The following is a 50647-nucleotide window of genomic DNA, read 5'->3' on the forward strand; positions in this document are numbered from 1 at the left end:
TCTGGCTGTTCCACCACCCGGTCAAGGCCGCTGAGACCGGTCGCATCGGCATCGGTCTGGGACTCTTCGTCGCTATGCTCGCCGGGCTCTGGCAGGTTGCTGCAGGCAACCCCGTTCCAGCTGACGACGGCCTCGAACACGTCGCCCAGGCCGGCGGCATCATCGGCTTCACCGTCGCCTTCCTGCCGATCCGCCTCACGGTCTGGTTCGCTGTGCCGGTGCTCACCGTTCTGCTGCTGCTCTCACTGCTCATTCTCACCAAGACGCCGCCGAACCGCATCATGAGCCGGCTGCGCGAGGCGTATGCCTACATGTTCGGCCTCGATCACAGTGCTTCCCGCGAGGCCGACGAGGCCAAGAGGGCGCCGGGCGAACAGCTTCCGCCGACACGTCCGCTGCTGGCGAGCGACCGCTCCGAAGAGAGCACGCAGCAGCCCGGTCGGCGCAGTCGCCCGAGCCGAGCCGAACGCCGTGCGAAGAAGGCCGCAGAGGCAGCCGAGCACGAGGCGATCGAAAGCGCCGAGACGCCTGCCGCAGACGAAGTCGCCGCACTCTTCGACCTTCCCGACGAACCCGCCGCGACCGTGCACGCCGCTGACAACACCCACACCGAGGTGCTCAGCGAGGGGGAGCACGGTGCTGCTCCCAGTGACGAACCAGACACCTTCGAACCTGAGCCTGCCTCGTTTGACGACCCAGAGCATCCCTATCAGCTGCCCGAGATCGAGCTGCTGAGCAAGGGGGCACCCGCACAGGCACGCACCAAGGTCAATGACGAAGTCATCGCACAACTGACCGACGTCATGCAGCAGTTCGGCGTCGACGGCAAAGTCACCGGATTCAGCCGAGGCCCGACGGTGACCCGCTACGAGGTCGAACTCGGTCCGGGCGTCAAGGTCGAGCGATTCACTGCACTCAGCAAGAACATCGCGTACCAGGTTGCCAGCGCCGATGTGCGCATTCTGTCGCCGATTCCCGGAAAATCGGCCATCGGCGTCGAGATTCCGAACCGCGACCGCGAGACGGTGCATCTGGGAGACATCCTGCGGTCGCCGGCGGCGCAGAAGAGCCACCATCCGCTGACCATCGGCGTCGGCAAAGACGTCGAAGGCGGCTTCGTGCTGGCGAACCTCGCCAAGATGCCGCATCTGCTGGTGGCCGGCTCGACCGGGTCGGGCAAGTCGAGTTTCGTGAACTCGATGATCACCTCGATCCTGCTGCGTTCCACGCCGGCACAGGTGCGACTCGTCCTGGTCGACCCGAAGCGTGTGGAACTGTCGAACTACGCCGGAGTGCCTCACCTGATCACCCCGATCATCACCAACCCCAAGCGGGCGGCAGACGCGCTGCAGTGGGTGGTCAAAGAGATGGATCACCGCTACGACGATCTGGCCAACTACGGCTTCAAACACATCGACGACTTCAACAAGGCCGTCGTCAACGGAGAGGTGCAGCCTCCTGCAGGCTCGAAGCGCGTGCTCAGGCCGTATCCCTACCTGCTGGTCGTCGTCGACGAGCTCGCAGACCTGATGATGGTTGCGCCGAAAGACGTCGAAGACTCGATCGTGCGCATCACTCAGCTCGCCCGTGCCAGCGGCATCCACTTAGTGCTCGCGACGCAGCGACCGAGCGTCGACGTGGTCACCGGTCTCATCAAGGCCAACGTTCCGAGCCGTCTCGCGTTCGCCGTGACCAGCGTCACCGACTCCCGCGTGATCCTCGACCAGGCCGGCGCAGACAAGCTGATCGGGCAGGGTGACGCGCTCTTTCTGCCGATGGGTGCCAACAAACCGGCTCGTGTCCAGGGCTCCTGGGTCGAAGAGAGCGAGATCCATGCGATCGTCGATCACGTTCGACAGCAGGCCAACCCGGACTACCGCGAAGACGTCACCGCTGCACCAGAGGCCGAGAAGAAGCACATCGACGCCGACATCGGCAACGATCTCGAAGATCTGCTGGCTGCGGTCGAGCTGATCGTCTCGAACCAGTTCGGCTCGACATCGATGCTGCAGCGCAAGCTGCGCGTCGGCTTCGCCAAAGCCGGGCGTCTGATGGACCTGCTCGAGTCGCGTGACATCGTCGGCCCCTCTGAGGGGTCGAAGGCGCGCGATGTGCTGGTGACGCCAGAGTATCTGCCGAACGTCTTGGCCTACCTGCGAGGCGAGCGCGACAGCATCTACGACGCCGATGACGACGGAGCCGACGGTGCGACGCCAGCCGCGGGCGGCGACGCACCCAGCGGCGGGTATCCGACGGGCTCGGCCGGCAGCGCGGCCGGGCAGTCTCATGAGAGCCGCAACGCCCAACACGAGGCTGAGTCAGCCGCAGCGCGCGGGCACGTCGCCGGCTATGGCGGTCCCGACAACCACGCACCGACTGGACCCGACGCCCGAGGTGTCGATCCCAGCAAACCGGTGCTCTCGAACGATCTTGACGACTTGGACGACGGCCGTCGGCATGGCGGCTCGAGTCAGGACGCCTGGCAGCTGACAGGAAGATGACCCAGATGACCACACCCACCCCGGCGCGCTCGAGCGACGCTCAGCCCTCACCCTGGAACCTGCCGAATGCGATCACGGTCGTGCGCATCCTCTTCGCACCCGTCGTCTTCGTGCTGCTGCTGGTCGACGCGGCCGGGGTGCACGGCGGCGGTCTGCGCTGGTGGGCGACCGCGCTGTTCATCGTGGCGATGGCCTCAGACGGCGTCGACGGTCATCTCGCGCGCAGCTGGGGGCAGATCACCGACTTCGGCAAGATCGCCGATCCGATCGCAGACAAAGGCATGACCGGCCTGACACTCATCGGCCTCAGCGTCGTCGGCGATGTGTGGTGGGCCGTGACAATCGTCATTCTGCTGCGTGAGATCGGCATCACGATCTATCGCGTCATCGCTCTGCGGTCGCACCTGGTGATTCCCGCCTCGCGTGCCGGCAAACTCAAGACGGTGGTGCAGTCGGTCGCCATCGCCTGTGCCCTCGCACCCTTCGCGCTCCACGTCGCCTGGTTCCAGTGGATCACATGGGCGCTGCTGGCAGCGGCAGTGCTGCTCACTCTGTACAGCGGCGTCGCCTATGCCGTCGATGCCGTTCGCGGGCACCGAGCGCGCTCGTCTGCCGACGACACAACACAGCCAGGAGGCACCCGATGATGGCAGAACAGCCGATCAGTCGGCAGGGATTCATCATTCAGCACTACACGCGGCTCGGGCTCACCATCGCCGTCGCAGAGTCGCTCACCGCAGGTCTCGTCAGTGCGGCGCTGGCCGATGTGCCCGGTGCATCGAAGGTGCTCGCCGGAGGCATCACGGCCTACCAGACTCCGCTCAAGCACCGCCTGCTCGGCGTCGACAAACAGCTGCTCGAAGAACGCGGCGCGGTCGACCCGCAGGTGGCCGAAGAGATGGCGCTCGGCGTGCGTGAGCGGCTGGCCCAGGGGCCGCTGGTCTCGACCGTGGGCATCTCGACCACGGGAGTCGCCGGCCCTGACTGGCAGGACGACCAGCCTCCAGGCACGGTCTTCATCGGCCTGGCGTCACAGTCCGGCGTGACTCATTTCGCGCATCACTTCGGCGGCAGCCGTCAGGCGATTCGCGAGGCAACGGTCTCGGCCGCCCTCGACCATCTCTGGGAGCACATCGATCTCGGCATGCGCTGATCGGAGTCGCCCTGCTCGACGCCTGCTGCACAACTCACCGACGAAGGAGTCATATGGCCATCGATCCGCTCATCTCGACTGACGACGTCGCGGCGCTCATCGACCAGCGCGGGCAGGCGGATGCTCCCCGTCTGGTGCTGCTCGACGTGCGCTGGCAGCTGGGCAATGATCGCACCCATGACGAGTATCTGGCAGGGCATCTGCCCGGAGCGATCTACGTCGACCTCGACGTCGAGCTCGCCGATCCTGCCGCACCAGAGCTCGGGCGGCATCCACTGCCCTCAACCGCACGCTTTCAGCGAGCTGTGCGGAGGTGGGGGCTGCGCCCCGAAGACTTGGCGGTCGTCTATGACGACGTCGGAGGCATCGCCGCGACGCGCGCCTGGTGGCTGCTGCGAGACGCCGGTTTCGACAACGTTCGACTGCTCGACGGAGTGCTCGCCAAATGGAGAGCCGAGGGTCGGCCGCTGCAGGCAGGCGACGTCGTCGCCTGCGACGACGGCACGGTGACCGTGCGCTTCGGCCATCTGCCGACCGTCACTATGGACGAGGCGGGCCGACTGCCACAGCATGGCACGCTGGTCGACATCCGTGCGCACGAACGCTACCGCGGCGAGAGCGAGCCGGTCGATCCGCAGGCGGGGCACATTCCGGGTGCGGTGAACGCCCCGACCGATGAGAACCTCGCAGACGACGGCACGTTCCGCTCGCCGAACGAGCTGCGCGAGCGCTTTGCCGGTCTCGGCATCGACGGCACGACCTCCGTGGCGGTGCACTGCGGATCAGGCGTGTCAGCGACACACACGATTCTGGCGCTCAGCCTTGCTGGAATCGATGCGGCGCTCTATCCCGGCTCGTGGAGTCAGTGGTCGTCGACGCCCGGACGCCCCGTCACGACTGGCCCGCTGCCCTGACCCGCCTCAGGCGACAGGTCGCCGGGCATTGTCAAACGGTGTCGATCGACGCCTCTGACGAGGCCGATGAGCCAGATCACCAGCGTGATGGCGATCGTGCCGAGCAGCTGCCAGCGAGTCTGTTCGTTCCAGAGCATCAGCCCGGCGAACGCGGCGAGCCCGACGAGCCCGATCCACGACAGCCACGGGTGCCACCACATGCGCAGACTGATCGACCCCTCGCGCTCGAGCTCGCGGTGCAGACGCAGCTGTGATGCGAGCATGCCCGCCCAGACGACCAGCAGCGCAGCGCCGACGAGGTCGAGCAGCACGGTGAAGACCTGACCGGGAATCCACCAGTTGAGGAACACCCCGACCAACGAGAGCACGATCGAGGCCAAGACGGCATTGGTCGGCACTTTGCGTTTCGACAGATGCAGCAGGGGAGCGAACCCCTCACCCTGCGCTGTCAGCGAATAGGCCATGCGCGAGGTCGCGTAGATGTTCGCGTTGAACGCCGACAGCAGCGCGAGGGCGGCGATGATCTGCATGACCGTCGCAATGGCCGGTATGTGAGCCAGCTGCAGCACTGCGACGAACGGGCCGTTCGGGCCGCTGACCGCCGGGTCGTTCCACGGCAGCAGCGTGGCGATGACGAGCATGCTGCCGATGTAGAAGATGAGGATGCGCCAGAAGATGCTCTTGGTCGCCGCGCGGATCGCCTCACGCGGGCGATCGGCCTCGGCTGCGGCGATCGTGATGATCTCGATGCCGCCGAAGCTGAACATCACGGCGAGCAGCCCGGCCGCGACACCGCTGAAGCCCTGCGGAGCGAAGCCGCCGTGTTCGACCAAGTTCGAGAAGCCCACCGGGCCGTCGCCCACAATGCCGACGATCAGTGCGACGCCGATGATCAGGAAGACCACGACGGTGACGACCTTGACCCCCGAGAGCCAGAATTCGAACTCGCCGAAGTTGCGAACGCCCCAGAGATTGACCGCCGCGAACGAGACCACGAAGATCAGCGCCCAGCCCCACTGCGGCACTGTGGGAACCAGCGAGTGGAGAATGCCGGCGGCTCCGCTGATCTCGGCGATGAGCACCATGATCAGCAGAAACCAGTACAGCCAGCCGAGGGTGAACCCGGCCTTCTTGTTGAACGCCTGTGACGCGTAGGTGGCGAACGAGCCTGTCGAGGGGTGTGCCGAGACCATCTCGGCGACGGCGCGCATCACGATGAGCACGAGAGCGCCGGCTACGGCGTAGGAGACGATGATCGCGGGCCCCGCCATCGCGATGCCTGCCCCGCTGCCGAGAAAAAGGCCGGCGCCGATGGCCGAGCCCAGCCCCATCATGGTCAGGTGTCTCGTGCGAAAGCCGCTTCTCGCCTTCGTCGTGCCCGAGCTCGTCTCTGTGCTCGTCTGCCCGTCCTGCATTGGATTCCTCGTCTCTCGGTCGGCGCAGCCAGGCTGTCGGAGGCCGCGGTGAAGCTGGGAACGAGAGGTTCCGCTCCTCGGTGCGCCGCATGGATCTTGGACGAGTCTAGTGCCGGGGCAGCTGCGCGCGACGGGGCCAGGGTCGTCGTGTTCGCCGCCTCAGGGGGTGCACAGCTCTCGCGAAATCGTGTGTACCGCACCGTGGGAATCGTGTGTGTCACACCGCGGGAATAGCGTGCGGTGCGCCTTGGTTGTACCAACAGAACCCCATGACCTTCAGTACTTGTGCATGAGCTGTCACTCTGCATACCTTGTCACAGGGGTGGGCTACTCTGGTTCGTAGCCGCAACAGCCAGGCTCAAGCGGGCCGGAGAGGAGAACCGATGGTATTGCTTCGCCAGGAGCTCGGTGATGTGCTCCGGGATCTGCGACAGGAACGCGGCCACACGCTTCGCCAGGTGGCCGGTCGGGCAAGCGTTGCGCTGGGGTACCTCAGCGAGGTCGAGCGTGGGCAGAAAGAGGCGTCGAGCGAGATTCTCGCGTCGGTTGCCGACGCGCTCGATGTGCCGGTCTCGCAGATCATGCGTCAGGTGAGTGATCGCATGGCCACGCTCGAGGGCATCACTGCGCATCCCTTCGACGATATGTCGGGCATTCCCGACACGATTCCTGACGAGCTGCTCGACGACGTCGATCGCTACGTTCCTTCAGCGCGCTGAGCCCAGCCGATGCGCAACAGCCAGTTCTGGGAGTTCGTCGAGAACGAGTTCGGCAGCGCGTACGGGCAGGTGCTGGTCGATGACCTTGTGCTGGGCGCCTGCGGCGACGTGACCGGCAGAGTCGCATTGGCCAGAGGCGATGAGCCTCGTGAGGTCTGGCTGGCGCTGTGCGCCGCAGCAGACGTGCCCAAAAGCCGGTGGCATGGCGTCGACCCCAAAGCGGCCAAGAATCGGATGCACTCCTGACGCACTGCCGTCTCATGTCGAATCCTCAGGTCCGTGACGAGGAGTCGAACGCTGGAGACACGCAGATTGCTCTTCGAACATATCTTCGAATCTTCTGCTAACGTTCTCTGCAGAGCGCGTCGTCGCCAGTCTGCTTCTCCACAGACAGTCGACGTCGTACAGGAATGTCAGTGGTCGGCTCTAACGTGATCTTCATCACAGAATGTGAACGTCGACCAGAGATGAGGAAGCACATGGCTGCAGCAAATGATCGTCATAAAGCGCTTGACACAGCGCTGGCACAGATCGACCGCCAATTTGGCAAGGGGTCGGTCATGCGGTTGGGCAGCGACGAGCGTGCACCTGTCGAGGTGATTCCCACGGGTTCGATCGCACTTGACGCCGCGCTCGGCATCGGCGGGCTGCCGAGAGGCCGAATCGTCGAGATCTACGGCCCTGAGTCCTCGGGTAAGACCACAGTGGCTCTGCACGCACTCGCCAATGCACAGAAGAACGGCGGCATCGCTGCGTTCATCGACGCCGAGCATGCGCTCGATCCTGACTACGCTCACAAGCTTGGCGTCGACATCGACCAGCTGCTCGTCTCTCAGCCCGACACCGGTGAGCAAGCGCTTGAGATTGCCGACATGCTGATCCGCTCGGGGTCGATCGACGTCATCGTCATCGACTCGGTGGCTGCGTTGGTTCCGCGAGCCGAGCTCGAGGGCGACATGGGCGACTCGCATGTGGGTCTGCAGGCACGACTGATGAGCCAGGCCCTGCGAAAGCTGACCGGTGCGCTTTCGCATTCGAAGACCACGGCGATCTTCATCAACCAGCTGCGTGAAAAAGTCGGTGTGTTCTTCGGCAGCCCTGAGACCACCTCAGGCGGAAAGGCACTGAAGTTCTATGCATCGGTGCGTCTTGACATCCGTCGCATCGAGACTCTGAAAGACAGCGGCAGCGCAGTGGGCAACCGCACACGTGTCAAAGTCGTCAAGAACAAGATGGCTCCGCCGTTCAAGCAGGCCGAGTTCGACATTCTCTACGGCGAAGGCATCTCACGTGAGGGCGGTCTGATCGACTACGGTGTCGACAACGGTTTCGTGCGCAAGTCTGGGGCGTGGTACACCTACGAAGGTGAGCAGCTCGGTCAGGGCAAAGAGAACGCTCGACAGTTTCTCAAAGACCACGCCGAGATCGCCAACGAGATCGAGACCAAGATCAAGGTCAGTCTGGGCATCATCGCAGCTCCCGAATCCGCAGAAGAGTCGAATGTCGAATCGCTCGACGATAAGCGCGTGGCAAAAGAGGCCTGATGAACGACGACAATGTCGTCAGTCTGGGGGCCTGGCGCAGAGATGCCGACGACCGGTCTGAACAGACTGCGACTGCTTCCAACCATCGGCAGCAGAGCGCTGACGCCTCGGTGATCTCGCTTTCACCTCGAGTTCGCGCTGTGCAGGGCCAGGGCCAGGCTCACACAGAGGCCCAGACGCAGACACCAGCTGCAGGCCCGACAGGCGAAACCGAGCATCACACCGACGAGCTCGACGCTGAGGGTGCGCTGACCGGCGCAGCCGACGCGGCGACAGCCCTCGGCGAAATGCTCGGAGCCGATCCTGAACTGCTGCAGGCCCGAGCCGAGCTCGACCGTCTGCTGACGCGTCGAGACCGAACGGAGTCAGAACTCCGCGGTGCGCTGTACGCACACGAGATCGCGCCGGCAGCGGTCGACGCCGTGATCGCCGAAGCACAGCAACGCGGCGACATCGACGACCGCCAGATCGCTCAGGACATCGCAGAGCAGATTCTGCGTCGTCGAGGCCAGGGCACGATAGTCATCCGACGTGCACTCGAAGAGCGCGGGCTCGACCGCTCGGTCATCGACGACACACTCGCCGACCTCGACGGCGATCAGCAGGTCGATCGAGCTGAGGCTCTGGCTCGCAAGCGACTGCGCAGTCTGGGCGCCCAGACCCCCTCGGCTCAACGCCAGCGGCTTTCGGCGACGCTGCAGCGCAAAGGCTTCGACTCTGAGACGGTTCATCTTGCCATCGCCAGGGTGCTTGGCTAGGTTCGCCGAGGCGGCACCTCTGCAGAGCGTTTCGTGGCGTACGAGCCGCGCAGAACGGAGGCGTTCTGCCGTATCACCGACGTCGCCTAGAATGACTTCATCATGAGCACCATCGAACAGAGCGCACCACACACCGACCAGCCCCGCACCTACGAGGTGCGCTCGTTCGGCTGCCAGATGAACGTGCACGATTCCGAGCACCTGCGTGGATCACTCGAGGCTGCTGGCTATGTCGAGGCAGACGGGCAGGAACCCGACGTCATCGTGCTCAACACCTGCGCTGTGCGTGAGAACGCCGACAATCGCCTTTACGGCAATCTCGGTTACCTGGCCTCGGTGAAACGGGAGCACGAGGGCATGCAGATCGCCGTCGGGGGCTGTCTCGCTCAGAAAGATCAGGGGCGCATCACCGAGAAGGCCCCTTGGGTCGACGTGGTCTTCGGCACTCACAACATGGGCTCGCTGCCGGTGCTGCTCGAACGCGCGCGACACAATCATGAGGCGCAGGTCGAGATTCTGGAATCGCTTGAGGTCTTTCCGTCGACGCTGCCGAGCAAGCGGGAGTCTCATGCGTCCGGGTGGGTCTCTATCTCAGTGGGCTGCAACAACACATGCACGTTCTGCATCGTGCCGTCACTGCGTGGCAAAGAGAGAGACCGCCGGCCGGGCGACGTGTTGAGCGAGGTCGGAGCTCTTGTCGATCAGGGCGTGATCGAGGTCACGCTGCTCGGGCAGAACGTGAACTCATATGGCGTCGGCTTCGGAGACCGCAAGGCCTTCGGCAAGCTGCTGCGCACCGCCGGTGCGATCGACGGGCTTGAGCGTCTGCGGTTCACCAGCCCGCATCCGGCCATGTTCACCGCCGACGTCATCGATGCGATGGCTGACACTCCCTCAGTCATGCCGCAGCTGCACATGCCACTGCAGTCGGGCTCAGACAGAGTTCTCAAAGCCATGCGCCGCTCGTACCGCAGCGCCAAGTTCCTGCGCATCCTCGACGATGTTCGCGACCGTATGCCTGACGCCGCCATCAGCACAGACATCATCGTCGGGTTTCCCGGCGAGACCGACGAAGACTTCGAACAGACTCTCGACGTGGTGCGCAAGTCGCGCTTCGCCAGCGCGTTCACCTTCCAGTACTCGATTCGTCCCGGTACTCCGGCAGCCACTATGCCAGATCAGGTGCCCAAGGCTGTGGTCCAAGAGCGCTATGAACGACTGGTCGAGGTGCAGAACCAGATCTCGCTCGAAGAGAACCGTCAACAGATCGGTCGCAGCGTCGAGGTGCTGGTCGCGCCCGCCGAGGGACGCAAAGATCACGCGAATCATCGTCTCAGCGGTCGCGCCGCAGACAACCGCCTCGTCCACTTCAGCGTGCCGGCCGGTGCAGATGCGCCTCGTCCCGGCGATTTCGTGACGGTTCCAGTGACCGACGCTGCCCCTTTCCACCTGCTGGCCGATCCGCGAGCAGACCAGTATCGGGTGCGCCGCACCGTATCCGGCGATGCCTGGGAGGCCGCCGAAGCCGACGCCTGCGCCGTCGACGACGGGCGAGTCAGTCTCGGCATGCCGAGTATTCCGATCAGAGCGACCACCGCATCCTGATGGCGCTGATCGTCATCGCAGGCGCCACCGCCACAGGAAAGAGCGCGCTGGCCGTCGACGTCGCCCTCGCACTGCGCGAGCAGGGCATCCTCAGCGAGATCGTCAACGCCGATGCGATGCAGGTCTACCGTGGCATGGACATCGGTACGGCGAAGATCACGGGGCTCGAACGTCGTGGCGTGCCGCACCATCTGTTCGATGAGCTCGACATCACAGAAGAGGCGACAGCGGCCTGGTTCCGCGAACGTGCCAGAGCCGTCATCTCCGAGATGCAGCAGCGCGGCGTTCATCCCATCATGGTGGGCGGGTCGGGGTTCTACATCGAGGCCGTCATCCATCAGCAGCAGATGCCAGGAACCGACCCGGCCATTCGATCGCGACTCGAGCAGCAGACAGCAGATCTCACCGACGAACAGCTGCACGATCTGCTGTGTGAAGTCGATCCGATCGCGGCGGATCGCATCGACCAGCGCAACAGACGTCGCGTCATCAGAGCCATCGAAGTGTATGAGCTCACCGGCAGACCATTCAGTTCGTTCCGCGCGGATGCCGCCGAGCTGTGGCAGCCCACGAGGCTCTTCGTGCTCGAAGACGAGCGTGCTGTGCTGAACGCGCGCATCGCCGAGCGCACCCAGGCGATGTGGCGCGGCGGAATGCTCGACGAGGTTCGCACCCTGGATCGGCAGGGGCTCGCCACCAGCCCGACGGCGATACACGCCACGGGGTATCGTGAGGCGCTCGAACAGCTGCACGGCCGCTGCTCCGAGACCCAGGCCGTCGAAGACACCGTGCTCGCCACGACGAGACTCGTCAAGAAGCAGCGCACCTGGTTTCGGCGATACCATGATGCTGTGCGGCTGCACACCGGAGACCCTGGGAACATCCGATGCATCGCCGACGCTGTGGCTGACGACCTCGCACATGACGTCGATGCCCGGGCAGATCACGAAACGGAGTGACGATGACCACGATTGCGTTCACCAAGGGGCAGGGCACCGGCAACGACTTCGTGCTCGTCGAAGACGCCGACGGCACGCTCGAGCTGACCCAGGAACAGATCGCGCAGATCTGCCACAGACATTTCGGCGTGGGAGCAGACGGGCTGATCCGTGTGGTGCGCTCTGAACATCTGCCCGAAGGTCGCCCGCTGCTGGCCGAAGAGCCTCGTGCCGAGTGGTTCATGGACTACCGCAACGCCGACGGCAGCGTCGCCGAGATGTGTGGCAACGGCGTGCGCGTCTTCAGCCGTTATCTGACCTCTCGAGGTCTGGCCGAGATCATGCCGGGCAGCACGTTGCCGGTCGCCACGCGTGCCGGAATCAAAGACGTACAGGCATCGGCGGGTGGCTTTCAGGTCGACCTCGGACGCTGGGCTCTGGTGCCCGGAGACGTCACGGTCGACGACGAACTCGGCGGCGCGAGTCGGCCCGGTCTCGGCATTGACGTCGGCAACCCGCACGTGGTCGTTCTGCTGCCGGATCGCGCCGCACAGCAGCGGATGCAGCTGATCGAGCCGCCCGTGCTGAGACCTGCTCCGCCTGCGGGCGCGAACGTCGAGTTCGTGGCGCTGGGCGAGCAGCCGATCGTGGACGGCGTCGGCCAGATCAGTATGCGCGTCTTCGAACGCGGCGTCGGAGAGACCCTTTCGTGCGGCACCGGCACTGCTGCCGCCGCACTGGCCACTCGCCACTGGATGGGGGAGAGCGCCCCGAACCTGTGGCGTGTGCAGGTGCCGGGCGGAGCGCTCACCGTGCGCATGTTCGCCGCCGAAGACGGTGAGCACGTCGCCTTGGGCGGGCCTGCCGAGCTGGTGTTCGAGGGGTCTTTCACGCTCGCGTGAGAGCACCAGTCTTGTCGGGCCAAGTCGGCGGAGGTTCATGTCGTGTTCACAGCGGCGGACACGACGCATGCGATAACGTGCACTCATGACTGAATTTCGGTATCTGGGCGACAGCGGCCTCAAAATCTCATCCCTCATCTTCGGCAACTGGCTCACACACGGCTCACAGATCGAGAACGATGCTGCGATCGCCAGCGTGCACGCGGCGCTCGACGCGGGAGTGACCTCGTTCGACACGGCAGACGTGTATGCCAATACGAAGGCCGAGTCAGTGCTCGGCGAAGCCCTGCACGGTCAGCGGCGGGAGTCTCTCGAGATCTTCACCAAGGTCTACTGGCCGACCGGGCCGAAGGGACACAACGACTGCGGACTGAGTCGCAAGCACATCCTCGAATCGATCAACGGCTCGCTCGAACGGCTCGACACCGACTACGTCGATCTGTACCAGGCACACCGCTACGACACCGAGACTCCGCTCGAAGAGACCATTCAGGCCTTCGCCGACGTCGTCAGCGCCGGCAAGGCGCTCTACATCGGCGTCTCAGAGTGGACGGCCGACCAGTTGCGCGCCGGGCAGGAGCTCGCGCGTCAGGCAGGCTTCCGCATCATCTCGAACCAGCCGCAGTACTCGATGCTCTGGCGAGTCATCGAGGGCGAGGTCGTGCCCGCGTCGAAGGAGCTCGGCATCTCGCAGATCGTCTGGTCGCCGCTCGCGCAGGGCGTGCTCACCGGCAAGTACCTGCCAGGTGAGCAGCCGCCGGCCGGCAGCCGTGCCACCGACGAGCACGGGGGATCGCAGATGATCGCGCCCTTCCTGCACGACGATCTGCTCGCAGCCGTGCAGCGACTGCGCCCCATCGCCGACGACCACGGCATCACGCTCGCGCAGCTGTCGCTGGCCTGGGTGCTGCATCGCGACGGCATCGCGGGTGCGATCATCGGCGCCTCACGCCCCGAGCAGGTCACCTCGAACGTGCAGGCCGCCGAGGTCGAGCTCGACGATGCGACGCTCGCTGCGATCGACGAGGTGATTCTGCCCTTCGCCGAGACCGATCCGGCTAAGACGGCCGAACGGGCTCCGCAGACCCGTCCCTGCTGATCGTCAGGCCGTCTGCGGCTGAGCTCTGAACGAAGAAATCGATCAGTCGCTCAGCCGCAGCGTTCGGCGCAGCGCTCTCGCCTGCATGCGATCGAGTGCTGCGCCGCCGTCTCGCACCTCCGTGTGATGAACCTGGAAGAGGCGGCGCACCTGCGCCCAGCTGCCCCGATCGCTGCGATCCCAGCTGCCGTAGCCCAGAAACAGGTGCTCGGCGTCGTCATCATGATCTCGACTGGTCAGATACACCATCAGCAGGTCGCCGCGGTCAGAGACCGACCCCACCACGACGCAGGGGCGGTCTTTGCCGTGACCGCCGCGCTCGCCGAAGGGCACCCACGTCCAGACGATCTCGCCGAAGGCATAGCCTGTGGACGCGTTGGGCACGTTCGTCCACTCGGTGTCAGCCGACCGCAGCGCACGCAGCGAAACCTCGGCGCATCCGCCTGACGAGGAAGACCAGAACCCGCTCACCTGCGGCCGCCCATCAGCGGGCCCCCACGACCGACTCGTCGAGCGCCAGCTCTTCGGCGTCGAGTCCGGCCATCACCTCGCGCATCAGCTCTTCGTCGATGTGCCCGGCGTTGCGTTCGCGCAGCAGGATCTCGCGTCGAGTGCGCAGCACCTGACGGCGCAGTTCGGTGATGTGCCGAGACGCGAGCGCGGTCACCTCTTGATGTTCGGCGGCGTCGAGCTGATGCTCGATGCGGCTGAGCCGTGACTCGATGTTCGTGATCGCGCGGTCGACGGCTTCGTCGCCGAACTTCTTGCGCCAGTTGCCCTCGCGCTTTTTGACGAAGTCGGTGGCCTCGGCGAGGCTGGTGCGCAGCAGCCGCTGCCGGGCGGCCCTGTCGCGCTTGGGCTGCTCTTTGTCTTCGACGTTGAGCACGCGGATGAGCGCGGGCAGAGTCAGCCCCTGCAGCAGCAGCGTGCCGACCGTGACCACGAACGCGATGAAGACCAGCATGTCGTGCCCGGGAAAGCGCGACCCGTCGGACATCACCACCGGAATGCTCAGTGAGGCGGCCAGGGTGACCACGCCGCGCATCCCCGTCCAGGACAGCACCAACAGCTCGTTCCATTTCAGTGGATCCTGCGAGCTGCCGAACGCTCTCACCGTGTTCTTCGCTCGAACCGCGAAGCGGCGCGTCGAGCTGTTCTCCGGAGTCAGCACCATGATCGACCGGGTGAGCAGACTCGGATCACTTGGGACACTTCGCTCACCGGGTGGGGCGGATGCATCGGCTGAGTCAGGCGATCCGCTGTGTCGGCTTCGGCGCAGGCGCATGCCCAAGAGCTGCAGGCCGTACGTGGCGAAGACGAAGGCCGGTCGCACCAGGATCACGGCGACGAGCACCAGCGCGGCGACGCTGAGGCTCCACAGGATGCCACGCCCGCCGTCGACCAGGTTGGTGCTGACGCTGTGCAGCTGCAGCCCGATGAGGGCGAACACCATGCCCTCGAGCAGCACGTCGATCGCTTTCCAGAGAGGTTCGTCTTGCAGACGGGTGCGGTAGTTGAAGGTCGGCGACGCATATCCGACCAAGAGACCGGCTGCCACGACGGCCAGCACACCCGAGCCGCCGAAGTGCTCGGCTCCGGTGTAGGCGAAGAACGGCAGCAGCAGTCCGAGCAGCGATTCGATCACCGGATCGTTCAGACGACGGCGCAGCCAGTTGTAGACCACACCCATGACCACGCCCAGACCGATGCCGACGCCGACGGCCAGGCCGAAGATGCCGAGGTCGTCTGCGAAGGTGAGCGCCGCCCCGCCGACCAGTGTCAGCGCCACTTTCATCATGGTCAGCGAGGTGGCGTCGTTGATGAGGCTCTCACCCAGCAGAACGGTCATCAGACGTCTCGGCAGGTTGAGCTTGCGGCCGACCGAGGCCGCCGAGACGGCGTCAGGGGGTGCGATGATCGCACCGAGCAGCAGAGCCGCGGCCCAAGTCATATCCGGAATCACCATGTAGGCCACGAAACCGGCGACTGCGGCCGTGACGATCACCAGCACGACGCCCAGCATCGAGATGTCGCGCAGATTCTTGCGGAAGCTGATCACCGAGACGTTCAGCGCAGAGGAGTAGAGCAGCGGCGGCAGCACGAGCGTCAGAATCAGCTCGGAGTCGATGTCGAAGTGTGGAACGAAAGGCAGGAATGAGATCGCCGATGTCAGGATCACGATCACCAGCGGAGAGGACCAGCCACGTCTGCGTGCGAAGGCGGTGATGAGCACAGACATCGTGAGCAGAGTGAAGAGCAGCAGATGATTCATTGGTTCCCTCTTCAGCTGTGTGGCGTTCGACCGAGTCGCGGTGGAGATTGGTGCCGATGATACATCGTGTCTGTGAAAGACCCGCGGCCGCGGCCTGAACCGATAGGCTAATGAAACATCAGATGTTAACGAGGGCAGTCTGAAAAGAGGGGTCTGACTATGACGGTGAACGAGCTGAGGCAGCCTGCGGCGCTGGCTCTGCACGGAGTGAATGTGTCGATCGCGGGCAAAGCAGTCTGCCACGACGTCTCCTTCGACATCCAACACGGAGAAGTCCACGTGCTCTTCGGGCAGAACGGCTCTGGAAAGTCATCACTGCTCTCGGCGATCATGGGGCTCCCTGGTTACCAGGTGACCGGTGGCGACATCCGTCTCGACGATCGCTCGCTAGTGCCGCTGACTCTGGATGCTCGTGCCCGGCTTGGTCTGGGCATGGCGTTCCAGCGACCGCCGAGCTTCGAAGGCGTGACCGTCGGCGCGCTTGCGCGATCGATGCACGCCCAAGACGCGCTGGCTCGCGAAGAGCGCGAGCTGAATCTCGAGGGCTTCGGGTCTCGCGACATCAACTCCGGCTTCTCTGGTGGTGAGATCAAACGCTGGGAGACGCTCAAGCTGCTGCTGCAGCGCCCGTTGGTCAGCCTCTTCGACGAGCCCGAGAGTGGCGTGGATCTTGAGCACATCGCCGCGGTGGGCGAGTCGATCGAGCGTCTGGTGCGCACGCCGCGGCCAGACGGCGAGCTGCCGTCAGCTCTGATCATCACGCACACGGGGTTCATCCTTGACTATGTCAAGGCCGACGTGGGCCACCTGATGGTCGACGGGCGCATCGTGTACTCGGGAGATCCGCTGAAACTCTTCGCCGCCATTCGTCAGAACGGCTATCGCGCCCCTGACGAGGCGAGCACCACATCATCCACTGCCAAGAAAGAAGGCTGATCGTCATGATTGAGATCATCAAGCATGGGCCACTGAGCCCCGTCGAACGCACCAATCTCGACATGGTCGGATTCGCCGACGAGACCGAGCGCGCAGCCACCGCGATCGTCGTCGACAATAAGGTGCAGCACATCAGCATGACCGACCCCGACGTCGAGGTGCTGCCGATCGCCGAGGCTCTGCGCAAATACGACTGGGTGCAGGATCTCATGTTCGGGCTGATCGCTCCTGACGCCAGTGACGACGTGCGTCGCGTGACCGAGCTGGCACTCGAGCCTGTCGGCTACCTCGTGCACGTCAAAGAGGGCGCCAAGGTCAAGCTGCCAGTGCAGACGTTCACTCTGCTCGAGACCCCGCAGGCCAGGCAGTACGTACACGACATCACGGTCATCGAGCCGAACGCCGAGGTCGAAATGATCTCCGGCGACGCCGTCTCCGACGGCCTGCGCGCCGGAGAGCACGTCTCGATCTCTGAGACATATGTGCGCGAGGGTGCCAGATGCCGTTCGCTCAGCATCGAACGATGGGGCGAAGACATGCATGTGAAGTCCTACTCACGCACACACATCGAGAAGGGCGCGCACGTGACCGACAGCTCGATCGCGCTCGCGCCGATCGGTCGGCACGAGTCGGTGTCGCAGGTCGACATCGAAGAAGACGCGGTTTATAGCGAACAGTCCATCGTCTTCGCGCCCGAAGGCACGCAGCGCATCAGCGACACGCGCATTGATCTGCGGGGCGATCGCTCCAGCGCCGAGAGCATTGCGCGCATGGTTTCGGCCGGTGGCGAGATCACGAACCGTTCCCATCTCACTGGTGACGGCCACGACACCAAGGGATACCTGGGGTGTGACGGGCTCAAGCTTTCTGAGGGCGGCTTCATCGACTCGTCTCCGTCGCTGCGCGCCAACACGACCGACGCCCAGCTCTCGCACGAGGCGTCGATCGGCATGATCAGCGAAGAGAAGCTGTCGTATCTGATGGCGAGCGGTCTCGAAGAAGACCAGGCCCGTGAGCTGATCGTGCAGGGCTTCCTCGACCTCGACAGTCAGCAGCTGCCTGAGTCGATCCGTTCGCAGGTCGTCGAGATGGTTGCGCAGGCGAAGACCGGCGCACTCTGAGCCATTCTGACAAGACAGTGGGCGCGCGGAACCACGAGGCTGGTTCCGCGCGCCGCGCTGTGCTCCCCGACACCTGTCGGGGTAGACTGAGCCATCATGACCACAGACCTTTTCTCTCACGCGACCGGTTCTGACATCCGCGTGCGTTTCTGCCCGTCACCCACCGGCACACCCCATGTCGGCATGGCTCGCACTGCACTCTTCAACTGGGCGTATGCGCGCCACGTCGGCGGCACGTTCGTCTTCCGCATCGAAGACACCGACGCCGAGCGTGACAGCGAAGAGAGCTACGCGCAGATCGTCGAGGCTCTGCGCTGGCTGCACCTCGATTGGGACGAAGGCATCGACGTGGGCGGCCCGCACGGCCCATACCGGCAGTCGCAGCGCGGTGACATCTATCAAGACGTCATCGAGAAGCTGAAGGCCGCCGGCTTTCTCTACGAGAGCTACGTAACGGGTGAAGAGATGGAAGCCCGCAACGTCGCACAGGGGCGCAACCCCAAGCAGGGCTACGACAACTTCGAGCGCGACCTCACCGACGAGCAGCGCGCCGCCTACCGCGCTGAGGGGCGTCAGCCTGCTCTGCGTCTGCGCGTGCCCGACACCGACCTCTCGTACGACGACTTGGTGCGCGGCGAGATCGTGTTCCCGGCCGGCTCGTTCACCGACTTCGTCGTGGTTCGCCCCAACGGGCAGCCGCTCTATACGCTGGTCAACCCGGTCGACGATGCGCTGATGGGCATCACCCACGTGCTGCGCGGCGAAGACCTGCTGTCGTCGACGCCCCGCCAGATCGCTCTGTACCACGCACTGATCGAGATCGGGCTGACCACGTTCATCCCGCGCTTCGGTCACCTGCCCTTCGTGATGGGCGAGGGCAACAAGAAGCTCAGCAAGCGCGACCCCGAGTCGAACCTGTTCAACCACCGCGACAACGGGTTCATCCCAGAGGGCCTGGTCAACTACCTGGCTCTGCTGGGGTGGTCCATCGCTCCAGATCGCGACGTGTTCAGCCCGGCCGAGCTGGTCGAGCACTTCGACATCGTCGATGTGAACCCGAACCCGGCACGCTTCGACCTGAAGAAGGCCACTGCCATCAACGGCGATCATCTGCGCGCTCTCGATCCCGCAGACTTCGAAGCGCGACTCACTGAGTTTCTGCAGCACGGCGGGCTCGTCAGCACGCCGCTGACCGAGCGCGAAGCCGAGATCCTGCACGAGGCGTCGCCGCTGGTGCAGCCGCGTCTCAACGTGTTGGGCGAAGCCCCCGACATGCTGCGCTTCCTGTTCATCACCGCAGACCAGGTCGAATACCAGGACGACGCGATGAAGCTCAAGGGTGATCCCGCAGTGGTCGTCTCGGCCGCGCGGGCTGCACTCGAGGCGCTGCCAGCCACCAGCTGGCACACCGATGCCATCCACGCCGCACTGCAGATGGCGCTGGTCGACGGTCTCGGCGTCAAGCCGCGCCTGGCGTTCGGGCCGATCCGCACACTCGTGTCGGGGCGACGCGTCTCTCCGCCGCTCTTCGAGTCACTCGAGATTCTCGGCCGCGACGAGACGTTCGCACGGTTCGATCGCTTCTCCACGGTGCTCGCCGAGCGCGGGCTCTGACATACGGGCGGCGTCCAACCCCGTCGAACAGGCACGGTCACAGAGAGGTGAGCTGCAGATGAACAACTACGACTGCATCGTGGTCGGTGGGGGACCGGCCGGTCTGAGCGCCGCATTGGTGCTCGCCCGGGCCCGACGCGAGGTGCTCGTCGTTGACGGCAATCGCCCTCGCAACCGTGCGACCTATATGTCGCATGGCTTCATCACGCGTGACGGCACCCCGCCGATGGCGCTGCGCGAACTGGGGCGCGAAGATCTCGCGAAATATCCCAACGTGCACTTTCAGTGGGGTGAAGTGCAGCACGTCACGGGCGTCGACGGCGCGTTCACCGCGTCGATCAAGGGCGTGCGCGGCGGGCCGAGCGGCGAGGTACAGGCCCGTAAGGTGCTGCTGGCCACCGGTGTGCTCGAGGCGCTGCCGCAGGTGCCCGACCTGATCAGCTACTACGGATCCACCATCTTCAGCTGTGTGCACTGCGACGGCTGGGAACGCCGCGAGCAGTCGCTGGTGGTCATCGGAGAGAACCCCGAACTGGTCAACACCGCAAAGCGTGCATCGCAGTGGGCCGACCGCGAGATCGTGCTCACGAACGGCTCGGGCATCATCGAAGAGCATCAGGCCGAGGTGCTGGGCAGACAGGGCATCGAGGTCGACGACACCCCGATCGCCGCGCTGCATGGTGACGGCGGCCGTCTCGAGTCGGTCGAACTCGCCGACGGCCGCGTGCTGCCGGCGACCGGCGGGTTCGTGCAGCCCGAGTGGAGCCTGCCGCAGGTCGTGGCCGATCTCGTGCCCACTGCAGGCGATCTCGGCGGGGTCAAGACCGATGAGTACGGCCGTTCGGGGGTCGACGGAGTCTACGCCGCCGGTGACGTGCGCGGCATCACGCCCTCGCAGCTGATCATCGCCGCTGGTGAGGGCGCTCGGGCCGGCATCGGTCTGAACAACGATCTGATCTTCGCGACGTTCGACGCGCCAGGTCGCTGAGGCCTCCGTCGCCGGTTGTGTACCGTACAATGGTCGCAACCTAATTCCCGGCGGTGCCGGTGTTCGGCACAGCCGACGACAGAAGGAGGTCTGCCATGCAGATCAGCGTCCTGGCACGGGGAGTGAAAAACTCCGATCGTTTCGAGAACTATGTCGATCAGAAGGCCGACAAAGTCACTCAGCTCTCTGACCGCGCTCAGCGGTTCGAGGTGAAGGTCTCGAACATCAGCGACAAGACTCCCGATCTCGGCGAACGCGTCGAACTCACAGTGATCGCTCCGGGCCCGGTGATTCGTGCCGAGGCCGAAGGCGGCGACCGTTTCTCAGCGTTCGACCAGGCGTTGGGCAAACTGTCAGAGAGACTGCGGCGCAGCAAAGATCGTCGCAAGATCTCGAAGGGTCGCCCCAATCGCGTCCAGGTGAGTGTGGATGCCGGAGTCGTCGTGCCTGACGCGTCTGCTGCGACCGACGCGGGTGTCGATGAGCAGCCGGAGTCTCCGCTGGTGATTCGCCGCAAAGAGTTCCCAGCCGAGCGGCTGTCTCCCGAGCAGGCCGTCGATCGCATGGAACTGGTCGGCCACGACTTCTACCTCTTCGAAGACGTCGAGACCGGCAAGTCGAGCGTCGTCTACCGACGCAAGGGCTACAACTACGGCGTCATCGCCTTGGGTGAGGCAGGCGAGACCGTCGACGAGTGACCCACGCTCAGTCGCAGTCGGATCTGACCGGCTGAGATGAAGACTGAGCAGTCGAATCCCCGTGCCTGCGACGAATCTGTCGCGACACGGGGATTCCTCGTCTGCGGCGTGTGCCGATGCGCGCGGAGTTCTGCAGCAGTTGTCTGCGACTGTGTCTGTGAGATGTCCTGTTCTGGCACATCCCGATGCCAGCGGACTGTCATGCGATCAATCCGGTCTTACACTCGGTCTTCGGGTCGACGCTCAAGACGTCGCCCCACTCACGCGATGTGGCGTCGAAGTGCCGCACCGCGATCAGCAGTCAGGATTCTCGGGGCCGATAGAGGAGTGCCTCGATCGGTGCGGCGAACGCCACGCGAAACCGGACCAAGGAGATCCATGCTGCAGTATCAGACTGTGAACCCGGCCACGAACGAAGTCGTGGCTACTTTCCCGAACGCGACTGACGAGGAGATCCTCGACAAGGTCGCCAAGGCACACGATGCCTTCCTTGACTGGCGAAACACTCCGCTTGCCGATCGTGCGGCGGTGCTTGCCAAAGCAGCCGATCTGCTGCGCGCTGACAAGCAGAAGTACGCCGACATCCTCACCCTTGAGATGGGCAAGCTGACCGCAGAGGCACTGGGCGAGGTCGATCTGTCGGCTGACATTCTGCAGTACTTCGCCGATCACATCGACGAGCTGCTCGCACCGCGCGTGCTCCCCGTCGCCGACCCCGCAGAGGGCAAGGCACAGCTCGTGACCCAGCCTCTCGGCGTGGTCTACCTGATCGAGCCCTGGAACTTCCCGTACTACCAGATCGCACGCGCAGCGGCGCCGCAGATCGCCGCGGGTAACACCGTGATTCTCAAGCATGCCGAGATCGTGCCGCAGGCTGCGCAGGCGTTCGACGATCTGTTCCGCGAGGCCGGTGCGCCTGAAGGGGTGTTCGCCAACGTGTTCGCCACGCATGAGCACACCAAGCTCGTGCTCGAAGACGACCGAGTCGTCGGCGTCGCACTCACCGGCAGCGAGCGGGCGGGCTCGGCCGTCGCATCCGTCGCGGGCGCAGCCATGAAGAAGGCGACCCTGGAACTCGGCGGCTCTGACGCATTCATCGTGCTCGACGACGCCGACCTCGACAAGGCTGTGCACCTCGCCGTGCGCGGCCGCAACTGGAACGCAGGGCAGGTCTGCGTGTCGGCCAAGCGCATCATCGTCGTGGATGCTCTCTACGACGAGTTCCTTGAGAAGTACATCGCCGAGGCCAATGCGACGATCAAGCCCGGCGATCCGAAGGATCCGGAGACGACGATGGCTCCGCTGTCGTCACAGCGTGCCAAGGAGATGCTGACCGCACAGGTCGACGGCGCCGTTGCAGCCGGTGCCACCAAGGTCGAGGTCGGCGCGCCGATCCCGGCTCAGGGCGCCTACTACCAGCCGGCCGTGCTCACCGGCGTGACCCCGGAGAACCCGGCCTACCACCAGGAGCTCTTCGGCCCGGTGGCCACGTTCTACCGTGCGAAGGACGAAGACGACGCAGTGCGCATCGCCAACGACTCGCCCTACGGTCTCGGTGGCTCGGTGTTCACCGCTGACGAGGCGCGTGGCGTCGAGGTGGCCAAGCGCATCGACACGGGCATGGTGTTCGTGAACCATCCCACCGGTGTGTTCGCAGACATCCCGTTCGGCGGCATCAAGCGCTCGGGCTTCGGCAACGAGCTGATCGATCTCGGCTTCGACGAGTTCGTGAACAAGAAGCTGATCGACGTGCAGGACATCAACACGCCGTTCTGATCGGTCTGTGCATGCTGGTCAGAGCAGGCGTTGCGCTGATCGGTCAGCGCGCGTCTTTCTGATCTCAGCGTGCAGTCGCGCTGACAGCGTAGCGACTGCAGCGAGCCTCGGCCCAACTTCTGGCGCCGGGGCTCGCTTGCGCTCTGCGGGTGGGTGCTGCGCGTGCTCTGCTCCGACACGGTTAGTATGTCCTGCCCCGTCACGGTTCGCTCGGAGTGGTCACCGATCGCTCGAAATCCGAGGTTTTGGAGCGATCGCTGCAGGTGCCGTGCGATCGGTGCCGGTGCCGTGCGATCGCCACAGGGGTGAGAGCCAAAGACGTCAGGTGCAGCGGTTTGGCGGCACAAGAACCCCTCAATCGCTCAGCGCAGCAGCGTCACGACTTGGTCTGCGATCAGCGCCACCCCGAAGCAGAGCATCAGAATGCCCGAGACGATCGAGATCGGCTTGAAGACGCCGGGATGCCGGTCCAGCACGCGCACTGCGGTGAGCGCCAGCAGCGTGTAGAAGCACATCGTGGCCAGCACGTGAACGCCGCCCAGCATCGCCGTCTGCGCACTCAGCGACCATGCGGCGTCAGGGCTGATGAACTGCGGCAGAATCGACAGATACAGCAGCACGACTTTGGGGTTGAGTCCGCTGACGCCGGCGCCCTTGGCGACGACGCGTCCGAGCGGATGCTCCGGCGGGGCAGGCAGCACCGGCAGCGTGATCGACCTGGTCACCACGGGCATCGCGCCTGTCGTCGTCGAGATCGCCTGCGCCTGCACTGGAGTCGCCTGTGCCGGAGCCGACAGTGCGAAGCCGCTGGGACGCCGCAGGGACTGCACCCCGAGCCAGCAGAGATAGGCCGCACCCACGAAGGTGAGGGTCGTGAGCGCACCGGGCAGCAGCGCCAGTGCGACAGTGAGGCCGGCGGTCGCAAGGATCGTGTGGCCGGCATAACCGATCAGGAGCCCGCCGATCGAGGCCATCGCCTCACGCGTGCCGCGTGCATGCGAGAGGATGTACGCCCAGTCTGCACCCGGGGTGATGATGACGATGAGACTCACGGCGAAGAACGCCGGAAGCAATGCGGTATCCATAGAGTGAATGGTATGTGCACAGCTTTCGCATGTGGTGCCAAGTCTGGTTGCCGAAAGCGTCACTATGAATAAGATCTTGCGTATGGATGCAATTGACCGGAAGATTCTTGCGCAGCTTCAGAAAGATGGTCGGCAGACCGTCACCGAGCTTGCCGAAAAGGTGCAGCTGAGCGTCTCGCCGTGTCTGCGGCGTGTGCGTCAGCTCGAACGAACCGGGATCATCACCGGCTATCACGCCAGCATCGACCCGCGAAAGGCCGGACTCGAGTTCCAGGCGCTGCTCTTCATCACGGTGAGTCGCAGCGATGCCGGGACCATGGCATCAATAGAACGGTCGTTGGCAGATATCGACGAAATCATCGAGTGCCAACGGCTTTTCGGCGAACCAGACTTTCTGGTCAGGGTGCTCACGCGAACTCTGGCCGACTACCAAGAGCTCTATGATCAGCGCATCTCGGTCATCCCCGGCATCGAGCGCATCCGTTCGACTCTCGTCATGCGTTCGGTCGTGGTGAGTCGGCCGATCGCGCTGTAGGCCTCCGAGACCGCTGCGATCACGGATGCCGAGCGACGCCCGCGCGCGGCATCCGTCTGCCGCTCGCGTGCGTCCCGTCGATCAGATCGCGTGCATCGCGCGGATGCGGGCGAGAATCGCCTGACGAGAGATCTCGATCTCAGGGGCGATGCGATCCCATCTGTGCGGCACTCCGGGATACACATGCAGCTCGGTCTGCACACCGGCCTGCAGCAGCCGGCTCGCGAAGGCGATGTCTTCGTCGCGGAAGATGTCGAGCGTGCTGGTGTCGATGAAGGTGTCGGGCAGGCCCGAGAGGTCGTCGGCGCGCACCGGTGTCGCATAGACCGAGGCGGGCTCGTCGGCTGCAGCCTGATCTCCGAGCAGCGCCTGCCAAGCGGTGATGTTGTCGTTGTACGTCCAGGTGACGTGCTCGTCGAGCAGCGGGTCTGAGAGCACCGTTCGGTCGTCGAGCATCGGCGCGATCAGAATCTGGGCTGCAGGGGAGGGACCGCCACGGTCGCGGCTGAGCAGGGTCAGACCTGCGGCCATGCCGCCTCCGGCGCTGTCGCCCATGACGAAGATGCGGCGAGGGTCGGCATCGAGCTCGTCGAGATGCTCGAACACCCAGGTCAGCGTGCTGTAGGCGTCTTCGAGCGGTGTGGGGTGCGGATGCTCGGGTGCGAGACGGTACTCGGGCGCCAGCAGCGCGACCCCTGAGCGGGCCACGTAGTCGGCGATCGAGGCGTCGACCTGATCGAGCGTGCCGACGAACCAGCCGCCGCCGTGCAGAAAGAGGCCGAGCGGGCCGGGAGTCCAGTCGAGCGGCAGGTACAGCCTGGCGCGCAGTTTGTGGCCGTCTGGCGTCGGAATCGGGTAGTCGCGAGTGACCACTTCGGGCGTGCGCGCCGGGTCGGTCACGAAGCCGAGACGCAGCGCCGCACGTCGCCTGCGCCCCTCGATGTCGCCGACGGGCAGCTTGGCCGGGCGCACCTTCGAATACAAATCGTCTCGTTCCAGAAAGGCGCGAAACTCCGGGTTGATCGTCCAGGTCATGAGACCACTTCCTCTCCAGCGACTGTGATGGATGGGTGTCTCTATCGTTCCAGATCTGTGTCGGCTTGTCGCGTGTCGATCTTGCGATGTCTCATCGAGGCCCGAGAGCCTCACCTGCGGCGACCGGCCGGTGCGCCCCGGGCAGGTGCGTGTCGACGATGCCGATGGCCTCCATCAGGGCGAACATGGTCGTGGGGCCGACGAACGAGAACCCCTGCGCTCGCAGCCCGTCGGCCAGTGCGCGTGACTCGGCGGTCTGCGTGGGGATGTCATGCAGCGCGAGCGGCGCATCCCACGTCGATGGGCGGAACGACCAGACGAACGCCGCCAGCCCACCGGTGTCGCGCATGGCGGCGGCTGCGCGCGCGTTGCGTACGGTCGCCTCGATCTTGCGGCGCTGGCGGATGATGCGCTCGTCGGCCAGCAGACGTGCGACGTCCGATTCGTCGAAGGCGGCCACGGCATCCACTTCGAAGTCGGCGAAGGCGGCCCGAAAACCCGGTCGCCGGGCGAGGATCGTGCGCCACGACAGGCCGGCCTGGAACGCCTCGAGACTGAGCCGCTCGAAGACGCCGCGCTCATCAGTGACGGGCAGACCCCACTCGGTGTCGTAGTAGTCGCGCAGCAGTGGGTCTGTGGCCGCCCACGGCGGGCGTGCCCGACCATCGGAGCCGACGACGAGCTCAGCCCCAGCCAAGCCCATGCAGCTTCTCTTCGTCGATGCCGAAGTAGTGCGCAATCTCGTGCATCAGGGTGATGTGCACCTGTTCGACGAGGGCCTGCTCGTCGTCGACGACGTCGAGCAGCGACTCGCGATACAGCACGATGCGGTCGGGCAGATCGACCATGCCGTAGTCATCTCGCTCGGTCAGCGCGAGGCCGTCGTACTCGCCGAGCAGGTCGAGCGATCCGTCGGCGGGCCGGTTCTCGATGACGAAGACCACGTTGTCGAGCTCGTCGATGACCTGTTGCGGAATCTCGTCGAAGACGTCGTCGACCAGCTCGGCGAAGCGGGATTCGTCCATCTCGATCGGCATGAGGTCATCATAGCGATCGCCGACATCTGTCGCTGTGAAGTAGGAGAACAGGGTCGCAGGAGGTAGCCTGCCCCGGTGATCGCAGCGCTGCTCATTCTCGTCTTCATCGGCTCGTTCGCCCAACGCATCACCGGCCTGGGCTTCGGGCTGGTCGTGTCGCCCTTCATAGTGCTGCTCTTGGGCCCGTACAGCGGGGTCATGATTCTCAACCTCGCGGCTATCGTCTCTGCCTCGCTGGTGCTCAGCCGCGTCTGGCGAGACGTCGACTGGCGGCGGTTCATCGGCTTCGTGCCCACGACGCTGCTCGGCATCGTGGCCGGAGGTATGCTCGCGCACGCGCTGCCGGGGGAGTGGCTCGAAGCGATCATCGGCGCGACGCTGATCATCGCGCTGACCGTCTCGCAGCTGATCGGTCGCACCTCGTTCGTCGCGGCGGGGCCGAGCTGGATCGCCGGCAGCGGGTTCGCGGCCGGTGCGATGAACTCGGCGGCGGGCATCGGTGGCCCGGCGATGACGGTCTATGCGGTGCTCTCGAAGTGGCCGCAGAAGTCGTTCTCTGCGACGCTGCAGCCGTTCTTCATGATGACCGGCGTCGCCTCGTTCCTGGTGAAGTTTCTGATCGACCCTGGGCGTCTGGTCAGCCTGCCGGCGCTGGTCTGGATCGGCATCTTCGTGACGTTGGTGCTCGGGGTGACCTGCGGCAGCCTGGTGGCGAAGAGAGTGCCGGCGGGCGCGGCGCGGATGGCCGTGCTCGTGATCAGCTACGCGGGCGGTGTGGTCACGCTGGTGCGCGGGCTGCTCGACATCTTCGGGGTGCAGATCTGAGCGGGCCCTCCGTTGTGACTGCAGATATGTGACAACACCACGGCACGAAGGCGAAAGACACCCATCTGGTATACTCGTGCGTTATTGCCTGTAACGGTCGGGTCCTAGTGACCCGTGAAGAGCTGCGTCAGCGCCCTGTCGACAGGCGGCGGAAGACGGTCGAGATGACTGTTCCGCGGCACCGTAGCCCAAGCCCCGCGCCCGATGCGCGGCTGGCAGGGCTGTGCAAGATGTCCGTGCTGCGCTGAGAGATCCTCAGGGCAGATGTCTGGGTGAGCGATCATCCGGGCCACGTTCGCGATGCCGTTCCGTTCCCGCGTTCACGATACGAACAGAGGTCGAGATGCAGACGAAAGACAGTACTTCGCAGAATCAGGGCTCAAACGAGCCCGCTCAGCAGCAGGTGAGAAGGCGACCGCTGCGCAAAGACGACGTGGTGATCGTCGAGAAACGGCCGATGAAACAGGCTATCGGCGGCACTGTGGTCGGTAACTTCATGGAATGGTTCGACTTCGGCATATACGGCTATCTGGCCGTCGTGATGACGCACGTCTTCACCGAGGGGCTGCCTCAGCAGACCGGTCTGATCATCATGCTCTTGGGCTTCGCCGTGAGCTTTCTGGTTCGCCCCCTCGGTGGGCTCGTGCTCGGGCCGCTGGGCGACCGCATCGGTCGTCAGAAGGTGCTTTTCATCACGATGGGCATGATGGCTCTGGCCACCGCTCTGATCGGTCTGCTGCCCACCGCGGCGCAGATCGGCCTGTGGGCGACGGTGCCGCTGTACCTGCTGAAAATGGTGCAGGGCTTCTCGACCGGCGGCGAATACGCAGGTGCGACCACCTACGTCTCGGAGTTCTCGCCAGACAAACGACGGGGGTACTTCGCCTCGTGGCTTGACGTCGGTTCGTACCTGGGGTTCGCCGCAGGCGCGGCCACGGTCGCGATCACCACGGTCATCGCCGAATCGGCGTGGGGTGAGCAGGCCATGGTCAACGGCGGCTGGCGCATTCCGTATCTCGTCGCGATTCCGCTGGGAGCCGTCGCGATCTATCTGCGCACGAGGATTCCCGAGACGCCGCACTTCGAAGACGAGCAGTCGCAAGAGAGCGAATCGACGACCAACGATCCCATGTTCCAGCGGCTGGGCATCGTCGGCATCATGCGCAACTACTGGCGCGAGGTGCTGATCGGCATCGCGATCGTCGCGGCGACCAACACCGCAGGCTACGCGCTGACCAGCTATATGCCCTCCTACCTGGAGACCGAGGTGGGAACCACCCCGACGATGGCCGCGGCTGCGACCGTTCCCGTGCTCGTGGTCATGTCGCTGTGCCTTCCCCTGATCGGTCGTCTCTCAGATCGCATCGGTCGCCGACCGGTCTATGGCATGGCCGTGATCTCGACGCTGGTGCTGATGGTGCCCGCATTCATGCTCATGCACGTGGGCACTTTCTGGGCTATTCAGGGCGCGCTCGTCCTGGTCGCGATTCCCGTCGCGTTCTACGTCGCGATCTCTGCGGCCACGCTGCCGGCACTCTTTCCGACCGCCTCACGCTTCGGCGCGATGGCCATCTCGTACAACGTCGCCGTGGCGCTCTTCGGCGGCACCACCCCGGTGTTCTCGCAGGGGCTCATCGCGCTGACCGGCAACCACTACATGCCAGCGTTCTACATCATGTTCTTCGGCCTGCTCGGCGGCATCGCGATGCTCTGCATGCGTGAAAGCGCGAAGCGCCCGCTGCTGGGCTCCATGCCGACGGTCGAGACCGAGGCCGAGGCACGACGCCTGGTGCGAGACCAGAAAGAGAACCCGTACATCGACACCCGCACGATGCCCCTGCAGGTCGTCGACGGATCAGCTTCGCACGAGAAGACCTCTCAGAGCTGATCTGAACCCGGCCGCCGCGCCTACCGGTGCGTGATCAGAGCCGTTCGACCCTGGCACGCGGCCGAGCCCCGAGCGCCGCTGCCAGGGCCTGATCGTGCGCGTAGAGGCCCAGCCCTCGCCGCGCACGCGTGAGCAGTGTGAGCAGGGCATCTCGCAGAATGCGTTCGCGAGCCTGCTCGACGTCGCCATCAGACCAGCCTCGGGCACGCAGCGCGGTCACCCCGTTCAGGGCTGCGCGATCTTCGTAGCGCTCGGGCAGCATCCGCAGACGCCCGTCTGACGACAGCGCCACAGACGGGCCGAGCAGCACGCCGGCCCAGTCGAGATCGAGGCCCTGCACCGTGTAGACCGAGCCGACCTCATCGACGGTGTCGGCTCGTGTCGTCCAGGGCTCCGGCTCATCTGGGCGGTAGCGATCCCAGCGAATGTGCAGGCCCGGCTCATCGATGAAGTGATCGCCGCCATCGAGCGTGTACGGGTAGTCATAGGTCGAGAGCATGCGGGCTGAGCCCTCGCCATCGTGGCTGCGGATCGCACGGTAGAGCGCCCCGGCGTCGTCAAAGACACGGATGCCGAAGTCGCCGTCGCCTGCGGGCGGCGGTTCGACGGGTGCTTGCCCCGAGACCGTGCGGTCGATCCAGTCGCGTACCGCCAGTGAGGCTCCCATGCGGTGCTGGCGTTTCAGCTCGCCGCGTTCGACGGCGGCACGGCCGATCACCTCGTCGAGCAGCTTCGGCGTCCACTGTGCGCGCATGCGCAGCACCTGAGCGTCGTCGTAGACCACGATGGTGACGTGGCTCGCTGCGATGATATCGGCGAGCTGGTTGCTCCCGTGAAAACGGGTGTACGGATCGGGGCGGGTGAGCAGCAGATGTGCCTCATCGACCAAAGCGACGTCGGCCTGCTTCGCTTCGTCGCGGGCCGCAGCGTTGATGAAGGGCGTCGGCCGCAGCACTTGGGCTTTCCGCAGCACAGGAGTGCGCTCGGCGAGCTCGCGGTAGCGTCGCCACATCTCGGCATGATTGACGAGCATGCGGATGCGCCCGTGTGCCAGCGGGGCAGGCGCCTGCGCAGAGCGGGCGCGTTCGGTCAGCGCGATCAGCAGGTGTGAGAGCAGCACGCTCTTGCCGGTGCCGGCAGCGCCCTGCACGAGGAACACTGCGGGACGCTGCGACGTCGACAGGCAGCGATCGGTGAAAGCGATGATGCGGTCGAAGAGCCGCTGCTGGTCGTCGTCGAGCGGAGCCAGCAGAGAAGAGGGAGTCACAGTGGGTGAGTGTAGCCCCGTGCCGCATCGGCGTCGAACGAGTACAGTGCCGCTATGACCTCACAGACCGCACGCAGCCTGCGTGCCTCGGCAGCCATGATCGGAGCCACCCTGTTCTGGGCGGTGCACTATCAGCTGAGCGCCTTCGTACTGCAGGGCATGTCGGCGGTCGGGCTCACTTTCTGGCGCTGGGCGATCGCCGCCGTGCCTCTGCTGATACTGGCCCAGCTCATCGAGCACCCCGACTGGCGAGCGGTGGTGCGTGCGCTGCCACGGCTGGTCGTGCTCGCCCTGCTGGGGCTGGTCGGCTACAACCTGCTGCTCTATGCCGCGCTGCACTTCACCACTCCGGTCGGCGCGTCGCTGGTGAATGCGGCGAACCCGGCGCTCATGGTGCTGCTGTCTGTGGTGCTGGTCGGGCAGCGGGTGTCGAAGGCCGGTGTCTTAGGCATCGGGCTGAGCCTGGTGGGCGTGGTCGTGGTGCTCACTCGCGGTAGCTGGCAGACGCTCGCCGGGCTCGACTTCAACGTCGGGCAGCTCATCATGCTGGGAGCCATTCTGGTGTGGAGTCTCTACACGATCTACGGGCGCGTGCCCGGCGTGCGGCCGATCACGTCGACCGCGGTGCAGGCCGTGCTGGTCTGCGTGATGCTCGGCCCCTTCGCCGTGGTGCAGCAGGCCGGGCTTCCACTGGAGGCGCCTGGCACACTGTGGGGGCTGATCGTGATCGCGCTGCTGCCCTCGGTCGCGTCGTACCTGCTCTGGAACAGCGCTGTGAGCGTGGTGCCTTCGTCGACGGCGGCGATCTACCTCAACCTGATCACGGTGTTCGTCGTGCTGATCGGTCTCGCCCTCGGCCAGCCGCTCACCGTCTCGGCTGCGCTGGGCGGCATCCTCATCATCGCCGGTGTCGTGATCACCAGCTTCGCCGCGGCCCGTCGTGGCACGCTCGCCCAGACAGCCCAGACAGCCCAGACAGCCCAGACGGCCCAGACGGCCCAGCCCTCAGTCGATGACGGTGCCGCCGATCATCGAAAGTGACATCGCGACGACGCCGATGGCCAGCGTGCGAACGACTGTGTGCAGCACGCTGGCATGCCCACTGCGGGCCACCACCGCAGAGGTGACGAGCAGCGCGATGACCACTGAGGCGAACGTGACGACCGTGTGCGCCTGGTCGGGCACGAGCAGCACCGACAGCAGCGGGACGAACGCCCCGACGACGAAGGCCAGACCGCCGGTGATGCTCATGCGCAGCGGGCTCAGATGCAGGTCGTCTTCGGTGAAGCCCAGCTCTTCGCGCACATGCGCACGCACTGGATCGTCACGACTCAGCTGCTCGGCGACACGTCTGGCGAGCGCTGGTTCGAGCCCGCGCTCCTCGTAGATCGCGGCGAGCTCCTGCAGCTCGGCTTCGGGATGCAGCTCGTGCTCCAGCCGCTCTTTGTGCAGAGCCGCACGAATCGCGTCGCGCTCCCAAGCGTATTCGTGATACATCGCGCTCGCGGCGCCGAGACCGCCCGCCACGACGCTGCCGACCAGTGCGACCATGATCACATCCTGCGGCTGATCGGTCACGTTGAGACCCTGAGCGATGCCGGCTGCAGCGACGATGCCGTCGGTGGCGCTGACGGCCAGACGTCGAATCTCTTCGGCGTCGGTGTGCCCCACCGGCCGTGCGCCCTTCAGAACGAGACGGATCATGACAGCGATTCTATTCCCACTGCCTCAGGCATCGACGGGAACCTCACGGTGGCGTTCGGGCAGGGCGATCAGACAGACCAGACTCAGCGCCATCGCCGCCACGAGAAAGATCGAGATCGAGACGGTGGTGCCGGTCGCGACCAAGAGCCGGTTCGCGATCAGCGGGGAGAAGCCGCCACCGAGCGCCGCGCCGATCTGAAAGCCCAGGCCGATGCCTGTGTAGCGCTGCGCCGGTGCGAACAGCTGTGAGAACCAGGTGAGCATCGGGCCGAACATGATGCCGGCGATGACGAATCCGATCACGATCGCCATGGCGGCGTCAGCCGACGAACCAGCGGTGAACAGCGAGAACATGGGAAAGGCGTAGAGCGCGAGCAGCACCGCTCCGGTCAGGATCACCGGCTTGCGGCCAACCCGGTCAGAGATCACGCTGCTGAGCAGAATCGTCACGGCGTGCCCGAGGCAGCCGAACAGCGTGCCGGTCACCAGCACGCTGCGCTCGAGGCCGAGCCCGTGCTGGGCGACCGGCTCGGTGCCGAACGAGAGCAGAAAGGTGAAGAGCACATACTGAAACGCGTTGAAGCCGAACATCACGCCCGCCGCTCCGAGCACGCGACCCCAGCTGTGCCTCAGCGTCTCGGCGATGGGCCGTTTCGCGACTTTGCGTTCGCTCTGCAGCTGTTTGAACACGGGCGTCTCGTCGACGTGCAGACGCGTGACCAGGCCGACGACGAGCACGAGGCCGCCGAGCAGGAACGGGATTCTCCATGCCCACGACACCACGACATCCTGCGGCAGCAGCAGAATCAGCAGAAATGACAGGTTCGCAAGCCCTGCGCCGATGGGCGACCCCAAGGTCACGAAGCTGCCGTACAGGCCGCGCCTGCCCTTCGGTGCGTGCTCGATCGCGATGAGTGCCGCACCGCTGACCTCGCCGCCGCGGGCGATGCCGTGCACGAGACGCAGAAAGAGCAGCAGCAGCGGGGCCGCGATGCCGATCGTCGCGTGGCTCGGCAGCACACCCATGAGAAACGTCGCAGCACCCATCAGGGTGAACGTGGCGATCAGGGTGTTTCGGCGGCCCAGCCGGTCGCCGAAGTGACCGAAGAGCAGCGCGCCGATCGGCGCCATCAAGAACCCGACCGCAAAGGTCACGAACCCGAGGAACGCCCCGAACCACGGGTCGTCGACGACGAAGAACACCTTGTTGAACACCAGCGAGGTGGCTGTGGCGTAGAGCGCGAAGTCGTAGAACTCGAGTGCCGTGCCGACTCCCGAGGCGAGGGCGAGGCGACCGAGCAGGCCGTGACGAGGCTGCGTCGCGGCAGGCGGGTCATCGGGCAGGTGCAGCTTCGGTGATGGCTCGTGGGTTGTTCGCTGATTCACTGTGATCTCTCTGTGCATGGGGCCGATCTTCTGATCGGATTCGGGGCCGTGCCGCCGATGAGAGAGAATCGCACAGATGCGAAAGGCCGCTCGATCGGCGGCCTGAATGTGTGCGCGGTGCGCGGGTCAGTGCCGTCGGAAGGACGGCCACCACCAAGCGCTGCGCGAGAACTGCATGGCCATGACTATACACCCGGCCGAACGCGCCGCAGCCTCCGGTGCGCTGTCGTCGGGCAGACGTCTGCGAGACAATGGGCGCATGCGCATCAGCGAACCGACTTCGGGTCACCTCTATCTGCCCCCGCTGCAGCACCCTCGTCGCACCATCGGTCGGCGCAGCTTCGATTTCTCTCGCCAGATCGCGGTGATGGCGATCGTCAACCGCACACCCGACTCGTTCTTCGACGAGGGGCGCACCTTCGCACTCGATGCGGCCGTCGAGGCGGCGATGGATGCGGCGCGGGCCGGTGCCGACTGGGTCGACATCGGCGGGGTCAAGTTCGCCCCCGGGCCAGAGCTGCCGGCAGACGACGAGGTCGCACGGGTGCTGCCCGTGGTTCAGGCGGTGGCGCAGAGCAGCGACGTGGTGATCTCGGTCGACACCTTTCGGCACGAAGTGGCCGAAGCGTGCATCGAGGCCGGTGCGGCGGTGGTCAACGACACCACCGGGCTGCACGATCCCGACGTCGCACGAGTGGTCGCCGACAGCGATGCGACGCTCGTGATCACGCACAGTCTGGCCCAGCCTCGCACGCCGTTTCCGCATCCGCACTACGACGACGTCGTGGCCGAGGTGACGACTTTTCTGCGCCATCGCGTCGACCGGGCGGTCGAACTCGGCGTGCCGATCGAGCGCATCGTGATCGACCCCGGGCACGACCTCAACAAGAGCACCCGGCAGACGCTCGAGCTCACCCGTCGCTTCGCAGAGATCGCCGAGATCGGTCTGCCCGCGCTCGCGGCGGTGTCGAACAAAGACTTCATCGGCGAGACACTCGATCGGGACAAGCCCGACCGGCTGGCCGGGTCGCTCGCCGCGGCGACGATCTGTGCGATGCAGGGAGCCCGCATCGTGCGCATGCACGCCGCGCGGGAGTCGGTCGATGCGATGCGGCTCGTCGAAGCCGTGCTCGGGTGGCGCGAACCGGCCTACGAGCGGCACAACATCTGAGCTCTGTCACCTGCTGCCGGTAGGGTCGAAGCATGAGCGAGATCACCGAACTCATCACGACGAGCGATGCGGCGACATCGCTGAGCGACGACGACCTGCTGCGGCGCTACGCCTGGCCAGCCGGTGACGGCGTGCGCATCCGACTGAACTTCGTGAGCAGCCTCGACGGCGCGGTCACGGTCGGGGGCGTCTCAGGCCCGCTGGGCGGCGAGGCCGACCACCGGGTCTTCGACCTGCTGCGTCGCCGGGCGCACGTGGTTCTGCTCGGTGCCGGCACCGCACGTGACGAAGGCTACGGGGCGATGCGCGTCGACGACGCCTCGGCCGCGTGGCGCGAGGCACACGGCCTGTCTCGGCATCCTGCCTTCGCACTGGTCTCGGGCCGGGCCGATCTCGACCCGGGCAGTGACGTCTTCGTGAGCGCGCCGACCCGACCGATCGTCTTCACGCTGGCGAGTGCCGACGCCGATCGTCGCGCTGCGCTCGCCGAGGTGGCCGAGGTCGTCGTCGTGGGCGAGACAGAGATCGATATGACGCGGCTCGTCGCCGCGCTGCGCGCACGGAGTCTCTGCGATGTGCTGTGCGAGGGCGGCCCTCATCTGGCATCGGCGCTTTTCGACGCCGATGCGGTCACCGAACTGTGTCTGTCGCTCGACGCCCTCGTCGTCGGCGGCGACGGCCCGCGTCTGACGCACGGCGTCGCAGAGTTCTCCCGGCGCTTTCGTCTCTGCGACGCTCTGCGTTCAGACGATCTGCTGCTGCTCAGATATCGCCGGGCCCGAGACTGACCTCGCAATCGATCGACAGGAGGCCATCATGCCGACGCGACCAGAGCATCCGCCGACAGCAGAGCGCGACCACAGCGAGGCACCCGACACACGCACGATGACGTGGCGGCGTCGCAGCCGGCGCACCGCCGTGCTGGGCGCACTGCTGTGCACGGTGCTCGCTCTCAGCGGGTGCGTCGGGCAGCAACGAGTCAACGACGCCCGAAGCATCGACCAGCTGATCACCGGGCTGCCGGGCGTCAACAGAGAGAAGAGCGATGTGAGGTTCAACTCGGGCATCGACTCAGGCAGCAGTCTTCAGGTCGACCTTGCCTTCGACTCGACGGCGACACCTGAGCAGACGCAGCAGGCAGTCGCCCAAGTGCAGCAGGCGATCGATGACTCGTCGCTGCACGACGTCATGTACGGCAGTCTCTCGGTCGAACTCGGTGACGTCGATTCGAGCATGAGGTTCTCGCTGCCGCTCGAGGTCGACGAGGCCGGCATGCGTGAGCTTGTGCAGACGATGAGCGGGCGGCCAGAGGCCAGAGTTGATCTTTCGCGTCTGCACTCATCGCGATATCGCAGCGATCGGCCCGTTGCAGATTTCAGTCAGACGCTGCGCGCCGACACGCTCGGTCAGGCTGTTTCGCAGCTGACATCGACCTTCAGCGCATTGCAGCTGCAGCACGTCGATGTGCGAGATGCCGCCATCACCGTGATGCGCCCGGGGTACGCGACGTATCAGCAAGAGGGCCGGATCGCAGGCATCAGAGCAGACGAGCCCGGCCTGTGGAATGACGGCTACGTGCAGCTCTTCGGCGACCTTGACGCCGTGCTCGAGGGGCTGCCAGCGGGCATCGTTCGGCGCCCGTCGTGCACGCTGACGTCAGGGCAGGCGTCGAAGCCGGCGACCGGGCAGACAACAGAGCCGGCGACAGAGTGCCGCTTCGAGTTCTACTCCAGCGACGGGCAGACGGGGGTGAGAGGTCTTGACGCCGACGAATTCTGGCAGCAGACGATCGCTGCCATCGAGCAGGTGTTCGCGAAGCACGGAGGCGCCTACACTCTTGACGCCACCGTCGAGGGGAGGTCCTACCCGATGCAGTCGTCAGGCGGTTCCGCGTCTGCGCACGAGAGCGCTTCGCCGTCACCCCGGTAGCGGGTGCTCGCCGCGTCGCCTCGATCGGCTGTGTGATCGGAGAGACGACACGAGCGTGTTAGCCTACAACTTTGGAATGTCTGCCTTCGACTTCTCGTTGTCGAGGGTGAGAGCGAACGAGGTATAAGGGCATGAGTGTGTCATCCGAGCGTGCGGCCGACGACGCCCAGACGTCGTCGGGAGGTCACCGGAGCACCTCGGAACAGGCCGCCGCTGCGCAGCCTTCGCCGACACCTGCGGCTCGTCCCGGCACCGATGCCGCGATCGCCTCTCGGCATGCCGGGGAGTCGCTGCGCGATGTGATCGCGCGCTATTACTCGCTGACCAAGCCAGGGGTGCTCTATGCGAACGTGCTGAGCGCCGTCGCAGGCTTTCTCTTCGGCAGTCAGAACGGCGTCGATTTCTTCTCACTCGTGATCGTCACGGTCGGCACGACGCTGATCGTCGGCTCGGCGACCGTGCTCAACAACGTGCTTGATCGCGACATCGATCAGCGCATGGAACGCACCAAGAAGCGGGCGACCGTCACCGGGGGAGTGCAGGCCAGAAGAGCGACGATCTTCTCGATCGTGCTGGGGCTGCTCGGCGCTGCGGTGCTGGGCCTCTGGTCGACGCCGCTGGTGCTCGGCCTCGGAGTGTTCGGCTTCGTCTGCTACGTCTGGCTCTATGGAGCGACCTCGAAGCGCATGTCGTATCACGGCACTCTGGTCGGGTCGGTTTCGGGCGCGGTGCCCATTCTCGCGGGCTATGTGGGGGCCACAGGGCGTGTGGATGCTGGGGCCGTACTGGTCTTTCTCGCGCTGTTCTTCTGGCAGATGCCCGAGTTCTACTCGATTGCGATCTATCGGCGCGAGGAGTACGCGGCCGCAGGCGTTCCTGTGATCACCGTGGTGAAGGGCGTGCCGACGACCATCGTGCACATCTTCGTCTACACAGTGCTGTACGTTGCCAGCGTGGTGCTGCTCGGCGTGCTCGGATTCGCCAGCCTGACCACCACCAGCGTGTTGGGGCTGCTCGGCGTCGTGTGGATCGCGATCGGCGCGCTCGGCTTCACGACCTCAGACAAGATCGCATGGTCGCACCGCATGTTCGGGTTCTCACTCGTGTCGATCATGGCGCTGTGCATCATGCTCGGTCTCGATCCCTGGCTGCCGTAGCCGTATCGGCCCTCGCAGCGGCAGATCTGCGCGGCGAATAGAGTGATGCCATGGCCATCGCACTCAGCACGTCGCAGATCGCAGCAGCCCGGATCTCTGCGCAGCTGCTCGATGCGGCCGCTGATGAACCGATGCATTCGCCATGCAGCGCGTCTGCGTCGGCAGAGACGGCGGCTGCACAAGGCACATCCACGGCTTGCGCCGCGAGCGCAGATGACGTTCTCGAGGCTGCTGAGCATCTGCTCGCGTTGCAGGGGCAGAACTTCTTCGCCGCTCAATGGGCCCTGGCTCTTCGAACGGGGGCTGCAGCCCAGACGATTCAGGCGGCTTTCGACCAGGGGCTGATCGTGCGCTCTTGGCCGATGCGCTCGACCGTGCACCTCGTGGCGGCGGCAGACATCGGCTGGATGCAGCAGGCCACGAACCACCGCGTGCTCAAAGACTGGCCCAAGCGCCGTGCGCGTTTGCACCTCGATCTCGCCGTCGTCGATCAGGTGCGTGAGATCACGCGCCAGGCTCTGGCAGGCGGGCGGCGGCTGCATCGAGATGCCCTGATACAGGTCTGGCAGGATGCCGGGGTCGAGATGCGAGCGGGCTGGTCGTACCACCTGGTGTGGGCGCTCAATCAGCTCGGCGAAGTGGTGTTCGGGCCGATGAGCGACAACGGGCGTGATCTCGATCTGGTGCTGGCCGACGAGTGGATCGTCTCGCCGCGGGTGCACGAAGGAGACGAGGCGTTGGCCGAGCTCGCCCGGCGCTACATTGCCGGTCATGGCCCTGCGACTGCAGCAGATCTCAGCTGGTGGACGGCTCTGACCGTGCGAGAGAGCGGCAGGGCGTTGCACCTCGCCGCGTCAGACGATGCGGGTCAGCCGCTCGTGGAATGCGTCGGCCCCAATGACGAGGGGCTGTGGGCGACCGAGAGGCAGCTGCAGAGAGCGCTGGGCGAAGACGGGACGACGGGGCGCACTGGAACTGATGCTCGCGCGGTGATCTTGGCGCTGCCTGCCTTCGACGAGCTTCTGCTCGGCTACAAGGACCGTTCGGCCGTGCTCGACCCGAAGTTCGGGCCGCTGGTCATGTCGAAGAACGGTCTGGGGCAGCCCACCGTACTGAGTGACGGTCGCATCCGTGGTGTGTGGAAGACCAAGACCGCTGAAGTCAGCCTGTTCGCTGGCGAGAAGATGAGCACGCGTGGTTCGGCAGCGCTCAAGCACTCGATGCAGGCCTACGGACGTTTCAGCGCGGGAAGCGACTTGGCGGAGCGATAGCGGAAGTGTGCCGAGAGGGGGGGCCGAATAGGCTGCGGCATTTGAGCATCTGCGAGAGGAAAGGCTGCAAGAAAGGCTGACAGCTGGTGGGCGTGAACGGATGAAACCCGATTCTGCCTTGATATCTCTAGTGCTGGGGTACCTGGACTCGAACCAAGAATAACGGTACCAGAAACCGTCGTGTTGCCAATTACACCATACCCCAAGGGCAGTTGCGCATCCGTGTGCACGTTTGCGAACCGAGAGTCAACGATAGGACATTCTCATCCAGAACACAACTCGGGCTCGAAGAGGTGCTGCTCAGCGCCTTACGATGGGGGAGTGACCACGACCCAGCCTGCAGTTTTCGAGCGCCTCTCGGTCAAACAGTGGCGGGTGCGCGAGGCTCGACACCGGCAGCGCGCAGATCAGCTCACCGCTGGCTGGCGCAAGCGCCGGCAGACGGGCGAGGCCAACGAGGTCGAAGACTTCCTCTTCACCTACTACTCGTATCGGCCTGCGCTGCTGCGGCGCTGGCACCCTGGCGCAGGCATCAGACTCGAAGGGGCATCCGCCGAACCGCGTGCCCAGTGGCGCTGGTACGCGACCGACGAGGCCGACGTGCTTGTCGATGCGGGTGCCTTTCTCACCGAACGCGCAAGCACGGTCGGCTTCGTCGAAGGCCTGCTGCGCCGCACCGCTGCACGCCGCGCCAAGCTGGGATGCTCCTGCCTGCACGAGTGGGCGATGGTCTATGGCATGCGCGACGGGCAGGAGCGGCACACGAAGCTGCCGCTGCGCTTGGGTCATGCCGGTACCGATGCCGTGGTCGAGTCGAGCCGCATCGAGTGCACGCACTTCGACGCCTTCCGCTTCTTCACACCCGTCGCCCGACCGCTGAACGCACTGCAGCCGACGCGCGAGACGCAGACGGAACTCGAACAGCCGGGCTGTCTGCACGCGAACATGGATCTCTACAAATGGGCCATGAAGCTGGGCCCGATCATTCCCGGCGAGCTGCTGATCGACACATTCGAACTCGCTCGCGAGGTGCGAGATCTCGATATGCAGGCATCGCCCTATGACGTGCGTCGTTTCGGCCTCGAACCGGTGCGCATAGAGACGCAGCAGGGGCGGCGGGAGTTCGCCGTGCGACAGCAGAGCTTCGCGTCACGAGCCAACGTGCTGCGAGAGCGCATGCTGCAGGCGATCGCGCGGGCGCGGCAGGCGGCGTCGGCGGATGCTGTGGCGAGCCCGCCTGCAGCATCCGGGCCGGGGGAGTCGATCAGTGCGCGTCGACGCCGATGAGCATGCCGACGGCGTAGGTCACGGCCACGGCGATGAGGCCGAGCAACAGCTGGCGTGCCGCCCCTCTGAACCAGTTGCGCCCTGAGACCTTGGCGGCGATGCCGCCGGCGAGCAGCAGGCCGATGCAGCCGGCGATCAGGCCGGTCATGAGCGAGCCGATGCCGAAGAGGTAGGGCAGAATCGGCACGATCGCTCCCATTGAGAAGAACAGGAACGAGAGCAGGCCCGCGGCGACGGGTGACGGGCGATCATCCGGGTCGATGCCGAGCTCCTGCATGAGATGCACGTGCACAGTGCGGGTCGAGACCGACGTGCTGTGAATCTCGGCGGCGGCGGTGTGTGCGGTCTGCTCGCTCATGCCCATCTGCTGGAACTCACGTGCGAGTTCGGCCTGCTCGCCGACCGGGTTGCGCTTCTGTGCGGCCACCTCGATGGCAATCTCTTTGTCCAGCTGCTCGTTCTGGCTGCGCACCGAGGTGAACTCCCCGAGAGCCATCGAGAACGCACCGGCCAGCAGGCCCGAGATGCCGGTCAGCAGCACCACGTGGTTCGAGGCACCGGCTGCGCCGATGCCGGTGATCAGTCCGATGTTCGAGACCAGGCCATCCATCGCACCGAAGACCGAGGCACGCAGCCAGCCGCCGCTCACATTCGCGTGTGTGTGGTCGTAGGTGTGCGGATTGGTCGGATCGATCACCGTTGCCGCTGCTGACATGGAGTCAGGCCTCCTCGTGAGAACTGGTCTTCTGGGTGCGGATGCTGCTCGCAATGGGTGCCATCGCCGCGTCTGAAGGCCACAGTAGAACGAGAGATCGGGTCAACACCACCGTCATCTGGGTGTTCGGCGGTGAGAACTTTATCGATCTGCAACGTCGAATCCTGACGTCGGTGCGGTGGTGCGGCTAGGGTGGAGGGCGACAGACTGGAAAGGAACCGCAGTGACCGCAGAGGTTACCGGCTTGCTCCCTAGCGTCTCGCTGATCATCCCGGCGTACAACGAGGAAGAGCGCATCGAGGCGTGCCTGCGGGCGGCGATCGCACAGACCGTGCCGCTCGACGAGATCATCGTCGTCGACAACCGCAGCACCGACGGCACCGTAGACACGGTGCGGCGCGTGGCTCGACAGCACCCGAATCAGGTCGTCCGTCTGATCGCTCAGAACGAGCGACAGGGGCTTATACCGACTCGTGACGCCGGGTTCGACGCCGCCACCAGCGATGTGCTCGGACGTATCGACGCAGACTCGCTGCTGGCTCCGGAATGGAGCCGCGAGGTGCGTCGTGCCTTCCGCAACCAGCACATCAGCGCACTCACCGGCCCGGTCATGTACTACGACATGCCCTTCCGTCGTTTCGGCCTGCGCGCCGACGATCGGTTTCGCAAGCTGCTGATGCGACTGAACCGAGAATACCGGTTCGTCTTCGGCAGCAACATGGCGGTGCGGGCCGATGTCTGGAACCTGATTCGCGACGAGGTGTGCCCCGATGAGGGCGATCTGCTGCATGAAGACATCGACCTGTCGATTCATCTCGCCGAGAACGGGCTGTTCGTGGGCTACGAGTCGAACATGGTCTGCGGGATCTCGGCGCGACGAATGGACTCTAAGTTCCGCGACTACAGCGACTACGTGCAGCGCTTTCGCCGCACCTACCGCGCGCACAGCCTCAACCGCGGCCTTGAGCGCATTCCACAGGCCGTGCTCTACATGATCTATCCGTCTCTGCACGGGCTGCGACAGATCAGACATCTCGGCGCAGAAGACATCGAGCGCAGCAGTCTGCCGAGCGTGCCTGTGCTCAGCCGTCGTTGAGCGCGACAGCGTAGTCTGGGCAGCATGATCGACGACATCAAGAAGCGCGCTCTGCATCGCGTGCGCATCATCGAGGGGCAGCTGCGCGCCATCGAGCGTCAGATCGAAGACGAAGACTACTGCGTCGACATCGTCACACAGTCACTTGCTGTGCAGCGGTCGCTCGCCTCGTTGAACTCGCTTCTCGTCGAGAACCATCTGCGCACCCATGTGCCGCATATGCTGCAGGCCGGGGGAGACGAGCGCGAGCGTGCCATCGACGAGATGGTTCGTCTCTACGGCATCAAAGGTCGAGCCGACTGAACCCTGCGGGCGCAGACGACACGCCCGAAACATGCGCCGGAATTGGTGTGCACGGTCGAATCTGTGGCATAATCATCTGGTTGCTTACAGACGGCCCCATCGTCTAGCGGCCTAGGACATCGCCCTCTCACGGCGGTAACGCGGGTTCAAATCCCGCTGGGGTCACCAGAGCTCAAGGCTCGTATTCAGTCACTCGGCTGATGCGGGCCTTTTGCATTGCCGTTTCCCTCCTTCCGACTGCACATGTTCGCCTGGCGAATGTCTGTGTGTCCGGCCGATACGAAGAAATGGAGCTGCGATGGCGCAGACGACGAAGTCAGGCGTGAGCGCGTCGGTCTCGGCATCGGTGATGTTCGGTCTGATCTCGCTGCTGACCAGCGAGCTGTCGGCGTTCACCTCGGAAGAGGTCACTGCGTGGCGGATCGTCTGCATCGTCGTGCTGATGGCAGTCTTCTTCACGGTGCACCGGGACTGGGACGCCATCGGGCGCCTGATCCGCCGCATCCTCCATGATCCCCGCCGCATTGTGGTGCTGCTGGGCTGCTCGGCTATGGTGACCGCACAGATTTGGGTGTTCATTTGGGGGCCGATGCACGGGCACGCGCTCGACGTCTCGCTGGGCTACTTTCTGATGCCGCTCGTTGTGGTCGCCGCCGGCCGCTTCCTCTTCAAAGATCGTCTCGACCGCTGGCAGTGGGTGGCCGTCGCGCTCGCGGCCGTCGCCGTGATCATCGAAGTGCTCATCGTCGGCGGGTTCTCGTGGCCGACCGCGCTGGTGGGCTTCGGGTATCCCGTCTACTTCGCGGTGCGCCGCGCAGCAGGTATGGACGATGTGCGCGTGTTCTGGCTCGAGATGCTGCTGGCTGCTCCGTTCGCACTCTGGCTGCTCTCTCAGGGGGATGTCGCAGGCACGCTGGCGCGACAGGCCGGCCCGGCCTGGTGGTCGTTCGTTATGCTCGGCGTGCTCAGCGGCGTGGCGATGATGCTGTACATTCTCGCCAGCGGCCGACTGAACCTCACTCTCTTCGGCATGCTCAGCTACCTCGAGCCGGTGCTGCTCTTCGCCGCGGCGCTGCTGCTCGGGGAGCAGCTGCTGACGGCTGATCTGTTCGTCTACACCGTCATCGCGGCGGCCTTGGCGTGCATGCTCATCTCTGGGCTTCTCCCGCTGCTGCGGAGAGGTCGTTCGGGTCGTCTGCTGCGCTGAGCGCCAGCCAGACTTTTGTGCGCGCCTCGAAGGTGTCGAGGTCGAGATCGAGCAGAGAGGCTGCACGAGCGACTCTGTTGCGCACAGTGTGCCGGTGCACGTCGAGACGCGCTGCGGCGGCCTCGGCCTGGCCGTTCTCTTCGAGCCAGACGCGCAGCGTGCGGCGCAGTTCGGCGCCCTCTGACGCATGGCGCTGATCGAGGGGTGCCAGGAGCTGTGCTGCCACGACCTCGAGCATCGATCCGCGCAGCAGCGTGGGCCAGCCGGCATCGGACAGATCGTCATAACGGACGACCGCTCCCGGATCAGCGTCTGCGACGACGCGCCGCGCCTGCTGAATGAGTCGGCTGAGCGGCAGATTCGTGCTGAGCTGTGAGATGCCGGCCCCGACGTGTTCGCGCAGGCAGATGTCCAGCACCGCGTCGAGGTTCTCAGCCGGTGAGACGATGGTGGCCCGGCCGTCGCGCAGCCCCCAGAAGATCATGCAGTCGCGCTGCATGCGATCGAGTGCGTCGACCAAAGCGGTCGTGGTGTCGTTCAGAGCGATCACTGTGCGCTCGCCCGCCGGAAGGGCCTCGTTCCAGAGCCGTTCTGCGAGTCGATTGGCCAGGGCGATGCTTCCTGACGCGGCGATCTCGATGACGCCGTCGCGCAGCACATGCTGCTGTCGATTGATCGTTCGGTTGAACTCCAAGGTGATGCCGGTGAGCGCCAGAACCGACTCGACGACGTCCAGCTGTACGCCGTCGAGTCGGCTCACTCCGCTGAGCACAAGCATGCCGGAGAGTTTCGGTGGCGCACCGATGGTCTGCACGATGAACTCGGCGCCATCGGCGCTGATGCGCGCGGCCGAACGCGTGCCGCTTCGAGTCAGACGCTCCATGGCGTCTGTGAGCTCCTGCAGCTGAGAATGGGGAAGCGGACGCTGTCTGGCCGAGCCCATCAGCTGCCCGGAGCTGTCGAAGATGGCCACGCCGCAGTTCAGCTGCTTGGCGAGCTCTTGCAGCAGGTCGCCCAACCGGTTCGACCGCATTGCTGCTCGGGAGATGGCGCGCTGAGCGTCGAGCCCCCACTGAATGTGCTGCTGGTGTTCGTTGTCGAGCAGGTCGTCGGCCTTGCGGATCACCGCGAGGAACGGCACGTGATACGGCACCTCGACAAGCGGCAGGCCGCGCCTGCGGCAGGCGTCGACCAACCCCTCGGGGGGTTCCGCCCACGTGAGGCCGGTGCCCAGACCCATGCCTACGAGACCGCCGTCGCGCAGTCGAGCCACGTACTGGTCGTAGTCGAATCCCTCGACGCCGAACTGTGCTCCGTCGGTCAGGAGCATCTGGCCTGCCGGAAGAAAACGCATCGGGTCCACGAGGTTGGAGCTGTACACCCATTCGAGCGGAGCATCGAGCAGCTCGACCGTTTCGGCGCCCGTCTCGTCACCGACGACGGGGCGCAATGCCAACTCACTGATACCGAGCAGGCGACGTATGGTGACAGGCATGGACAAATTGTACATTGAAAACTAGTTGAATATCCGCAATGTACATGCCAAATAGCGACGTTGTGACCGTAATGTCAATGTCAGAAAAGTGCATTCCGGCACCTTCAGCTCGAACTGCCCAACGTCGGGCTCGCCACGTCTGCGGCGCGCCATCGACATCGGTATCTGTCGCAAACGAATGGAGTACGTCTCATGACTGAACAGAGCATCCCCGTCGGCGGGCCCACCCTCGCCCAGCACCGCAACCTTGTCACCGAGATTCCCGGCCCGAAGTCGCGTGCACTGCACGAGCGCAAGGTCGCCGCAGTGAGCGCCGGCGTCGGCGTCATGCTGCCGACCTACGTCGTCGCCGCGGGCGGAGGCGTGATTCTCGATGTCGACGGCAACACCCTGATCGACTTCGCCTCAGGCATCGCCGTCACCGGTGTCGGCAACTCGGCTCCAGAAGTCGTCGACGCCGTGCAGCACCAGGTCGCACAGTTCACGCACACGTCGTTCGCCACGGTTCCATACGAGTCGTACATCGAGGTCTCAGAGCGTCTGAACGAGCTGACCCCGGGCAGCTTCGAGAAGCGCACCGCACTGTTCAACTCGGGTGCCGAAGCAGTCGAGAACGCAGTCAAGATCGCGCGCAGCTTCACCGGAAAGGACGGCATCGTCGCCTTCGACCATGCCTTCCACGGGCGCACAAACCTCACCATGGGCCTGACTGCAAAGGCCGCGCCGTACAAGAGCCACTTCGGCCCGTTCGCGAACGAGCTCTATCGGGTTCCCGGTTCATACCCGTATCGTGACGGACTGACCGGCGAAGAGGCTGCGAAGCGCACGATCAGCGCCATCGAGAAGCAGATCGGTGCCGACTCGGTCGCCGCGATTCTGCTTGAGCCGATTCAGGGTGAGGGCGGCTTCATCGTTCCCGCCGAGGGCTTCATGGCAGCACTGGTCAAATGGGCGCACGAGAACGACGTGCTGTTCATCTCTGACGAGATCCAGACCGGTCTGGCACGCACGGGGCGACTGTTCGCCTCGGAGTACGAAGGCATCGAGCCCGACCTCGTCACGACCGCCAAGGCGATCGGCGGAGGCCTGCCGCTTTCGGCGGTCACCGGCCGTGCCGATGTGATGGATCACCCACAGGCCGGCGGCATCGGCGGTACCTACGGCGGTAACCCGGCAGCCTGTGCGGCAGCGCTCGCCGTCTTCGACAAGGTCGTCGACGAGAAACTGGCCGACCGTGCCCTGCACATCGGCGAGGTCATCACGAACCGTATGCACGAGCTGCAGCAGAGCGATCCCCGTATCGGCGAGGTGCGCGGTCGTGGCGCTCTGCAGGCCATCGAACTGGTGCACCCAGAGACCAAGGAGCCGGACGCCGAGCTCACGCATAAGATCGCCGAGTACGCGCACAAGAACGGTGTTGTGCTGCTGACCGCCGGCACCTATGGCAACGTTATCCGCTTCCTGACGCCGTTGGTCATCTCTGACGAGGTGCTCAACGACGGCCTCGACGTCATCGTCCAGGCGTTCAAGGAGAACTGAGCATGACCGAGCTCATCGACTACGCCCGCTCGGTCAGCGGCCTCTGGATCGACAACGAGTTCGTCGATGCGAAATCGGGAGAGACCTTCGCGGTCATCGACCCGAGCACCGAGGATGCGTTCGTCGAGGTGGCCGATGCCGGGCTGGCCGATGCCGATCGTGCGCTGGCGTCAGCGCACGAGGCGCAGATCGCCTGGGCGAAGGTGGCGCCGCGGCAGCGCGGCGAGGTGCTGCGACGTGCGTTCGAGCTCATGATCGAACGCCGTCAGCAGCTCGCCGAGCTGATCTCTCTTGAGAACGGCAAAGCGCTCTCTGACGCGCTCGGCGAGGTGACCTATGCGGCAGAGTTCTTCCGCTGGTTCGCCGAAGAGGCCGTGCGCATCGAGGGGGAGTACCTCACCGCGCCGGCAGGTGGGGTGCGCAACCTGGTCACACGCCGACCCGCCGGTGTCGCGGTGCTGGTCACACCGTGGAACTTTCCCGCTGCGATGGCCACACGCAAGATCGGACCGGCGCTCGCCGCCGGATGCGCGACCGTGCTCAAGCCGGCCGGTGAGACACCCCTGACCGCTTTGGCGATCGCGCAGATCCTCGCTGAGTCGGGACTGCCTGCCGGGCTCGTCAATGTGCTGCCCTCATCGCACACGGCTGAGATCGTCGATCATCTGCTCGACGACCAGCACGTTCGGGTGATCTCGTTCACCGGTTCGACTCCCGTCGGCAAGGTGCTGCTGCGCAAGGCTGCCGACCGTGTGCTCAACACGGCTATGGAGCTGGGCGGCAACGCCGCTTTCGTGGTGACGGCGGATGCGGACGTCGAGGCGGCGGTGGAGGGAGCGCTGACTGCGAAGTTCCGCAACGGCGGTCAGGCCTGTACCGCTGCGAACCGATTCTTCGTGCACGCAGACATCGCAGAGAGGTTCACTCGTCGTTTTATCGAGCGCGCGGCTGATCTCGCTGTGGGGGCTGGACTCGCCGAGGGCACCGATATCGGCCCGCTGGTCAACCGCAAGTCGGTCGACAAAGTGTCCGAGCTCGTCGCCGCCGCGGTGCGTGACGGTGCGACCGTCGCGTATCAGTCCGAGGTTCCTGAGACGGGGTACTACGCCCCGGTGACGGTGCTGACCGACGTGACTCCGGCATCCCCGGTGTTCGCCGAAGAGGTCTTCGGGCCAGTTGCCTCGATCGCGACCTGGTCTGACGAGGATGCCCTCATCGAATCGGTGAACGACACCGATTACGGGCTGGCTTCGTACGTGTTCGCAGGTGAGCTGCGACATGCCGTCGACATCGCCAACCGTATCGATGCCGGTATGGTCGGCGTGAATCGCGGGCTGGTCTCTGATCCGTCAGTGCCGTTCGGCGGCTTCAAACAGAGCGGCGTCGGGCGTGAAGGCGGGCACGAGGGCATTGAGGAGTATCAGGAGACGCAGTACTTCAGCGTCGCCTGGCCCGGGGCCTGAGACGTTCGTCTGACAGCGCCGGTCGGCGTTGAGAGGCTGCGGTGCCGCAGGAGGAGAACTCCAGCGGCACCGCAGCCTTTTTCCTGTGTCAGGACGAATCAGGCCGCCTGTACAGGGCTGTACATTTCGGCCAATCAGTGGACGATTCGGCCAGTTTGCGTAACCCAGCGTTCACGTTGATGCTGCATAGACTTTTGCACGATTCCACAGAGGGGACACAGGGGATTCGAGCCGGTGCACAGCCACTCGCCGAACCTGTCCAGAAACAATCTCTTCGCCGCGGCGCGGCGAGGAATGAATAGAGGAACCACATCATGAGTTCTGAGAAGAACGAGAAGCCGACGACTCCGCCAACGGAGGCGGTGTTCACAGTCGGCGAGCTTGACCGTGCCGAGCCGGAACCACGACTGGCGGGCACGCTGAAACCTCGCCACCTCTCGATGATCGCCCTGGGCGGCATCATCGGAGCGGGCCTGCTGGTGGCGTCCAGTAACGCGATCATCTCGGCGGGCCCCGCCGTCATCATCTCGTATGCCCTCGCGGGCATCGTGATCATCCTGGTGATGCGGATGCTCGGAGAGATGGCCTCGGCGAGTCCCGACACCGGCTCGTTCTCGACCTACGCCACGAAGTTCATCGGGCCGTGGGCGGGGCTGTCGATCGGCTGGCTGTACTGGTGGTTCTGGGTGGTGGTCGTCGGTATCGAGGCCACGGCGGCAGCCAAGATCATCACGAAGTACCTGCCCGGACTGGATCAGTGGATTCCCGCTCTTGTGATCACCGTGCTCTTTCTCGGGCTCAACCTGGTCTCGGTCAAGAGCTTCGGTGAGATGGAGTTCTGGTTCGCCGGCATCAAGATCGTCGCGATCACGCTGTTCATTCTCTTCGGCATCGGCTTGGTGACCGGGATCATCCCGAGTGCGCACCAGGGCGTCGACTACGGCGCACAGGGAGGATTCATGCCGAACGGCATCTCCGGCATCTTCGTCGCGCTGCTGCCGGTCATCTTCTCGATGTTCGGCGCCGAAGTGGCCACCGTGGCCGCAGGCGAGTCGGAGCACCCTGCACACGCTGTGCGCAAAGCGGTGAACTCGGTCATCTGGCGAATCCTGCTGTTCTACATCGGATCGATCACCATCATCGTGCTGCTGCTGCCACACGACCAGGTCGTTTCGGGTAAGTCTCCCTTCGTGAGCGCACTGGAGTACGTCGGCATTCCAGGCGTCGACGTGGTCATGGACTTCGTCGTGCTGACGGCCCTGCTGTCTACGCTGAACGCATCGCTGTACACCGCATCACGCATGGCCTACTCGCTGGCCGGTCGTGGTGAGGCGCCGCGGGCATTCCGCAAGGTCAACAGGCACAACACCCCGTACGTGGCCATTTTCGCTTCGGCTATCGTTGGCCTGATCTCGGTGGTCCTGAACTACACGGTGCCCGACTACGTCTTCGCGTTCCTGGTGAACTCGACTGGTGCGACCGCCATCTTCGTCTGGCTCGTCATCGCCGTTTCTCAGCTGCGCAGCCGCCGCATGCTCGCGAAGCAGGGTGTCGTCCCGGGCAAGGCCAACGGCACCATCAAGATGTGGGGCTTCCCGTACATCACCTGGATTGTGATCGTCGCCCTGGTCGCCCTGCTCGCCTACATGACGTTCAACAAGAGTCTGCAGACGCGCATCGAGCTCTACGTGAGCCTGGTCGTCGCCGCAGTGAGCGTCGTGGCCGGTCTGATCGTGCAGCGCCGCCAGAAGCGTCTGGGGCTGCTGTCCGACGGCTCCCCGGCGAGTGCGCAGAGCACTGACGCCGAGTCGAAGTAAGGTTGCTGCCATGACAGAACTCAGCAAACCAGAGATCGACTTTCCGACCGGGCCGGCTCCTGAGAGCCTCGAGATCGAAGACATCGTCGTCGGCAGCGGTGCAGAGGCCACCGCGGCCTCGACCGTCGAGGTGCACTACCTCGGCGTCGGCTTCGAATCGGGTGAGGAGTTCGACTCGTCGTGGGGGCGCGGCGAATCGATCACCTTCCCGCTGCGCAACCTGATCAAAGGCTGGCAGGTCGGCATCCCGGGCATGAAAGTCGGCGGTCGGCGCAAGCTGATCGTTCCGCCGCATCTCGCCTATGGGCCTGCCGGCAGCGGCCACCCGCTGAGCGGGCAGACCCTGATCTTCGTGATCGATCTGCTCGACGTGAAGTGAGTCGATGAACCCAGACGGCAACGCCCGTCGTCGAGAGGCGGCGCCCCGCGGTGGAAAACAGGCGGGGCCGCGCAGCCGCCCAGCGCGGCGGGCCGAACCGGGG

The 50647-nt window shown here is 65.0% G+C and carries 47 protein-coding genes and 2 tRNA genes (1 of these 49 running past the window's edge); 36 read left to right on the forward strand and 13 right to left on the reverse strand.

Annotated elements, in window-relative coordinates; genetic code table 11:
• The 4 genes in view from F8O07_RS04580 to F8O07_RS04595 are tightly spaced (at most 53 nt apart) and all read left to right on the forward strand, a layout consistent with a single transcriptional unit that may run on beyond the window.
• A protein-coding gene (locus F8O07_RS04580) for a DNA translocase FtsK (protein WP_158030943.1) crosses the window boundary here: on the forward strand, positions 1-2501 show its 3' portion. It extends 373 nt beyond the left edge of the window; the window shows 2501 of its 2874 coding nt (coding positions 374-2874); its start codon lies off the left edge, out of view; its stop codon occupies positions 2499-2501.
• 5 nt (positions 2502-2506) lie between these two features.
• Positions 2507-3148, forward strand: coding sequence for a CDP-diacylglycerol--glycerol-3-phosphate 3-phosphatidyltransferase (gene pgsA / locus F8O07_RS04585; RefSeq protein ID WP_225733180.1), 642 nt, complete (start codon positions 2507-2509; stop codon positions 3146-3148).
• Positions 3145-3654, forward strand: coding sequence for a CinA family protein (locus tag F8O07_RS04590; protein ID WP_225732849.1), 510 nt, complete (start codon positions 3145-3147; stop codon positions 3652-3654). The genes pgsA and F8O07_RS04590 overlap by 4 nt, the downstream gene beginning before the upstream one ends.
• 53 nt (positions 3655-3707) lie before the next feature.
• Positions 3708-4568: a sulfurtransferase gene (locus tag F8O07_RS04595; RefSeq protein WP_158030945.1), complete on the forward strand. Its 861-nt coding sequence runs from the start codon at positions 3708-3710 to the stop codon at positions 4566-4568.
• On the opposite strand, the gene F8O07_RS04600 is transcribed toward F8O07_RS04595, so the two are convergent.
• Positions 4517-5983, reverse strand: coding sequence for an amino acid permease (locus F8O07_RS04600; protein WP_158030946.1), 1467 nt, complete (start codon positions 5981-5983; stop codon positions 4517-4519). The genes F8O07_RS04595 and F8O07_RS04600 overlap by 52 nt on opposite strands.
• A 383-nt stretch (positions 5984-6366) precedes the next feature.
• Between F8O07_RS04600 and F8O07_RS04605 the strand changes: the two genes are divergently transcribed.
• The 8 genes from F8O07_RS04605 to F8O07_RS04640 all read left to right on the forward strand — a co-directional run bounded on the left by F8O07_RS04605 (position 6367) and on the right by F8O07_RS04640 (position 13548).
• On the forward strand, positions 6367-6702 hold the full coding sequence (locus F8O07_RS04605; RefSeq protein WP_158030947.1) for a helix-turn-helix domain-containing protein: 336 nt from the start codon (positions 6367-6369) through the stop codon (positions 6700-6702).
• 9 nt (positions 6703-6711) lie between these two features.
• Entirely contained in the window at positions 6712-6948 is a 237-nt protein-coding gene (locus F8O07_RS04610) for a DUF3046 domain-containing protein (protein ID WP_158030948.1), read from the forward strand.
• A gap of 233 nt (positions 6949-7181) precedes the next feature.
• On the forward strand, positions 7182-8246 hold the full coding sequence (gene recA / locus F8O07_RS04615) for a recombinase RecA (RefSeq protein WP_158030949.1): 1065 nt from the start codon (positions 7182-7184) through the stop codon (positions 8244-8246).
• Complete coding sequence (locus tag F8O07_RS04620) at positions 8246-9004, forward strand: regulatory protein RecX (RefSeq protein WP_158030950.1); 759 nt, start codon at positions 8246-8248, stop codon at positions 9002-9004. The genes recA and F8O07_RS04620 overlap by 1 nt, the downstream gene beginning before the upstream one ends.
• Before the next feature lie 102 nt (positions 9005-9106).
• Positions 9107-10609 (forward strand): tRNA (N6-isopentenyl adenosine(37)-C2)-methylthiotransferase MiaB, encoded by a 1503-nt coding sequence (gene miaB / locus F8O07_RS04625; RefSeq protein WP_158030951.1) that lies wholly within the window; start codon positions 9107-9109, stop codon positions 10607-10609.
• Positions 10609-11568, forward strand: a complete 960-nt coding sequence (miaA, locus tag F8O07_RS04630) for a tRNA (adenosine(37)-N6)-dimethylallyltransferase MiaA (RefSeq protein WP_158030952.1) — start codon at positions 10609-10611, stop codon at positions 11566-11568. The genes miaB and miaA overlap by 1 nt, the downstream gene beginning before the upstream one ends.
• 2 nt (positions 11569-11570) lie before the next feature.
• Entirely contained in the window at positions 11571-12449 is an 879-nt protein-coding gene (gene dapF, locus F8O07_RS04635) for a diaminopimelate epimerase (RefSeq protein ID WP_158030953.1), read from the forward strand.
• An 85-nt stretch (positions 12450-12534) separates the two neighbouring features.
• A complete protein-coding gene (locus F8O07_RS04640; RefSeq protein ID WP_158030954.1) occupies positions 12535-13548 on the forward strand; it encodes an aldo/keto reductase family protein in 1014 nt (337 codons plus the stop codon).
• 42 nt (positions 13549-13590) lie between these two features.
• Here the strand turns inward: F8O07_RS04640 and F8O07_RS04645 are convergent, their stop codons facing one another.
• Positions 13591-14019 (reverse strand): type II toxin-antitoxin system PemK/MazF family toxin, encoded by a 429-nt coding sequence (locus F8O07_RS04645; protein ID WP_158030955.1) that lies wholly within the window; start codon positions 14017-14019, stop codon positions 13591-13593.
• A gap of 13 nt (positions 14020-14032) precedes the next feature.
• On the reverse strand, positions 14033-15820 hold the full coding sequence (locus tag F8O07_RS04650; protein ID WP_158030956.1) for a cation:proton antiporter: 1788 nt from the start codon (positions 15818-15820) through the stop codon (positions 14033-14035).
• Positions 15821-15979: 159 nt separating this feature from the next.
• Between F8O07_RS04650 and F8O07_RS04655 the strand changes: the two genes are divergently transcribed.
• The 6 genes from F8O07_RS04655 (at position 15980) to F8O07_RS04680 (ending at position 22953) form a co-directional block, all read left to right on the forward strand.
• Positions 15980-16756, forward strand: a complete 777-nt coding sequence (locus F8O07_RS04655) for an ABC transporter ATP-binding protein (protein WP_158030957.1) — start codon at positions 15980-15982, stop codon at positions 16754-16756.
• Between the two features lie 5 nt (positions 16757-16761).
• A complete protein-coding gene (locus F8O07_RS04660) occupies positions 16762-17877 on the forward strand; it encodes a SufD family Fe-S cluster assembly protein (RefSeq protein ID WP_158030958.1) in 1116 nt (371 codons plus the stop codon).
• Between the two features lie 96 nt (positions 17878-17973).
• Entirely contained in the window at positions 17974-19491 is a 1518-nt protein-coding gene (gene gltX, locus F8O07_RS04665) for a glutamate--tRNA ligase (RefSeq protein ID WP_158030959.1), read from the forward strand.
• Positions 19492-19549: 58 nt separating this feature from the next.
• Entirely contained in the window at positions 19550-20479 is a 930-nt protein-coding gene (locus F8O07_RS04670; protein WP_158030960.1) for an NAD(P)/FAD-dependent oxidoreductase, read from the forward strand.
• 95 nt (positions 20480-20574) lie between these two features.
• On the forward strand, positions 20575-21177 hold the full coding sequence (gene hpf / locus F8O07_RS04675; protein ID WP_158030961.1) for a ribosome hibernation-promoting factor, HPF/YfiA family: 603 nt from the start codon (positions 20575-20577) through the stop codon (positions 21175-21177).
• Between the two features lie 378 nt (positions 21178-21555).
• Positions 21556-22953 (forward strand): NAD-dependent succinate-semialdehyde dehydrogenase, encoded by a 1398-nt coding sequence (locus tag F8O07_RS04680; protein ID WP_225733181.1) that lies wholly within the window; start codon positions 21556-21558, stop codon positions 22951-22953.
• A 362-nt stretch (positions 22954-23315) separates the two neighbouring features.
• Here the strand turns inward: F8O07_RS04680 and F8O07_RS04685 are convergent, their stop codons facing one another.
• Complete coding sequence (locus F8O07_RS04685; protein ID WP_158030962.1) at positions 23316-24038, reverse strand: LysE family translocator; 723 nt, start codon at positions 24036-24038, stop codon at positions 23316-23318.
• 82 nt (positions 24039-24120) lie between these two features.
• Between F8O07_RS04685 and F8O07_RS04690 the strand changes: the two genes are divergently transcribed.
• Positions 24121-24573, forward strand: a complete 453-nt coding sequence (locus tag F8O07_RS04690; RefSeq protein WP_158030963.1) for an Lrp/AsnC family transcriptional regulator — start codon at positions 24121-24123, stop codon at positions 24571-24573.
• An 81-nt stretch (positions 24574-24654) separates the two neighbouring features.
• On the opposite strand, the gene F8O07_RS04695 is transcribed toward F8O07_RS04690, so the two are convergent.
• From F8O07_RS04695 to F8O07_RS04705, 3 genes are all read right to left on the reverse strand, one after another.
• Positions 24655-25608: an alpha/beta hydrolase gene (locus tag F8O07_RS04695; protein ID WP_158030964.1), complete on the reverse strand. Its 954-nt coding sequence runs from the start codon at positions 25606-25608 to the stop codon at positions 24655-24657.
• Positions 25609-25699: 91 nt separating this feature from the next.
• The gene (locus F8O07_RS04700) at positions 25700-26311 is read right to left on the reverse strand and encodes a DNA-3-methyladenine glycosylase I (protein ID WP_158030965.1); all 612 of its coding nucleotides are present in this window, start codon (positions 26309-26311) and stop codon (positions 25700-25702) included.
• A complete protein-coding gene (locus F8O07_RS04705) occupies positions 26292-26645 on the reverse strand; it encodes a metallopeptidase family protein (RefSeq protein ID WP_158030966.1) in 354 nt (117 codons plus the stop codon). Before F8O07_RS04705 ends, F8O07_RS04700 begins: the two co-directional genes overlap by 20 nt.
• A 75-nt stretch (positions 26646-26720) precedes the next feature.
• Between F8O07_RS04705 and F8O07_RS04710 the strand changes: the two genes are divergently transcribed.
• Together F8O07_RS04710 and F8O07_RS04715 are read left to right on the forward strand one after the other, a co-directional pair.
• A complete protein-coding gene (locus tag F8O07_RS04710; protein WP_158030967.1) occupies positions 26721-27470 on the forward strand; it encodes a sulfite exporter TauE/SafE family protein in 750 nt (249 codons plus the stop codon).
• Positions 27471-27813: 343 nt separating this feature from the next.
• Positions 27814-29358 (forward strand): MFS transporter, encoded by a 1545-nt coding sequence (locus F8O07_RS04715; protein WP_158030968.1) that lies wholly within the window; start codon positions 27814-27816, stop codon positions 29356-29358.
• Between the two features lie 34 nt (positions 29359-29392).
• Here F8O07_RS04715 and F8O07_RS04720 read toward each other — a convergent pair whose 3' ends face one another.
• A complete protein-coding gene (locus tag F8O07_RS04720; protein ID WP_158030969.1) occupies positions 29393-30625 on the reverse strand; it encodes a DUF2075 domain-containing protein in 1233 nt (410 codons plus the stop codon).
• 54 nt (positions 30626-30679) lie between these two features.
• On the opposite strand from F8O07_RS04720, the gene F8O07_RS04725 reads away from it, so the two are divergent.
• Positions 30680-31666 (forward strand): DMT family transporter, encoded by a 987-nt coding sequence (locus tag F8O07_RS04725; protein WP_158030970.1) that lies wholly within the window; start codon positions 30680-30682, stop codon positions 31664-31666.
• Here F8O07_RS04725 and F8O07_RS04730 read toward each other — a convergent pair.
• Together F8O07_RS04730 and F8O07_RS04735 are read right to left on the reverse strand one after the other, a co-directional pair.
• Positions 31631-32329, reverse strand: a complete 699-nt coding sequence (locus F8O07_RS04730) for a VIT1/CCC1 transporter family protein (RefSeq protein WP_158030971.1) — start codon at positions 32327-32329, stop codon at positions 31631-31633. The two genes, F8O07_RS04725 and F8O07_RS04730, sit on opposite strands and share 36 nt — an antisense overlap.
• Positions 32330-32353: 24 nt before the next feature.
• Entirely contained in the window at positions 32354-33715 is a 1362-nt protein-coding gene (locus F8O07_RS04735) for an MFS transporter (RefSeq protein ID WP_225733182.1), read from the reverse strand.
• A gap of 259 nt (positions 33716-33974) precedes the next feature.
• Between F8O07_RS04735 and folP the strand changes: the two genes are divergently transcribed.
• The 5 genes from folP (at position 33975) to F8O07_RS04760 (ending at position 39243) form a co-directional block, all read left to right on the forward strand.
• A complete protein-coding gene (gene folP, locus F8O07_RS04740; protein ID WP_158031797.1) occupies positions 33975-34886 on the forward strand; it encodes a dihydropteroate synthase in 912 nt (303 codons plus the stop codon).
• A gap of 32 nt (positions 34887-34918) precedes the next feature.
• Positions 34919-35674, forward strand: a complete 756-nt coding sequence (locus tag F8O07_RS04745) for a dihydrofolate reductase family protein (RefSeq protein WP_158030973.1) — start codon at positions 34919-34921, stop codon at positions 35672-35674.
• Positions 35675-35702: 28 nt separating this feature from the next.
• Complete coding sequence (locus tag F8O07_RS04750; RefSeq protein ID WP_158030974.1) at positions 35703-36815, forward strand: hypothetical protein; 1113 nt, start codon at positions 35703-35705, stop codon at positions 36813-36815.
• Positions 36816-36946: 131 nt separating this feature from the next.
• Positions 36947-37972: a heme o synthase gene (gene cyoE / locus F8O07_RS04755; RefSeq protein WP_158030975.1), complete on the forward strand. Its 1026-nt coding sequence runs from the start codon at positions 36947-36949 to the stop codon at positions 37970-37972.
• A gap of 50 nt (positions 37973-38022) precedes the next feature.
• On the forward strand, positions 38023-39243 hold the full coding sequence (locus F8O07_RS04760) for a winged helix DNA-binding domain-containing protein (RefSeq protein WP_158030976.1): 1221 nt from the start codon (positions 38023-38025) through the stop codon (positions 39241-39243).
• 133 nt (positions 39244-39376) lie between these two features.
• Here F8O07_RS04760 and F8O07_RS04765 read toward each other — a convergent pair.
• Positions 39377-39448: transfer RNA gene (locus F8O07_RS04765), tRNA-Gln, on the reverse strand.
• Positions 39449-39564: 116 nt separating this feature from the next.
• Here F8O07_RS04765 and F8O07_RS04770 point away from each other — a divergent pair.
• On the forward strand, positions 39565-40530 hold the full coding sequence (locus tag F8O07_RS04770; protein WP_225733183.1) for a 3-methyladenine DNA glycosylase: 966 nt from the start codon (positions 39565-39567) through the stop codon (positions 40528-40530).
• Here the strand turns inward: F8O07_RS04770 and F8O07_RS04775 are convergent.
• Positions 40508-41245, reverse strand: coding sequence for a VIT1/CCC1 transporter family protein (locus F8O07_RS04775; protein ID WP_158030977.1), 738 nt, complete (start codon positions 41243-41245; stop codon positions 40508-40510). The two genes, F8O07_RS04770 and F8O07_RS04775, sit on opposite strands and share 23 nt — an antisense overlap.
• A 223-nt stretch (positions 41246-41468) precedes the next feature.
• Between F8O07_RS04775 and F8O07_RS04780 the strand changes: the two genes are divergently transcribed.
• From F8O07_RS04780 to rarD, 4 genes are all read left to right on the forward strand, one after another.
• Complete coding sequence (locus F8O07_RS04780) at positions 41469-42341, forward strand: glycosyltransferase (protein WP_225733184.1); 873 nt, start codon at positions 41469-41471, stop codon at positions 42339-42341.
• Between the two features lie 24 nt (positions 42342-42365).
• Positions 42366-42644 (forward strand): metal-sensitive transcriptional regulator, encoded by a 279-nt coding sequence (locus tag F8O07_RS04785; protein ID WP_158030978.1) that lies wholly within the window; start codon positions 42366-42368, stop codon positions 42642-42644.
• Between the two features lie 92 nt (positions 42645-42736).
• Positions 42737-42812: transfer RNA gene (locus tag F8O07_RS04790), tRNA-Glu, on the forward strand.
• A 130-nt stretch (positions 42813-42942) separates the two neighbouring features.
• Positions 42943-43851, forward strand: a complete 909-nt coding sequence (rarD, locus tag F8O07_RS04795) for an EamA family transporter RarD (protein ID WP_158030979.1) — start codon at positions 42943-42945, stop codon at positions 43849-43851.
• Here the strand turns inward: rarD and F8O07_RS04800 are convergent.
• Positions 43793-45346 carry a PucR family transcriptional regulator gene (locus F8O07_RS04800; protein WP_192496640.1) on the reverse strand — a complete coding sequence of 518 codons (1554 nt, stop codon included), beginning with the start codon at positions 45344-45346 and terminating at the stop codon, positions 43793-43795. The two genes, rarD and F8O07_RS04800, sit on opposite strands and share 59 nt — an antisense overlap.
• 192 nt (positions 45347-45538) lie before the next feature.
• On the opposite strand from F8O07_RS04800, the gene gabT reads away from it, so the two are divergent.
• The 4 genes from gabT (at position 45539) to F8O07_RS04820 (ending at position 50544) form a co-directional block, all read left to right on the forward strand.
• Positions 45539-46885, forward strand: coding sequence for a 4-aminobutyrate--2-oxoglutarate transaminase (gene gabT, locus F8O07_RS04805; protein WP_158030981.1), 1347 nt, complete (start codon positions 45539-45541; stop codon positions 46883-46885).
• Positions 46886-46887: 2 nt separating this feature from the next.
• Positions 46888-48348 carry an NAD-dependent succinate-semialdehyde dehydrogenase gene (locus F8O07_RS04810; protein ID WP_158030982.1) on the forward strand — a complete coding sequence of 487 codons (1461 nt, stop codon included), beginning with the start codon at positions 46888-46890 and terminating at the stop codon, positions 48346-48348.
• A 314-nt stretch (positions 48349-48662) separates the two neighbouring features.
• Positions 48663-50165 (forward strand): amino acid permease, encoded by a 1503-nt coding sequence (locus tag F8O07_RS04815; protein ID WP_158030983.1) that lies wholly within the window; start codon positions 48663-48665, stop codon positions 50163-50165.
• 10 nt (positions 50166-50175) lie between these two features.
• Positions 50176-50544 (forward strand): FKBP-type peptidyl-prolyl cis-trans isomerase, encoded by a 369-nt coding sequence (locus F8O07_RS04820; RefSeq protein ID WP_158030984.1) that lies wholly within the window; start codon positions 50176-50178, stop codon positions 50542-50544.
• Positions 50545-50647 lie beyond the last annotated feature (103 nt).

Origin of the sequence: Pseudoclavibacter sp. CFCC 13796 (assembly GCF_008831185.1) — a bacterium.
Lineage (GTDB): Bacteria > Actinomycetota > Actinomycetes > Actinomycetales > Microbacteriaceae > Pseudoclavibacter_A.

Excerpts from the sequence above, each read along its gene's own strand:
- gabT (WP_158030981.1), top strand. The coding sequence starts at position 45,539 with ATGACTGAACAGAGCATCCCCGTCGGCGGGCCCACCCTCGCCCAGCAC.
- F8O07_RS04690 (WP_158030963.1), top strand. The coding sequence starts at position 24,121 with ATGGATGCAATTGACCGGAAGATTCTTGCGCAGCTTCAGAAAGATGGT.
- F8O07_RS04655 (WP_158030957.1), top strand. The coding sequence starts at position 15,980 with ATGACGGTGAACGAGCTGAGGCAGCCTGCGGCGCTGGCTCTGCACGGA.
- F8O07_RS04705 (WP_158030966.1), bottom strand. The coding sequence starts at position 26,645 with ATGCCGATCGAGATGGACGAATCCCGCTTCGCCGAGCTGGTCGACGAC.
- F8O07_RS04590 (WP_225732849.1), top strand. The coding sequence starts at position 3,145 with ATGATGGCAGAACAGCCGATCAGTCGGCAGGGATTCATCATTCAGCAC.
- F8O07_RS04820 (WP_158030984.1), top strand. The coding sequence starts at position 50,176 with ATGACAGAACTCAGCAAACCAGAGATCGACTTTCCGACCGGGCCGGCT.
- F8O07_RS04725 (WP_158030970.1), top strand. The coding sequence starts at position 30,680 with ATGACCTCACAGACCGCACGCAGCCTGCGTGCCTCGGCAGCCATGATC.
- F8O07_RS04595 (WP_158030945.1), top strand. The coding sequence starts at position 3,708 with ATGGCCATCGATCCGCTCATCTCGACTGACGACGTCGCGGCGCTCATC.
- F8O07_RS04605 (WP_158030947.1), top strand. The coding sequence starts at position 6,367 with ATGGTATTGCTTCGCCAGGAGCTCGGTGATGTGCTCCGGGATCTGCGA.
- F8O07_RS04670 (WP_158030960.1), top strand. The coding sequence starts at position 19,550 with ATGAACAACTACGACTGCATCGTGGTCGGTGGGGGACCGGCCGGTCTG.
- F8O07_RS04750 (WP_158030974.1), top strand. The coding sequence starts at position 35,703 with ATGCCGACGCGACCAGAGCATCCGCCGACAGCAGAGCGCGACCACAGC.
- F8O07_RS04650 (WP_158030956.1), bottom strand. The coding sequence starts at position 15,820 with ATGAATCATCTGCTGCTCTTCACTCTGCTCACGATGTCTGTGCTCATC.
- F8O07_RS04620 (WP_158030950.1), top strand. The coding sequence starts at position 8,246 with ATGAACGACGACAATGTCGTCAGTCTGGGGGCCTGGCGCAGAGATGCC.
- F8O07_RS04730 (WP_158030971.1), bottom strand. The coding sequence starts at position 32,329 with ATGATCCGTCTCGTTCTGAAGGGCGCACGGCCGGTGGGGCACACCGAC.
- F8O07_RS04640 (WP_158030954.1), top strand. The coding sequence starts at position 12,535 with ATGACTGAATTTCGGTATCTGGGCGACAGCGGCCTCAAAATCTCATCC.
- hpf (WP_158030961.1), top strand. The coding sequence starts at position 20,575 with ATGCAGATCAGCGTCCTGGCACGGGGAGTGAAAAACTCCGATCGTTTC.
- F8O07_RS04600 (WP_158030946.1), bottom strand. The coding sequence starts at position 5,983 with ATGCAGGACGGGCAGACGAGCACAGAGACGAGCTCGGGCACGACGAAG.
- F8O07_RS04760 (WP_158030976.1), top strand. The coding sequence starts at position 38,023 with ATGGCCATCGCACTCAGCACGTCGCAGATCGCAGCAGCCCGGATCTCT.
- pgsA (WP_225733180.1), top strand. The coding sequence starts at position 2,507 with ATGACCACACCCACCCCGGCGCGCTCGAGCGACGCTCAGCCCTCACCC.
- rarD (WP_158030979.1), top strand. The coding sequence starts at position 42,943 with ATGGCGCAGACGACGAAGTCAGGCGTGAGCGCGTCGGTCTCGGCATCG.
- F8O07_RS04745 (WP_158030973.1), top strand. The coding sequence starts at position 34,919 with ATGAGCGAGATCACCGAACTCATCACGACGAGCGATGCGGCGACATCG.
- F8O07_RS04785 (WP_158030978.1), top strand. The coding sequence starts at position 42,366 with ATGATCGACGACATCAAGAAGCGCGCTCTGCATCGCGTGCGCATCATC.
- F8O07_RS04775 (WP_158030977.1), bottom strand. The coding sequence starts at position 41,245 with ATGTCAGCAGCGGCAACGGTGATCGATCCGACCAATCCGCACACCTAC.
- F8O07_RS04700 (WP_158030965.1), bottom strand. The coding sequence starts at position 26,311 with ATGGGCTTGGCTGGGGCTGAGCTCGTCGTCGGCTCCGATGGTCGGGCA.
- miaB (WP_158030951.1), top strand. The coding sequence starts at position 9,107 with ATGAGCACCATCGAACAGAGCGCACCACACACCGACCAGCCCCGCACC.
- folP (WP_158031797.1), top strand. The coding sequence starts at position 33,975 with ATGCGCATCAGCGAACCGACTTCGGGTCACCTCTATCTGCCCCCGCTG.
- F8O07_RS04680 (WP_225733181.1), top strand. The coding sequence starts at position 21,556 with ATGCTGCAGTATCAGACTGTGAACCCGGCCACGAACGAAGTCGTGGCT.
- F8O07_RS04810 (WP_158030982.1), top strand. The coding sequence starts at position 46,888 with ATGACCGAGCTCATCGACTACGCCCGCTCGGTCAGCGGCCTCTGGATC.
- gltX (WP_158030959.1), top strand. The coding sequence starts at position 17,974 with ATGACCACAGACCTTTTCTCTCACGCGACCGGTTCTGACATCCGCGTG.
- recA (WP_158030949.1), top strand. The coding sequence starts at position 7,182 with ATGGCTGCAGCAAATGATCGTCATAAAGCGCTTGACACAGCGCTGGCA.
- miaA (WP_158030952.1), top strand. The coding sequence starts at position 10,609 with ATGGCGCTGATCGTCATCGCAGGCGCCACCGCCACAGGAAAGAGCGCG.
- F8O07_RS04685 (WP_158030962.1), bottom strand. The coding sequence starts at position 24,038 with ATGGATACCGCATTGCTTCCGGCGTTCTTCGCCGTGAGTCTCATCGTC.
- F8O07_RS04695 (WP_158030964.1), bottom strand. The coding sequence starts at position 25,608 with ATGACCTGGACGATCAACCCGGAGTTTCGCGCCTTTCTGGAACGAGAC.
- dapF (WP_158030953.1), top strand. The coding sequence starts at position 11,571 with ATGACCACGATTGCGTTCACCAAGGGGCAGGGCACCGGCAACGACTTC.
- F8O07_RS04815 (WP_158030983.1), top strand. The coding sequence starts at position 48,663 with ATGAGTTCTGAGAAGAACGAGAAGCCGACGACTCCGCCAACGGAGGCG.
- F8O07_RS04660 (WP_158030958.1), top strand. The coding sequence starts at position 16,762 with ATGATTGAGATCATCAAGCATGGGCCACTGAGCCCCGTCGAACGCACC.
- F8O07_RS04715 (WP_158030968.1), top strand. The coding sequence starts at position 27,814 with ATGCAGACGAAAGACAGTACTTCGCAGAATCAGGGCTCAAACGAGCCC.
- F8O07_RS04610 (WP_158030948.1), top strand. The coding sequence starts at position 6,712 with ATGCGCAACAGCCAGTTCTGGGAGTTCGTCGAGAACGAGTTCGGCAGC.
- cyoE (WP_158030975.1), top strand. The coding sequence starts at position 36,947 with ATGAGTGTGTCATCCGAGCGTGCGGCCGACGACGCCCAGACGTCGTCG.
- F8O07_RS04800 (WP_192496640.1), bottom strand. The coding sequence starts at position 45,346 with ATGCCTGTCACCATACGTCGCCTGCTCGGTATCAGTGAGTTGGCATTG.